Origin of the sequence: Citrobacter sedlakii NBRC 105722 (assembly GCF_000759835.1) — a bacterium.
Lineage (GTDB): Bacteria > Pseudomonadota > Gammaproteobacteria > Enterobacterales > Enterobacteriaceae > Citrobacter_A > Citrobacter_A sedlakii.
Map to the genome: position 1 here is coordinate 1 of NZ_BBNB01000010.1, position 57,671 is coordinate 57,671.

The 57,671-nt window shown below is 54.7% G+C and carries 52 protein-coding genes (1 of these 52 running past the window's edge); 16 read left to right on the top strand and 36 right to left on the bottom strand.

What is annotated here, in order from left to right:
* Positions 1-139: 139 nt before the first annotated feature.
* Positions 140-700, bottom strand: a complete 561-nt coding sequence (gene gmhB / locus CSE01S_RS14360; RefSeq protein WP_042289808.1) for a D-glycero-beta-D-manno-heptose 1,7-bisphosphate 7-phosphatase — start codon at positions 698-700, stop codon at positions 140-142.
* A 190-nt stretch (positions 701-890) separates the two neighbouring features.
* Between gmhB and metN the strand changes: the two genes are divergently transcribed.
* The 6 genes from metN to proS all read left to right on the top strand — a co-directional run bounded on the left by metN (position 891) and on the right by proS (position 6,479).
* Positions 891-1,922 carry a methionine ABC transporter ATP-binding protein MetN gene (gene metN, locus CSE01S_RS14365; RefSeq protein ID WP_042289810.1) on the top strand — a complete coding sequence of 344 codons (1,032 nt, stop codon included), beginning with the start codon at positions 891-893 and terminating at the stop codon, positions 1,920-1,922.
* Complete coding sequence (locus tag CSE01S_RS14370; protein WP_042289812.1) at positions 1,915-2,568, top strand: methionine ABC transporter permease MetI; 654 nt, start codon at positions 1,915-1,917, stop codon at positions 2,566-2,568. The genes metN and CSE01S_RS14370 overlap by 8 nt, the downstream gene beginning before the upstream one ends.
* Positions 2,569-2,607: 39 nt before the next feature.
* Complete coding sequence (metQ, locus tag CSE01S_RS14375; protein ID WP_042289814.1) at positions 2,608-3,423, top strand: methionine ABC transporter substrate-binding lipoprotein MetQ; 816 nt, start codon at positions 2,608-2,610, stop codon at positions 3,421-3,423.
* Positions 3,424-3,541: 118 nt separating this feature from the next.
* On the top strand, positions 3,542-3,946 hold the full coding sequence (rcsF, locus tag CSE01S_RS14380) for an envelope stress sensor lipoprotein RcsF (RefSeq protein ID WP_042289817.1): 405 nt from the start codon (positions 3,542-3,544) through the stop codon (positions 3,944-3,946).
* Positions 3,943-4,650: a tRNA (N6-threonylcarbamoyladenosine(37)-N6)-methyltransferase TrmO gene (gene tsaA, locus CSE01S_RS14385; RefSeq protein ID WP_042289820.1), complete on the top strand. Its 708-nt coding sequence runs from the start codon at positions 3,943-3,945 to the stop codon at positions 4,648-4,650. The genes rcsF and tsaA overlap by 4 nt, the downstream gene beginning before the upstream one ends.
* A gap of 110 nt (positions 4,651-4,760) precedes the next feature.
* The gene (proS, locus tag CSE01S_RS14390) at positions 4,761-6,479 is read left to right on the top strand and encodes a proline--tRNA ligase (protein ID WP_042289821.1); all 1,719 of its coding nucleotides are present in this window, start codon (positions 4,761-4,763) and stop codon (positions 6,477-6,479) included.
* 50 nt (positions 6,480-6,529) lie between these two features.
* Here proS and nlpE read toward each other — a convergent pair whose 3' ends face one another.
* The 3 genes from nlpE to CSE01S_RS14405 are packed head-to-tail and all read right to left on the bottom strand — an operon-like array spanning position 6,530 to position 8,226.
* Entirely contained in the window at positions 6,530-7,249 is a 720-nt protein-coding gene (gene nlpE, locus CSE01S_RS14395; RefSeq protein ID WP_042289824.1) for an envelope stress response activation lipoprotein NlpE, read from the bottom strand.
* 15 nt (positions 7,250-7,264) lie between these two features.
* The gene (arfB, locus tag CSE01S_RS14400) at positions 7,265-7,684 is read right to left on the bottom strand and encodes an alternative ribosome rescue aminoacyl-tRNA hydrolase ArfB (RefSeq protein ID WP_042289827.1); all 420 of its coding nucleotides are present in this window, start codon (positions 7,682-7,684) and stop codon (positions 7,265-7,267) included.
* Positions 7,681-8,226, bottom strand: a complete 546-nt coding sequence (locus tag CSE01S_RS14405) for a YaeQ family protein (RefSeq protein WP_042289829.1) — start codon at positions 8,224-8,226, stop codon at positions 7,681-7,683. The genes arfB and CSE01S_RS14405 overlap by 4 nt, the downstream gene beginning before the upstream one ends.
* Before the next feature lie 188 nt (positions 8,227-8,414).
* On the opposite strand from CSE01S_RS14405, the gene CSE01S_RS14410 reads away from it, so the two are divergent.
* Together CSE01S_RS14410 and rof are read left to right on the top strand one after the other, a co-directional pair.
* On the top strand, positions 8,415-8,615 hold the full coding sequence (locus CSE01S_RS14410; protein WP_042289831.1) for a YaeP family protein: 201 nt from the start codon (positions 8,415-8,417) through the stop codon (positions 8,613-8,615).
* A complete protein-coding gene (gene rof, locus CSE01S_RS14415; RefSeq protein ID WP_042289833.1) occupies positions 8,602-8,862 on the top strand; it encodes a Rho-binding antiterminator in 261 nt (86 codons plus the stop codon). Before CSE01S_RS14410 ends, rof begins: the two co-directional genes overlap by 14 nt.
* An 86-nt stretch (positions 8,863-8,948) precedes the next feature.
* Here rof and tilS read toward each other — a convergent pair whose 3' ends face one another.
* The 20 genes from tilS to rpsB form a co-directional block, all read right to left on the bottom strand.
* Entirely contained in the window at positions 8,949-10,247 is a 1,299-nt protein-coding gene (gene tilS / locus CSE01S_RS14420) for a tRNA lysidine(34) synthetase TilS (RefSeq protein WP_042289835.1), read from the bottom strand.
* 61 nt (positions 10,248-10,308) lie between these two features.
* Complete coding sequence (locus CSE01S_RS14425; RefSeq protein WP_042289838.1) at positions 10,309-10,698, bottom strand: VOC family protein; 390 nt, start codon at positions 10,696-10,698, stop codon at positions 10,309-10,311.
* Positions 10,699-10,763: 65 nt separating this feature from the next.
* A complete protein-coding gene (gene ldcC, locus CSE01S_RS14430) occupies positions 10,764-12,902 on the bottom strand; it encodes a lysine decarboxylase LdcC (protein WP_042289839.1) in 2,139 nt (712 codons plus the stop codon).
* A 98-nt stretch (positions 12,903-13,000) separates the two neighbouring features.
* Complete coding sequence (accA, locus tag CSE01S_RS14435) at positions 13,001-13,960, bottom strand: acetyl-CoA carboxylase carboxyl transferase subunit alpha (RefSeq protein ID WP_042289841.1); 960 nt, start codon at positions 13,958-13,960, stop codon at positions 13,001-13,003.
* Between the two features lie 12 nt (positions 13,961-13,972).
* Positions 13,973-17,455, bottom strand: coding sequence for a DNA polymerase III subunit alpha (gene dnaE, locus CSE01S_RS14440; protein WP_042289844.1), 3,483 nt, complete (start codon positions 17,453-17,455; stop codon positions 13,973-13,975).
* A 24-nt stretch (positions 17,456-17,479) separates the two neighbouring features.
* Positions 17,480-18,076, bottom strand: coding sequence for a ribonuclease HII (gene rnhB, locus CSE01S_RS14445; RefSeq protein ID WP_042289847.1), 597 nt, complete (start codon positions 18,074-18,076; stop codon positions 17,480-17,482).
* Complete coding sequence (gene lpxB / locus CSE01S_RS14450; protein ID WP_042289850.1) at positions 18,073-19,221, bottom strand: lipid-A-disaccharide synthase; 1,149 nt, start codon at positions 19,219-19,221, stop codon at positions 18,073-18,075. The genes rnhB and lpxB overlap by 4 nt, the downstream gene beginning before the upstream one ends.
* Positions 19,221-20,009, bottom strand: coding sequence for an acyl-ACP--UDP-N-acetylglucosamine O-acyltransferase (lpxA, locus tag CSE01S_RS14455; protein WP_042289853.1), 789 nt, complete (start codon positions 20,007-20,009; stop codon positions 19,221-19,223). The genes lpxB and lpxA overlap by 1 nt, the downstream gene beginning before the upstream one ends.
* A gap of 3 nt (positions 20,010-20,012) precedes the next feature.
* On the bottom strand, positions 20,013-20,468 hold the full coding sequence (gene fabZ, locus CSE01S_RS14460; protein WP_003018528.1) for a 3-hydroxyacyl-ACP dehydratase FabZ: 456 nt from the start codon (positions 20,466-20,468) through the stop codon (positions 20,013-20,015).
* A 103-nt stretch (positions 20,469-20,571) separates the two neighbouring features.
* Positions 20,572-21,597 (bottom strand): UDP-3-O-(3-hydroxymyristoyl)glucosamine N-acyltransferase, encoded by a 1,026-nt coding sequence (lpxD, locus tag CSE01S_RS14465; protein ID WP_042289855.1) that lies wholly within the window; start codon positions 21,595-21,597, stop codon positions 20,572-20,574.
* Positions 21,598-21,600: 3 nt separating this feature from the next.
* Entirely contained in the window at positions 21,601-22,086 is a 486-nt protein-coding gene (gene skp, locus CSE01S_RS14470; RefSeq protein ID WP_042289857.1) for a molecular chaperone Skp, read from the bottom strand.
* A gap of 122 nt (positions 22,087-22,208) precedes the next feature.
* Positions 22,209-24,638: an outer membrane protein assembly factor BamA gene (gene bamA, locus CSE01S_RS14475; protein WP_042289859.1), complete on the bottom strand. Its 2,430-nt coding sequence runs from the start codon at positions 24,636-24,638 to the stop codon at positions 22,209-22,211.
* Between the two features lie 31 nt (positions 24,639-24,669).
* Positions 24,670-26,022: a sigma E protease regulator RseP gene (rseP, locus tag CSE01S_RS14480; RefSeq protein WP_042289862.1), complete on the bottom strand. Its 1,353-nt coding sequence runs from the start codon at positions 26,020-26,022 to the stop codon at positions 24,670-24,672.
* 11 nt (positions 26,023-26,033) lie between these two features.
* The gene (gene cdsA / locus CSE01S_RS14485) at positions 26,034-26,891 is read right to left on the bottom strand and encodes a phosphatidate cytidylyltransferase (RefSeq protein WP_042289864.1); all 858 of its coding nucleotides are present in this window, start codon (positions 26,889-26,891) and stop codon (positions 26,034-26,036) included.
* Between the two features lie 12 nt (positions 26,892-26,903).
* Complete coding sequence (gene ispU, locus CSE01S_RS14490; protein ID WP_042289866.1) at positions 26,904-27,662, bottom strand: (2E,6E)-farnesyl-diphosphate-specific ditrans,polycis-undecaprenyl-diphosphate synthase; 759 nt, start codon at positions 27,660-27,662, stop codon at positions 26,904-26,906.
* Positions 27,663-27,968: 306 nt separating this feature from the next.
* Positions 27,969-29,165 (bottom strand): 1-deoxy-D-xylulose-5-phosphate reductoisomerase, encoded by a 1,197-nt coding sequence (ispC, locus tag CSE01S_RS14495; RefSeq protein WP_042289867.1) that lies wholly within the window; start codon positions 29,163-29,165, stop codon positions 27,969-27,971.
* Positions 29,166-29,268: 103 nt separating this feature from the next.
* Positions 29,269-29,826 (bottom strand): ribosome recycling factor, encoded by a 558-nt coding sequence (gene frr / locus CSE01S_RS14500; protein WP_042289871.1) that lies wholly within the window; start codon positions 29,824-29,826, stop codon positions 29,269-29,271.
* A 333-nt stretch (positions 29,827-30,159) separates the two neighbouring features.
* Positions 30,160-30,885 (bottom strand): UMP kinase, encoded by a 726-nt coding sequence (gene pyrH, locus CSE01S_RS14505; RefSeq protein WP_042289874.1) that lies wholly within the window; start codon positions 30,883-30,885, stop codon positions 30,160-30,162.
* 152 nt (positions 30,886-31,037) lie between these two features.
* Positions 31,038-31,889 carry a translation elongation factor Ts gene (tsf, locus tag CSE01S_RS14510; protein WP_042289878.1) on the bottom strand — a complete coding sequence of 284 codons (852 nt, stop codon included), beginning with the start codon at positions 31,887-31,889 and terminating at the stop codon, positions 31,038-31,040.
* Positions 31,890-32,027: 138 nt separating this feature from the next.
* Complete coding sequence (rpsB, locus tag CSE01S_RS14515) at positions 32,028-32,753, bottom strand: 30S ribosomal protein S2 (protein ID WP_012904553.1); 726 nt, start codon at positions 32,751-32,753, stop codon at positions 32,028-32,030.
* Between the two features lie 322 nt (positions 32,754-33,075).
* Here rpsB and map point away from each other — a divergent pair, with 322 nt between their 5' ends.
* The 4 genes from map to CSE01S_RS14535 all read left to right on the top strand — a co-directional run bounded on the left by map (position 33,076) and on the right by CSE01S_RS14535 (position 38,001).
* Complete coding sequence (gene map, locus CSE01S_RS14520) at positions 33,076-33,870, top strand: type I methionyl aminopeptidase (protein WP_042289882.1); 795 nt, start codon at positions 33,076-33,078, stop codon at positions 33,868-33,870.
* A 106-nt stretch (positions 33,871-33,976) separates the two neighbouring features.
* Positions 33,977-36,649, top strand: coding sequence for a bifunctional uridylyltransferase/uridylyl-removing protein GlnD (glnD, locus tag CSE01S_RS14525; protein ID WP_042289885.1), 2,673 nt, complete (start codon positions 33,977-33,979; stop codon positions 36,647-36,649).
* Between the two features lie 31 nt (positions 36,650-36,680).
* Positions 36,681-37,505 (top strand): 2,3,4,5-tetrahydropyridine-2,6-dicarboxylate N-succinyltransferase, encoded by an 825-nt coding sequence (dapD, locus tag CSE01S_RS14530; RefSeq protein ID WP_042289888.1) that lies wholly within the window; start codon positions 36,681-36,683, stop codon positions 37,503-37,505.
* A gap of 109 nt (positions 37,506-37,614) precedes the next feature.
* Complete coding sequence (locus CSE01S_RS14535) at positions 37,615-38,001, top strand: DUF3461 family protein (protein WP_042289892.1); 387 nt, start codon at positions 37,615-37,617, stop codon at positions 37,999-38,001.
* A gap of 88 nt (positions 38,002-38,089) precedes the next feature.
* Here the strand turns inward: CSE01S_RS14535 and cdaR are convergent, their stop codons facing one another.
* The 3 genes from cdaR to dgt form a co-directional block, all read right to left on the bottom strand.
* Positions 38,090-39,247, bottom strand: a complete 1,158-nt coding sequence (gene cdaR, locus CSE01S_RS14540) for a DNA-binding transcriptional regulator CdaR (protein WP_042289894.1) — start codon at positions 39,245-39,247, stop codon at positions 38,090-38,092.
* 144 nt (positions 39,248-39,391) lie between these two features.
* Positions 39,392-40,813: a serine endoprotease DegP gene (gene degP, locus CSE01S_RS14545; protein ID WP_042289896.1), complete on the bottom strand. Its 1,422-nt coding sequence runs from the start codon at positions 40,811-40,813 to the stop codon at positions 39,392-39,394.
* A gap of 129 nt (positions 40,814-40,942) precedes the next feature.
* On the bottom strand, positions 40,943-42,460 hold the full coding sequence (gene dgt / locus CSE01S_RS14550) for a dGTPase (RefSeq protein ID WP_042289898.1): 1,518 nt from the start codon (positions 42,458-42,460) through the stop codon (positions 40,943-40,945).
* An 80-nt stretch (positions 42,461-42,540) separates the two neighbouring features.
* Between dgt and mtnN the strand changes: the two genes are divergently transcribed.
* The 3 genes from mtnN to CSE01S_RS14565 are packed head-to-tail and all read left to right on the top strand — an operon-like array spanning position 42,541 to position 44,693.
* Positions 42,541-43,239, top strand: a complete 699-nt coding sequence (gene mtnN / locus CSE01S_RS14555; protein WP_042289900.1) for a 5'-methylthioadenosine/S-adenosylhomocysteine nucleosidase — start codon at positions 42,541-42,543, stop codon at positions 43,237-43,239.
* Positions 43,232-44,032 carry a vitamin B12 ABC transporter substrate-binding protein BtuF gene (gene btuF / locus CSE01S_RS14560; protein ID WP_042289903.1) on the top strand — a complete coding sequence of 267 codons (801 nt, stop codon included), beginning with the start codon at positions 43,232-43,234 and terminating at the stop codon, positions 44,030-44,032. Before mtnN ends, btuF begins: the two co-directional genes overlap by 8 nt.
* Before the next feature lie 37 nt (positions 44,033-44,069).
* Positions 44,070-44,693 carry a TRIC cation channel family protein gene (locus CSE01S_RS14565; RefSeq protein WP_042289905.1) on the top strand — a complete coding sequence of 208 codons (624 nt, stop codon included), beginning with the start codon at positions 44,070-44,072 and terminating at the stop codon, positions 44,691-44,693.
* 120 nt (positions 44,694-44,813) lie between these two features.
* Here CSE01S_RS14565 and erpA read toward each other — a convergent pair whose 3' ends face one another.
* The 3 genes from erpA to clcA are packed head-to-tail and all read right to left on the bottom strand — an operon-like array spanning position 44,814 to position 46,661.
* On the bottom strand, positions 44,814-45,158 hold the full coding sequence (erpA, locus tag CSE01S_RS14570; RefSeq protein ID WP_012904541.1) for an iron-sulfur cluster insertion protein ErpA: 345 nt from the start codon (positions 45,156-45,158) through the stop codon (positions 44,814-44,816).
* On the bottom strand, positions 45,155-45,205 hold the full coding sequence (gene yadW / locus CSE01S_RS23540) for a small protein YadW (protein ID WP_350396263.1): 51 nt from the start codon (positions 45,203-45,205) through the stop codon (positions 45,155-45,157). The genes erpA and yadW overlap by 4 nt, the downstream gene beginning before the upstream one ends.
* A gap of 34 nt (positions 45,206-45,239) precedes the next feature.
* Positions 45,240-46,661 (bottom strand): H(+)/Cl(-) exchange transporter ClcA, encoded by a 1,422-nt coding sequence (clcA, locus tag CSE01S_RS14575; protein ID WP_042289908.1) that lies wholly within the window; start codon positions 46,659-46,661, stop codon positions 45,240-45,242.
* Between the two features lie 168 nt (positions 46,662-46,829).
* On the opposite strand from clcA, the gene hemL reads away from it, so the two are divergent.
* Positions 46,830-48,110, top strand: coding sequence for a glutamate-1-semialdehyde 2,1-aminomutase (gene hemL / locus CSE01S_RS14580; protein WP_042289910.1), 1,281 nt, complete (start codon positions 46,830-46,832; stop codon positions 48,108-48,110).
* A gap of 113 nt (positions 48,111-48,223) precedes the next feature.
* Here the strand turns inward: hemL and fhuB are convergent, their stop codons facing one another.
* The 6 genes from fhuB to CSE01S_RS14610 all read right to left on the bottom strand — a co-directional run.
* Positions 48,224-50,206: a Fe(3+)-hydroxamate ABC transporter permease FhuB gene (fhuB, locus tag CSE01S_RS14585; protein WP_042289913.1), complete on the bottom strand. Its 1,983-nt coding sequence runs from the start codon at positions 50,204-50,206 to the stop codon at positions 48,224-48,226.
* Positions 50,203-51,093 carry a Fe(3+)-hydroxamate ABC transporter substrate-binding protein FhuD gene (gene fhuD, locus CSE01S_RS14590; RefSeq protein WP_042289916.1) on the bottom strand — a complete coding sequence of 297 codons (891 nt, stop codon included), beginning with the start codon at positions 51,091-51,093 and terminating at the stop codon, positions 50,203-50,205. The genes fhuB and fhuD overlap by 4 nt, the downstream gene beginning before the upstream one ends.
* Complete coding sequence (gene fhuC, locus CSE01S_RS14595) at positions 51,093-51,890, bottom strand: Fe3+-hydroxamate ABC transporter ATP-binding protein FhuC (protein WP_042289917.1); 798 nt, start codon at positions 51,888-51,890, stop codon at positions 51,093-51,095. Before fhuC ends, fhuD begins: the two co-directional genes overlap by 1 nt.
* A 48-nt stretch (positions 51,891-51,938) precedes the next feature.
* Positions 51,939-54,188 (bottom strand): ferrichrome porin FhuA, encoded by a 2,250-nt coding sequence (gene fhuA, locus CSE01S_RS14600; RefSeq protein ID WP_042289919.1) that lies wholly within the window; start codon positions 54,186-54,188, stop codon positions 51,939-51,941.
* Positions 54,189-54,401: 213 nt separating this feature from the next.
* Complete coding sequence (locus tag CSE01S_RS14605) at positions 54,402-55,421, bottom strand: fimbrial protein (RefSeq protein ID WP_042289920.1); 1,020 nt, start codon at positions 55,419-55,421, stop codon at positions 54,402-54,404.
* A 4-nt stretch (positions 55,422-55,425) separates the two neighbouring features.
* A protein-coding gene (locus CSE01S_RS14610; protein WP_042289921.1) for a fimbria/pilus outer membrane usher protein crosses the window boundary here: on the bottom strand, positions 55,426-57,671 show its 3' portion. Its footprint extends 247 nt past the window's final position; only the last 2,246 of its 2,493 coding nucleotides appear in the window; its start codon lies off the right edge, out of view — the gene reads right to left on this strand; its stop codon occupies positions 55,426-55,428.

Genomic DNA, 57,671 nt, shown 5'->3' on the forward strand with positions numbered 1-57,671 from the left:
AACCGGACCGGCTATTTGTGTGAAGTGATTCACATCCGCCGTGTCGATGGAGGCGCATTATAGGGAGTCGTCTCAGGAAGACAAGCGGAAAAATGCAGATTTATTTCAACCGCTCACCTTTTGAGCACAACGCTTACTTTTACTGCTGTTTTATCGCTAAAGGCAGGTCTGCCAGACTATTAATCACCCAATCCGCGGCATTTTCTGCTTCTGGTGTCACAGGCTTACCGGTACGTACCAACACTTTGGTTCCGACCCCTGCCGCCAGCGCGGCCTGCATGTCTTCTAATTTATCGCCCACCATATAAGACGCCGCCATATCAATATGCAGAAAATCGCGAGCAGAGATCAGCATGCCTGGATGCGGTTTACGACAATCGCAAACCTGACGAAACTCCTCTACGCTTCCCTGTGGGTGATGGGGACAATAATAGATACCGTCGAGATCAACATCGCGGTCTGCCAGCGACCAGTCCATCCATTCTGTTAAGGTTTCAAACTGCGCTTCAGTAAATTTGCCGCGCGCAATGCCGGACTGGTTGGTGACAACCACCAGCGCATAGCCCATTTTTTTAAGTTCACGCATGGCGTCAATGACACCGTCGATGAATTCGAATTCGTCGATCTCATGTACGTAGCCGTGGTCCACATTGATAGTGCCGTCGCGGTCGAGAAAAATTGCGGGTACAGACTTTGCCACCTTTTATAGCTCCTAAATAAGGCATGTGGCGCTAGTATCGCATTTTTCGGCAGGCAAGAAAGTGCTCATCGTAGAAAGCCTGATTGATTTAGACGTCTGGATGCCTTAACATCCATTTTGTTGACGGCGATTCACCGCTTCAGACAGACAAAAATGCTACGGCTAACTTCATTACGATAATAAATAATCAATGATTAAACTTTCGAATATCACCAAAGTGTTCCAACAAGGGACCCGCACCATTCAGGCGTTGAACAACGTCAGCCTGCATGTCCCTGCCGGACAAATTTACGGTGTAATTGGCGCATCAGGCGCCGGTAAAAGTACGCTAATCCGCTGTGTCAACCTGCTGGAGCGCCCGACAGAGGGGAGCGTGTTGGTAGGCGGGCAGGAGCTGACCACGCTTTCTGAATCTGAGCTGACCAAAGCGCGTCGCCAGATCGGCATGATTTTCCAGCACTTTAATCTGCTGGCCTCCCGTACGGTTTTCGGCAACGTGGCGCTGCCGCTGGAGCTGGACAACACGCCGAAAGAGGAGATCACACGTCGCGTGACCGAATTGCTGGATCTGGTGGGTCTGGGCGATAAGCACGACAGTTACCCGGCCAATCTTTCCGGTGGTCAAAAACAGCGTGTGGCGATTGCCCGTGCGCTGGCAAGCCAGCCCAAAGTGCTGCTGTGCGACGAAGCCACCAGCGCACTGGACCCGGCAACCACACGTTCGATCCTCGAATTACTGAAGGACATTAATCGTCGCCTCGGTCTGACCATTCTGCTGATCACACACGAGATGGATGTGGTTAAGCGTATCTGTGACTGCGTGGCCGTGATCAGCAACGGCGAACTGATAGAACAGGATACGGTCAGTGAAGTGTTTTCCCACCCGAAGACCCCGCTGGCGCAAAAATTTATCCAGTCCACGCTGCATCTCGACATTCCGGAAGATTATCTGGAGCGTCTGAAACCAACCCCCGAAGCCGATAGCGTACCGATGCTGCGCATGGAGTTCACCGGTCAGTCGGTTGATGCGCCGCTGCTTTCCGAAACAGCGCGTCGCTTTAACGTCAATAACAACATTATTAGCGCGCAAATGGATTACGCCGGCGGCGTGAAGTTCGGCATTATGCTGACGGAAATGCACGGCACTCAAGAAGAAACACAAGCCGCCATTGCCTGGCTGCAAGAACACCATGTAAAAGTAGAGGTACTGGGTTATGTCTGAACCGATGATGTGGTTGCTGGTTCGTGGCGTCTGGGAAACGCTGGCGATGACCTTTGTATCCGGATTCTTTGGTTTCGTTATCGGTTTACCGGTTGGCGTGTTGCTCTACGTCACGCGTCCCGGGCAAATTATCGAAAACGCGAAGCTCTACCGCATTCTTTCCGCGGTGGTGAATATCTTCCGGTCCATTCCGTTTATTATTCTTCTGGTCTGGATGATTCCGTTTACTCGCGTCATTGTCGGAACCTCAATCGGACTGCAGGCCGCGATTGTGCCGCTTACCGTTGGCGCCGCGCCGTTTATCGCCCGCATGGTGGAAAACGCGCTGCTGGAAATCCCAACAGGATTGATTGAAGCGTCACGCGCGATGGGTGCGACGCCGCTGCAAATCGTGCGTAAAGTTCTGCTGCCCGAAGCGCTGCCGGGTCTGGTGAACGCGGCGACTATCACGCTGATTACCCTTGTCGGCTATTCAGCCATGGGGGGCGCTGTGGGCGCTGGCGGTCTGGGCCAGATCGGTTACCAGTATGGCTATATCGGCTACAACGCGACCGTGATGAACACGGTGCTGGTATTACTCGTCGTTCTGGTTTATTTAATTCAGTTCGCAGGCGATCGCATCGTTCGGTCTGTAACGCACAAGTAACGTTAACCACAACACAAATAACTCATTAAGGAAATAAGCATGGCGTTCAAATTCAAGACCTTTGCGGCAGTAGGAGCCCTGATTGGTTCTCTGTCTCTTGTGGGTTGCGGACAGGATGAGAAAGATCCCAACCACATCAAAGTGGGCGTTATCGTCGGTGCTGAACAGCAGGTTGCCGAAGTTGCGCAGAAAGTCGCTAAAGAAAAATACGGGCTGGACGTAGAACTGGTGACGTTCAATGACTACGTGCTGCCTAACGAAGCGCTGAGCAAAGGCGACATTGATGCCAACGCCTTCCAGCACAAACCGTATCTGGATCAGCAGATCAAAGATCGCGGCTACAAACTGACGCCTGCGGGCAATACTTTTGTCTACCCGATTGCGGGCTACTCCAAAAAAATCAAATCTCTGGATGAACTGCAGGATGGCGCTCAGGTCGCCGTACCAAACGATCCGACCAACCTCGGTCGTTCGCTGCTACTACTGCAAAAAGTGGGTTTGATCCAACTGAAAGACGGCGTGGGCCTCCTGCCAACCTCACTGGACATTGTCGGAAACCCGAAAAATCTGAAAATTGTCGAACTGGAAGCCCCGCAACTGCCCCGTTCTCTTGATGATGCGCAGATCGCCCTGGCGGTGATCAACACCACCTATGCCAGCCAGATCAACCTGACCCCGGCGAAAGACGGTATCTTTGTGGAAGACAAAGATTCCCCGTACGTCAACCTGATCGTCACCCGTGAAGATAACAAAGATGCGGAAAACGTGAAGAAATTCGTGCAGGCCTATCAGTCTGACGAAGTCTACGAAGCTGCCAATAAAGTCTTTAACGGCGGCGCGGTGAAAGGCTGGTAATTTTTAGGCTCTTTTCTCAAACTGTAATATCATTCAGGACGGGCACTTGCCCGTCTTGTCATTTATGCAAGCTCCTGATTCAATATCTGACAGTTAGATCATTCATTGAGGAAATATTATGCGTGCTTTACCGATCTGTTTATTGGCACTCATGCTGAGCGGCTGTTCCATGCTAAGCAGATCCCCCGTTGAACCTGTTCAAAGCACTCCAACCCCACCTAAAGCGGAGCCGGAAAAACCTAAAGCGCCGCGCGCAGCTCCTGTCAGAATTTATACCAGTGCTGAAGCGCTGGTCGGCAAGCCGTTCCGCGACCTGGGTGAAGTCAGCGGCGACTCATGCCAGGCAACGAATCAGGATTCTCCACCGAGCATCCCTACGGCGCGTAAGCGTATGCAGATTAACGCGTCAAAAATGAAAGCGAATGCCGTCCTGCTGCACAGCTGTGAAGTGACCAGCGGTACGCCGGGCTGCTACCGTCAGGCTGTCTGCATTGGTTCTGCGCTTAACATTTCGGCTAAATGAGTCATTTTCAGTTTGAGCAAATCGGTGTCATTCGCTCACCTTACAAAGAAAAGTTCGCCGTCCCTCGCCAGCCGGGTCTGGTAAAGAGCGCGCATGGCGAACTGCACCTGCTGCCGCCCTTTAATCAGGCCGATGCCGTCCGTGGTCTGGAGGCGTTCAGCCATCTGTGGGTGCTCTTTATGTTTCATCAGACAATGGAAGGCGGATGGCGTCCGACCGTACGTCCGCCTCGCCTTGGCGGCAATGCGCGCATGGGGGTCTTTGCCACCCGCTCGACGTTTCGCCCAAACCCTGTCGGCATGTCGCTGGTTGAGCTGAAGGACATTTCCTGCCACAAAGAACGCGTCATTCTGAAGCTCGGCAGTCTGGATCTGGTTGATGGAACGCCGGTTATCGACATTAAGCCTTATTTGCCGTTCGCCGAATCGCTTACAGATGCCCGGGCCAGCTATGCGCAACATGCGCCAGTGGCCGAAATGCAGGTAAGCTTTAGTGATGAACTTGAGCGGCAATTCCCGACGCTGGAAAAACGCTACCCGCAGCTTAAAACATTTATTCGCGATGTGCTGGCGCAGGATCCGCGTCCCGCTTATCGTAAAGGTGAAGAAACAGGGAAAATGTACGCGGTCTGGTTGCATGATTTCAACGTGCGCTGGCGCGTAACGGAAACGGGATTTGAAGTCTTTGCGCTCGAACCCCGCTAATTTCATGCCCTTCTCTTTTGACATCCCTTTCTCGCTGGTAAACTAAATCACTTTTTTTGTGTCAGGCTCACGTTGAGCCTGTTCGATCGTCCAACTGGAACCGTAACAACATGCGTACTAGCCAATATCTGCTCTCCACTCTGAAGGAGACACCTGCCGACGCCGAGGTTATCAGCCATCAGCTGATGCTGCGCGCCGGGATGATCCGCAAGCTCGCCTCCGGGTTATATACCTGGCTGCCGACTGGCCTGCGCGTTCTGAAAAAAGTCGAAAACATCGTGCGTGAAGAAATGAACAACGCCGGCGCGATCGAGGTGTCTATGCCAGTGGTTCAGCCAGCTGACCTGTGGCAAGAGAGTGGCCGTTGGGAACAGTACGGTCCGGAACTGCTGCGTTTTGTTGACCGTGGCGAGCGTCCGTTCGTACTCGGCCCAACCCACGAAGAAGTCATCACCGATCTGGTGCGTAACGAACTCAGCTCATATAAGCAGCTGCCGCTGAACTTCTTCCAGATCCAGACGAAGTTCCGTGACGAAGTGCGTCCGCGTTTCGGCGTCATGCGCTCCCGCGAGTTCCTGATGAAAGATGCCTATTCTTTCCACACCTCGCAGGAATCCTTGCAGGAAACCTACGACGCGATGTACGCAGCCTACAGCAAAATCTTCACCCGTATCGGTCTGGAATTCCGCGCAGTGCAGGCTGACACGGGTTCGATTGGCGGTAGCGCGTCTCACGAATTCCAGGTGCTGGCGCAGAGTGGCGAAGATGACATTATCTTTTCTGACACCTCCGATTACGCCGCCAACATCGAGCTGGCCGAAGCCGTCGCGCCAAAAGCCCCGCGCGCTGCCGCGACGCAGGAGATGACGCTGGTTGATACGCCAAACGCGAAAACTATCGCGGAGTTAGTTGAACAGTTTGCTCTGCCGATTGAGAAAACCGTGAAAACGCTGTTGGTGAAAGCGGTCGAAGGCAGCAGCTATCCGCTGGTCGCGCTGCTGGTTCGCGGCGATCACGAACTGAATGAAGTTAAAGCGGAAAAACTGCCGCAAGTCGCCAGCCCGCTGACCTTCGCAACCGAAGCGGAAATCCGCGCCATCGTCAACGCAGGCCCGGGTTCACTTGGTCCGGTCAATATGCCGATCCCGGTTGTCATTGACCGTACCGTTGCGGCGATGAGCGATTTCGCGGCAGGCGCTAACGTTGACGGCAAGCACTACTTCGGCATCAACTGGGATCGCGACGTGGCAACGCCGGAAGTGGCAGACCTCCGTAACGTGGTCGCAGGCGATCCGAGCCCGGATGGTCAGGGTACGCTGCTTATCAAGCGCGGCATCGAAGTGGGTCATATTTTCCAGTTGGGTACCAAATACTCCGAGGCGCTGAAAGCCGCCGTTCAGGGTGAAGATGGCCGTAACCAGATCCTGACCATGGGCTGCTACGGAATCGGCGTAACACGTGTGGTTGCAGCCGCGATTGAGCAAAACTACGACGAGCGCGGCATCGTGTGGCCCGACGCTATCGCACCGTTCCAGGTCGCTATTCTGCCTATGAATATGCATAAATCTTACCGTGTGCAGGAACTGGCGGAAAAACTGTATACCGAACTGCGAGCCCAGGGCATTGAAGTGCTGATGGACGACCGTAAAGAACGTCCAGGCGTGATGTTCGCGGATATGGAACTGATCGGTATTCCTCACACTATCGTGCTGGGCGACCGTAACCTCGACAATGACGACATCGAATACAAATATCGTCGTAATGGCGAGAAGCAATTGATTAAAACCGGTGACATCGTTAGCTATCTGGTTAAACAGATCAAAGGCTGATGCACAAAAAACCCCGCAGCCGCGGGGTTTTTCTTTTTCATACTCATGCACTATTGCTGAGCACAGCTTTTACCCGGCATAAACGTAATCGCTTTATCCGCGTTCAGGGTCTTCACTGGCGCTCCCGTGTCCGGGTTGGCTTCAAGCGTGAAGTGCCCTTCTACCGACAGCAGGACGGGTTTTTCGCTGTTCCCCCTGGCAGCAAGATAACCGCGCTCAAGCTCGGCGTTATTCGCCACAGATACACGCTTACCGGTTGCACAATCGGTAAAGGTCGCTGCATCTGCCATATAGAAATACATACCGCGCATCGGCATTGGGGTTACCGGTAAAGTTGCCTTCACGGGTTCAAGCGTATAGTTAAACTGCGACTCAACCGGGTTGCCTTCACGGTCGAGCATCTCAAGCGCATCGCCTTTAGCGCGATAATACGCTTTCTCGCCCTTACTGTCGGTGAGCACCAGCTTATCGGCGGTCCGCGCCCAGGTACCATAGGAAGCAAAGGAAGATGGTTCGTCACGGACGCCCTGGTAGCGTTCATTCATCACCCAGGTGCCATCTTTTTCAAGAAACAACGAGGTTTCAATTCCTTCACAATCTGCGCACGGTAAAATGCCCCGCCAGCTTTGCTGCATCGGTTTAAGTTCCGCAGCCTGCGTCGGTTGCAGGACATCGACTTCTGAACGGTTGTTACAACCTAACAATGAAAAAAGCGAAAGCGCTGCTATCGCCGAAATGAGTGTCTTTTTCACCCCGAATTCCTTCTGCATTTTTATTCCTGCCCGTCAATCCACGCGACGGACTTTACCGCGGAGGGCTTTCACTGTGGATTTTTGCGCTTTCGAAGACAATCTTCGTTCTTTCGAGGCGCGCGTTGGCCGGGTTGCCCGTCGGCTTTTTTGTTCCGCAGTGAGTTCTTTGATCACTGCCACCAGTCGGGCCAGCGCCGCTTCACGGTTTAGCGTCTGGCTTCGGTATTCCTGCGCCTTAATGATAATGACGCCATCAGGGCTAATCAGGTGATGACTGGCAGCAAGTAAACGTTCTTTGTAATACTCTGGCAGGCCAGAGGCCCGGATGTCAAAACGCAAATGGATCGCCGTTGAGGCTTTATTCACATGCTGTCCGCCTGCGCCCTGCGCGCGAATTGCCGTAATTTCCAGCTCATCATCGGCGATAGAGACGTTTCGCGAAATAACAATCATGCCGGTTGTTGCCAGGCAGCCAGATGAATTTCCAGATTATTCTGAGCATCCGAAAGCCAGATGGCTCCGTCCTGAATGGTGGCTTGCAACGTCATCGTCCGTTCCGCGAAGGCGCTTAACTTCGCCAGTTGCTCATCATCAAGATACCAGACTGCCAGATTCGGAAACTGTGCGCACTTATTCTGGTTCTGCTGCCACCAGATCTGCGCCGCTCGACTGTTGTAAGCAAACAGCGCAACGTTTTTCGCCTGGGTGCAGGCTTTCTTGATCCGCCGCTCTTCCGGTAACCCCAGTTCAATCCACAGATCGATCCCCAAATGGTCGTTACGCAGCCAGGCTTCCGGCTCGTCTTCTGCGCTCAAACCTCGCGTAAACTGCAAGCGCTCATCCGCATATTTGATCCACGCCAGCAGGCGCAGCATCATGCGCTCCTGGGTTTCTGAAGGATGACGGGCCAGCGTCAACGGCGCGTCCAGAAACTGGTTGCGGTCCAGGTCCGCCACATTTACCACGGCTTTGTATATTGTCGCTTTAAGCGCCATGAAAAAACTCCTTTCGAATCAGGCAAACATTGTAACGAAAACGACGACAAAAGGCTGTTAATGGTTCGGCTATCAAGCTGCTGATTTCGGCGGAATGGCTGTGGTATAGTCACCTTGCTAAACAGAGTTTATCTTCGTAGGCTTAGACTTGCATCCACGGTGAAGTCAGAATACTGACAGGAGGGCATGTGGAAAAATATTGTGAGTTAATACGCAGGCGGTATGCGGAAATAGCCAGCGGAGACTTAGGGTATGTCCCGGATGCGCTGGGGTGCGTTTTAAAGGTGCTTAATGAAATGGCCGCAGACAGCGACCTTTCAGAGTCGGTCAGGGAAAAGGCGGCGTATGCTGCTGCGAACTTACTGGTGAGCGATTATGTCAATGAATGAAACATATCAACCCATCAATTGCGATGACTACGACAACCTTGAGCTCGCCTGCCAGCATCATCTGTTGCTGACGCTGGAACTGAAAGATGGCGAAGTTCTGCAGGCAAAAGCCAGCGATCTGGTGTCGCGTAAAAATGTGGAATACCTGATTACCGACGTTGCAGGTGAAACGCGCGAACTGCGTCTCGACAAAATCGCCAGCTTCAGTCACCCGGAAATCGGTACCGTGGTGGTCAGCGAATCCTGAATAGTGGTCGCCGGATGGCGCTACGCTTACCCGGCCTACAATGTGCGGTTACTGTAGGAGGAATAAGCGTAGCGCCATTCGGCATTTTAGTCTGCTTCCCGCCATAACAGCTGTAGTCCCTCTTCCTCCACCGCCATCCCTTCATCAGTGACAAAAACGCCAGCGGCAGCAATGAGCGTATCGCCGTAAAACAGCAAAGGCGTAGTATCACGTCGCCAGGGTGGAACCCCGAGTTCCTGCCAAACCTTCTTCAGCTTACGTCCACCGTTCCGTCCGACGATATGCAGCAGGCCCGGCGCTTTAAAGCGAATGGAAACCGGTTCATCCGTTCGCGGTGTTCTCAGTTCACCGCCGGGCGCCAGCGCGACTTCGCCCAGCCCGGCGGGCAGCATGAGCGGCTTGCGCCTGTCTCGCCATGCCAGCGTCGTTTCACTCTGACCGCCAACCGATTTTATCCACCACAACTGCGCCTGGTAGCGGCGAACCTCATACGCGCCAAAACGCAAACAGGGCGCAGCGTCTTCACGCGCCAACGCCACTTCCTGCCAGATGCGCTCAAGGCCGTCACGCGAGGGCATCGGCGCATCCTTCGTCGCCAGCCAGCGGCGGATCACTGCGGCGCGGCGAGACTGGCTCATCGACAGCAGCGGCGCGAGCTGCAGCGTACCGTGCGGGGTCACGCAGCCTGACAGCTCTTCCGCCAGCAGTTCATCCAGCAGGCTTTCCTGGCTGGCGCACAGCGCCGCGCTGCGCGCCGTCGCTTCAGCAAAATGCGGCCAGCGCTGTTGCAGAAGCGGCAGCACACGCAGACGCAGGAAGTTACGATCGAAGGCATCATCCTGATTGCTTTCATCTTCAATCCAGCGAAGCTGATGATCCGTTGCCCACTTTTCCAGTTCGCGACGGCTTTGCTGCAGCAAGGGACGAATAAGGTGGGTACCCGCAAACGCGGACACCTCGGCCATTGCGGAAAGTCCCGCCGGCCCACTACCGCGCTTGAGCGCCAGCAGAAATGTTTCACATTGATCGTCAAGATGCTGGGCGGTCGCCAGCACTTCCCCTGGCAAAAGCGCCTGTGCGAATGCTTTATAGCGCGCCTGTCTGGCATGCGCTTCCGTGCCCAGCCCTTCATGCGCCAGCTGTACGCGCTCAACCACCAGCGGCACCTGCCACTGCGCGCATACCGCCTCACAGTGCGCTACCCACGCATCGGCATGAGTGCTCAGGCCGTGATGAATATGAATCGCCCGTAGCGTGATACCTGGCTGCTGAGCCCGCCATTGCACGAGTTGATGCAGGAGAACGGTAGAGTCCAGCCCGCCGCTGTATGCGACGAGAATTTGCTGAGCGCTAAACAGTGAAGTCTTCAGGGTGAGTGTAGTCATGGCGATTATTTACAGTGACGTTGCCCGGCACGTTACCGGGCAATCCTCGCGATCGCAAGTCTCACTGTTCATACAGTTCGAGCGGCAGGCCATCCGGATCGTTAAAAAAGGTGAAACGCTTGCCGGTAAACGGATCAACGCGTACAGCTTCGCATTTGACGTTTTTCGCTGCAAGGTGCGCGATAGCCTTCTCCACGTCATCAACGCTGAAAGCCAGATGGCGCAAACCGCAGGCCTCCGGTCGGCTTGGGCGCTGCGGCGGAAAGGGGAACGAAAACAGCTCAATGACATATTGCCCGTTCAGCGCGAGATCGCCTTTCCAGGAATCACGCTCCTCTCTGTAAGCTTCACTCATCAGGGTAAAGCCCAGCACATCGCAGTAAAACGCCTTACTTACCGCATAGTCGGTGGCGATAATTGCAATATGATGAACCTGTTTTAATCCCAGCATAGTGTCAGTGTCTCCATGTTATGTTATCTGCACGTTACCCGCCCGGGGTCCGCGAAAGCAAGCCGTTACGCGCTTTTTAAGACACGTACGTGGTACACGCCATCATCATCCTGTTTTGCGCCGTGAATATCCGTTTCAAAGCCAGGATAGTGGTGCCCTATCGAGCAGAGCATCAGGAGAAAGTCGAGCACCGCGCGGCTCTGCTCGGTGATCATCTCCCCCGGCATCAGCAGCGGCACGCCCGGCGGATACGGCAGGATCATATTAGCTGACACTCGCCCAACCAGTTGATCCAGCGTTACCGTCTCCACCTCGCCTTTGATCTGCCGCTGCCACGCCTGATGCGGCGTCATGATCATGTCCGGCAGCGTGTCGAACGCCCGCAGCATGAGCCCGGAAAGATCGTGTTGGCGAATCAGTTTATGGATCCCCTGCGCCAGATCCTGAATGCGCATATTGCGATAAAAATCAGGATCTTCAGCGTACAGATCCGGCAACATGTTCTTCACTCGCAGGTTAAGATCATAGGCCCGCTTAAATTCGGTCAAACCGCGCAACAGTCCCATTGCCCGGGTTTTATCAATGCCGATACTGAACAAAAACAGTAAATTGTAGGGGCCGGTTTTCTCAACGACCACGCCGCGTTCATCAAGGAATTTCGCCACCAGCGCGGCGGGGATGCCCTCGTCGCTCATGTTCCCTTGCTCATCCATCCCCGGCGTCAGGATCGTGACTTTCACCGGATCGAGAAACATATGATCGTCGTCGGCGTCGCTGAAACCGTGCCAGTCCGCGCCTGGCGCGACAGGCCAGCATTCGGCTTCATCGACCTCCTCCGGCTGCCAGATATCAAAGAACCAGCCCTCGGACTCCTCTCGAAGCCGCTGAATCTCTTTGCGAAAATGCAGCGCCCGCTCCACCGAGCGGTTAATTAACCGCTTGCCCGGGTTACCGCGCAGCATCGCCGCTGCCGTTTCAATGGAGGCGACAATGGGATAGCTCGGCGAAGTGGAAGTGTGCATCATAAACGCTTCATTAAAGGTCTCTTCGTCATACTCACCTTTAATATGGATCAGCGAAGCCTGGGATAGCGCGGCCAGCATCTTGTGCGTCGATTGCGTTTCGAAAATCACTTTTCCGGGCACCCGATCGCCACTCATGCCGCTTTTACCCTGGTAAATGGGATGAAAATGCGTATATGGCACCCAGGCGGAATCAAAGTGGATCGACGGCACATCCAGCGTCTGCTTGATCCAGTTGGTGTTGTAGAGCAAGCCGTCATAAGTTGAGTTGGTAATGACGGCGTGTACCGGCCACTGCGCCTGCGGCGTTTCGGTGACTTTACGTTCAATACTCGCGCGCGTGAACTCGCGTCGGGGGATGCCGCCCAGGATGCCGAGCGCATTCCGCGTCGGTTTCAGCCATAAAGGGACAACATCGCTCATCATTAACAAATGCGCCAGCGACTTATGGCAGTTGCGGTCAATCAGCAGCGTGCTCCCCGTCGGCGCGGCGTACATGCCAACGATTTTATTCGATGTCGATGTCCCGTTGGTCACCATGTAGCTCTGTTCAGCGCCGAAGGTGCGGGCAATATACTCCTCGGCTTCCAGATGCGGGCCGCTATGATCGAGCAGCGAACCGAGTTCAGTGACAGAAATCGAGACATCCGCCTTCAGCGTATTGCCGCCGAAAAAATCATAGAACAGACAGCCTACCGGACTCTTTTGATAGGCGGTTCCCGCCATGTGTCCCGGTGTACAGAAGGTGTATTTCCCCTCTTTCACATAGGTGAATAACGCTTTGGTGAAAGGCGGCGTAATATTGTCGAGATACTCACCGGTATATTGACGGATACGCGTGGCGATATCTTCCGCCTGTCCCAGCGCGTACTCAAAAAACCACAGCGCCATACGCATATCATGTACGCTGACATCCATGGTGGAATGGGTATTGATAAAAGCGTACAGCGGCAGATATTCGTTTAACTGATTAATGTCGCTGCACAGATCGAGACTGTATTCATCCCAGTCAAAAATAACGCCGCAAATACGCGGATTGTGTTCAATAAACTTCAGCAGGTCGACGCTGTTTTGTGGCCAGATAATCTGGAACCCTTGCGATTGCAGCGCGCGCTCAAGCTCCTTAATGGGCTCATCTTTATAAAAAACGCCGTGCGGTCCCATAATGGCAATGATATTCATGCACTCCTCCTGGAAAATCCTTAGCTAATCATAGACTGTTCAAACCGCAGGTAAAAAAAAGGGCCACAATTCGTGGCCCTTTTCAGAATGGTCAACGCTTACGCGTAGCCGTAGCTCATCAGACGCTGATAGCGACGGTTTTTCAGATCGTCAGTGCTTAGCACATCAAGGTCCGCAAGGTCAGCCAGCAGTTGCGCTTTCAGCGACGCGGCCATTGCTTCCGGGTTACGGTGCGCGCCGCCCAGCGGTTCCTGAATAATGGAATCGATCAGCTTCAGCTCTTTCAGGCGTGGCGCGATAATCCCCATCGCTTCTGCGGCCAGCGGCGCTTTATCTGCGCTTTTCCACAGAATGGACGCACAGCCTTCCGGAGAGATAACCGAATAGGTGCTGTATTGCAGCATATTCACTTTGTCACCCACACCGATCGCCAACGCGCCGCCGGAGCCGCCTTCACCGATAACGGTGCAGATGACCGGCACGCTGAGGCGCGACATTTCGCGCAGGTTACGCGCGATGGCTTCAGACTGGCCGCGCTCTTCCGCCCCGACGCCCGGGTAAGCGCCCGGGGTGTCAATGAAGGTCACGATCGGCATCTTAAAACGTTCGGCCATTTCCATCAGACGCAGCGCTTTACGGTAGCCTTCTGGCGCCGGCATACCGAAGTTACGACGGATTTTTTCTTTGGTTTCACGGCCTTTCTGATGGCCAATGACCATCACCGGACGACCATCCAGACGCGCGATACCGCCGACAATTGCTTTGTCGTCCGCATAGGCGCGGTCGCCCGCCAGTTCGTCAAATTCCTCAAACGCCAGGCGAACATAATCCAGGGTGTAAGGACGCTGCGGGTGGCGCGCCAGTTGGGCTACCTGCCATGCGCCGAGATCGGCGAAGATTTTGCGCGTCAGTTCTACGCTTTTTTCACGCAGACGATGCACTTCTTCATCGATGTTAATATCCAGTTTCTCGTCCTGACGGCTCACCGCAGTCAGAGAATCGATTTTTGCTTCCAGCTCGGCAATCGGCTGTTCAAAATCAAGGAAATTCAGACTCATAGTATTCCTGTATTAGTCAAACTCCAGTTCCACCTGCTCCGAACCAATGAGGCCACGGAGATCGTTGAGTAAACGATCGCTCGGAGAAACGCGCCACGTCGCGCCAAAACGCAACCGCGCGCGCGCATCCGCCCTCTGATAGTAGAGATGTACTGGAATTGTCCCCGAGCGGTGGGGTTCCAGAGACTGACGGAGTCGGTTTAAAAGCTGGTCATCAATTTGCCTGTCCGTCAGCGAGATAGCAAGCCCGCGAGCATATTTTTCCCGGGCTTCGTCAATATCCATCACTTCGCGGGCGGTCATTTTAAGCCCCCCGCTGAAGTCATCAAAGCTGACCTGTCCGCTGACGATAAGTATGCGGTCTTTTTCCAGCAGTTGCTGGTATTTATCCAGAGCGTCGGTAAATAACATGACTTCAAGACGTCCGGAACGGTCATCCAGCGTACAGATGCCGATACGATTGCCGCGCTTGGTGACCATAACCCTTGCGGCAATGACGAGCCCCGCAGCCGTGGTGACTTTACCACGTTCTGTCGGATGCATGTCTTTCAGCCTGTAGCCTCCGACATAGCGCTCAATTTCTTTTAAATACTGGTTGATGGGGTGCCCCGTCAGGTACAGACCCAACGTTTCGCGCTCGCCATCCAGCACCACCTGCTCCGGCCACGGCTGGCAGCTGGCGTAGGACTGCTCAATTTGTTCCGGCTCTTCCGCCAGTACGCCGAACATATCGGCCTGACCAATCGCTTCCGCTTTGGCATGTTGATCGGCGGCCTTTAACGCATCGCCAAGCGAATTCATCAACGCGGCGCGGTGGGGTCCCAGGCGGTCAAACGCCCCGGACATAATTAACTTTTCCAGTACCCGGCGGTTCAGTTTTTTGGTGTCAGTACGGGCGCAAAGATCGAACAGCTCGCGGAAGTATCCGCCATTGTTGCGCGCCTCGATGATCGCCTCAATCGGGCCTTCACCAACACCTTTGATCGCGCCGATCCCGTAAACGATCTCACCCTCGTCGTTAACGTGAAAGTGATACAGGCCGGAATTGATGTCCGGCGGCAGGATCTTCAGCCCCATCCGCCAACATTCGTCCACCAGACCTACCACTTTTTCCGTGTTATCCATATCGGCGGTCATAACCGCCGCCATAAATTCGGCGGGATAGTGCGCCTTCAGCCATAGCGTCTGATAGGAGACCAGCGCATACGCGGCGGAGTGTGACTTGTTAAATCCGTAACCGGCGAATTTCTCCACCAGGTCAAAGATTTTCATCGCCAGTTCGCCGTCGATCCCGTTCTTCTTCGCGCCCTCTTCAAAGACAGATCGCTGTTTGGCCATCTCTTCTGGCTTTTTCTTACCCATCGCACGACGTAACATGTCCGCGCCGCCGAGGGTATAACCAGACAGCACCTGGGCGATCTGCATGACCTGTTCCTGATACAGGATGATGCCATAGGTCGGTTCCAGTACGGGCTTCAGGCTTTCGTGCTGCCACTGTACGTCAGGATAAGAAATTTCTTCACGCCCGTGCTTACGGTCGATGAAGTTATCCACCATCCCCGACTGCAACGGGCCCGGGCGGAACAGCGCCACCAGCGCGATCATATCTTCAAAGCAGTCAGGTTGCAGACGCTTGATCAAATCTTTCATGCCGCGGGACTCAAGCTGGAACACCGCCGTGGTTTCCGAGCGTTGCAGCATGTCGAAGCTTTTCTTGTCATCCAGCGGGATGGCCGCAATATCCAGCGGCGGCTCGCCGTTTTTCTCACGACGGGCGTTAATCATTTCCAGCGCCCAGTTGATAATCGTGAGCGTTCGCAGGCCGAGGAAGTCAAACTTCACCAGCCCGGCGTATTCCACGTCGTTTTTATCAAACTGCGTAACCGGGTGCAGCCCCTGCTCATCGCAATACAGCGGCGCAAAATCGGTAATTTTCGTCGGGGCGATAACCACACCACCGGCGTGCTTACCGGCGTTACGCGTGACGCCCTCCAGCTTACGCGCCATGTCGATCAGCGCTTTGACCTCTTCGTCGGCTTCGTAGATTTCCGGCAGTTGCGGCTCAGCTTCAAACGCTTTTGCCAGCGTCATGCCCGGATCGGGCGGCACCAGCTTTGAAATACGGTCTACGAAGCCATACGGATGGCCCAGCACGCGGCCCACGTCGCGGATAACCGCTTTCGCCGCCATGGTACCGAAAGTAATAATCTGCGATACCGCATCACGCCCATACATGTCCGCCACGTGCTCGATCACCTGGTCGCGTTTCTCCATACAGAAGTCAACGTCGAAGTCAGGCATCGAAACACGCTCCGGGTTAAGGAAGCGTTCGAACAGCAGGTCAAATTCCAGCGGGTCGAGGTCGGTGATTTTCAGCGCGTAGGCCACCAGCGATCCCGCGCCGGAACCACGGCCTGGCCCGACCGGCACGCCGTTATCCTTCGACCACTGGATAAACTCCATCACGATCAGAAAGTAGCCGGGGAACCCCATCTGGTTAATAACCTGTAGCTCAATGTCCAGACGCTCGTCATATTCCGGGCGGCGTTTTTTACGCTCTTCTGCATCCGGAAACAGGAATTCAAGACGCTCTTCAAGACCTTCTTTCGATTTCTTGACCAGATAGTCTTCGGTGGTCATATCACCGGTCGGAAACTGCGGCAGGAAATATTCGCCCAGACGCACCGTCACGTTACAGCGTTTGGCGATCTCAACGGTGTTTTCCAGTGCTTCCGGAATGTCCGAGAACAGCTCGCACATCTCCTCTTCCGTACGCATATACTGCTGCGGCGAATAGTTACGTGGGCGCTTAGGGTCGTCGAGAGTAAAACCGTCGTGAATGGCGACGCGAATTTCATGCGCGTCAAAATCATCGCTGTTAATAAAGCGCACGTCGTTGGTAGCGACGACCGGCAAGCCGCGCGCTTCCGCCAGTTCTACGGCTGCGTGCAAATAGCTTTCTTCATCCTGTCTGCCGGTACGGATCAGCTCAAGGAAGTAACGATCCGGGAAATGCGTTTCATAGAACGAGACGCACTCCTCAACCAGCGCGCTATTACCCCGCAACAGGCTGCGGCCAACGTCGCCCATGCGTCCACCGGAAAGCAGAATTAACCCCTCTTTCAGTTCGATCAGCCAGTCGCGATCGATAACCGGACCCGCCGCGCCGTAGCCGCGTTGATAGGCTTTAGAAATAAGCAGCGTAAGGTTCTGATAACCGGTGTTATTCGACGCTAGCACCGTTAAATGAGTGAGTTCTTCACCCATTTGTTCGCTCTGAACGTGGAAATCGGCGCCAACAATGGGTTTAATCCCGGCGCCATGACCCGCCCCGTAGAACTTCACCAGACCACAAAGATTGGTAAAATCGGTGATCGCCAGCGCGGGCATGCCCAGTGCGGCCGCCTTTTTCACCAGCGGTCCGGTTTTGGCCAGCCCATCGATCATGGAGTAGTCGCTGTGCACCCGCAGGTGGACGAAACGAGGTTCAGACATCTTCAGATTCCTTTAACCCAGAGATCAGGACGCGAGTCCCAGTGCGCGTTTGACCGGGCCAAAGCTGCGTCGATGGTGCTCTGTCGCGCCATGAGCAGCCAGCGCCTCCAGATGAAAAGCGGTTGGATACCCTTTGTGCTGGGCAAAACCGTACTGCGGGAAAACGCTATCCAGCGCGGCCATTTCCGCATCCCGCGTGACTTTCGCCAGAATAGACGCAGCGCTGATTTCCGCCACACGGCTGTCGCCTTTTACCACCGCCATCGACGGTACCGGCAGCGCGGGGCAGCGATTGCCGTCGATGAGCACGTATTCCGGCGCGATATGCAGACCAGCAACCGCACGCTGCATCGCCAGCATGGTGGCATGAAGAATATTCAGCTCATCTATCTCATGCGGCTCCGCACGGCCCAGACTCCAGCTTAACGCTTTTTCTTTGATTTCGTCATACAGCGCCAGACGGCGCTTTTCAGATAATTTTTTAGAATCGTTAAGACCCACAATCGGACGCGCCGGGTCGAGAATCACAGCGGCTGTCACCACCGCGCCGACCAACGGTCCCCGTCCAACTTCATCCACACCGGCGACTAAATGCGTGTGCGGATAAACAAATTCGATCATTGTGCTAACTCCAGAACCGCGTCAGCCGCCTGCTCGTCGGCATTGCAGCGGATCTGCTGATGCAGCTCGCGGAAAGTATCATGCATCGCATGGCTGGTTTCACCGTTAGCCAGAAGCGGCAGTAGCGCTTGCGCGAGTTTCTGCGGCTCGCACTCTTCCTGCAGCAGCTCTTTGACGAGTTCTCTCCCTGCCAGCAGATTCGGCAACGACACATAGTCGGTTTTCACCAGCCGCTTCGCCAGCCAGAAGGTAAACGGCTTCATGCGATAGCCTACCACCATCGGGCACTTCGCCAGCATACACTCAAGCGCGGCGGTTCCCGACGCCAGCAGCGCGGCGTCGCTGGCGACCATCGCTTCGCGTCCCATCCCGTCAAGCAGATGCACGGAAAGTTCCGGTGCGACATCCGCTTTGATTTTCTCAAACTGTTCGCGCCGTTTGGCATTCACTAACGGCACCACGACTTCGAGATCGGGGTAATGCTGACGCAAGCGCTGCGCCGTTTTCAGGAAGTCGGCGCTGAGCATCTCCACTTCTGCGCCACGGCTACCAGGCAGCAACGCCAGGCAATGGGCGTCATGCGGAATGCCCAGGACATCACGGGCCGCGTTTTTATCCGGGTCAAGCGGCATGGCATCCGCCATCGTGTGTCCAATAAAACGGCACGGCACGTTATATTTATCGTAAAACGCTTTTTCGAAAGGCAGAAAAGCCAGCACCATATTGGTGGATCTGCCTATTTTGAAAACACGTTTCTGCCGCCACGCCCAGACGGACGGACTGACATAATGAATGGTTTTGATACCCTGTTTTTTCAGGTTGCCTTCCAGGGTGATGTTGAAGTCAGGCGCATCAATCCCTACAAAGACATCCGGCTTAAGCCCGGTAAAACGACGGGTTAAATCGGCGCGAATGTGCAGCAGGCGACGGAGGCGTCCAAGCACCTCAACAATCCCCATAACCGCCAGTTCTTCCATTTCGTACCAGGCTTCACAGCCTTCAGCCTGCATACGCGGACCCGCTACGCCGACAAAACGGGCGTGGGGGACACGCGCCTTCAGGGCGCGGATCAAGCCGGCGCCAAGAATATCGCCGGAGGTTTCTCCGGCGACCAGGGCAATCGTTAAAGGACGCTGTTCAGCCATTAACGAATCAAACCGCGCGTTGAGCGGGCAAAAAAGTCGCTGAACGGTTGCACTTCCGGATACTGCTTCGCCAGCTCGGCGATTTCCGGTTTTGCTTCATCCAGCGTTTTACCGCTGCGATACAGCGCTTTATATGCGTTGCGGATCGCGGTGATCGCTTCGCGGGTAAAGCCGCGGCGCTTCAGCCCTTCAATGTTCACGCCAAACGGCGTGGCGTGGTTGCCCTGTGCGATAACGAACGGCGGAACGTCCTGAGCGACGCCAGAACAGCCGCCCACCATCACGTGCGCGCCGATAATACAGAACTGGTGCACGGCGGTCATGCCGCCGATGATGACGTAATCGTCCAGCGAAACATGGCCCGCGAGGGTTGCGTTATTCGCCAGAATACAGCGATCGCCTATTGTGCAATCGTGCGCCACGTGGGCGTTGATCATCAGCAGGTTATCGCTGCCCACCTTCGTTAATCCACCGCCCTGCACCGTGCCACGATGAATGGTTACGCTTTCGCGAATGCGGTTACGATCGCCAATTTCCACACGGGTCGGTTCACCAGCGTATTTCAGATCCTGGTTCACTTCACCGATAGAGGCGAACTGATAAATCTCGTTATCGCGGCCAATTTTGGTGTGGCCATTCACGACAACGTGAGACTTCAGTACGGTACCCTCACCAATTTCAACATGGGGTCCAACGAGACAAAAAGGTCCAATGTGGACGTTAGCGCCAAGAGAAGCGCCTTCTTCCACAATGGCGGTTGGATGAATAAAGGCGGATTTATCAATCACGTATCAGGCCTCCCGGCTACGAGCGCACATCATCGTTGCTTCGCAAACTACTTTACCGTCGACCAGAGCAACCCCTTTGAAGCGGGTCAGGCCACGGCGCGTTTTCTCGAAAGTCACTTCCATGATCATCTGATCGCCAGGCACGACAGGACGCTTAAAGCGCGCTTCATCAATACCTGCGAAATAGTAAAGCTCTCCCGGCTCCAGTTTACCCACGCTTTTAAACGCCAGAATACCGGTAGCCTGTGCCATTGCTTCCAGAATCAGAACGCCCGGAAAGATCGGCTTGCCCGGGAAATGTCCCTGGAAAAACGGCTCGTTAACGGAAACATTCTTCACTGCGCGGAGAAAGCGACCTTCTTCAAAATCCAGCACCCGATCCACCAGCAAAAACGGGAAACGGTGCGGCAGAAGTTCTAAAATCTCTTCAATGTGCAGAGTATGAGTGTTAGTAGTCAAAATACTCTTCCTGTCCAAATATACTAAAAGCCAATAATAACACGGCCTGCCGCAATCGTATGAATGCCGACAGGCCGTAAAGTATGTGTGACCGGGTGAGAGTTTAGTCTTGTTGATTAACCTTGCGCTCAATCGCTTTGAGACGCTTGCTCATATCATCAATGTTCATCACCAGTGCGGCTGTCTTACGCCATACTTTGTTAGGTTGCAGCGGAATGCCTGAGGAATAGACGCCAGACTCCGTGATGGGACGCATCACCATCCCCATGCCCGTCACCGTCACCTTGTCGCATATTTCCATATGGCCATTAATGACGCTGGCGCCGCCAATCATACAGTAACGGCCAATCTTCAGGCTGCCCGCCATAATGACGCCACCGGCAACCGCCGTATTGTCGCCAATCACAACGTTATGCGCAATCTGACACTGGTTATCAATGATAACACCGTTGCCGATCACCGTATCATCCAGCGCACCACGGTCGATGGTGGTACAGGCGCCGATCTCCACGCGATCGCCAATAATGACGCGACCAAGCTGCGGGATCTTCACCCAGTTGCCGCGATCGTTGGCATAGCCAAAACCGTCAGCGCCAATCACCGTACTGGACTGGATCAGGCAATTCTCACCTATCTGGATGTCGTGGTAAACCGTTACATTCGCCCATAAGCGCGAGCCGGCACCAATTTTCGTATTTTTCCCGACGAAGCAACCCGCGCCGATAACCACGTTATCGCCCAGCGCTACGCCTGATTCAATGACCGCATTTGCGCCGATTGAAACATTGCTACCCAGCGTCGCCGTCACATCTACCACCGCACTTGGTGCGATATTCTGCGCCGGCTGCGGCGTGGTATCTAAAATTTGCGCCATTCGCGCATACGTGAGGTAGGGATTCTTCACTACCAGCGCGGCGCTTTTAGCAAAAGGAAGATCGTCCTGCGTCATGACAACGGCAGACGCCTGGCATAACGCCAGGTGCTCACGGTATTTCGGATTCACCATGAACGTAATGTGACCCGTTTGCGCAGATTGCATGGACGCAACGCCGGTGATGACGATATCGCCATCACCGTGTAATTCTGCATCCAACTGCTCTGCTAAATCAGACAGTCGAATTGAAGGCATTACTTATTTAACCTGTTTCAGTACGTCAGCAGTAATATCTTTTACATCGCTGCTGTTGTAAGCAACGCTGTTCGCGTCAACGACCAGATCGATGCTCTGGCTGTTGGCAACGGATTTCACCGCAGTCTGGATACGGGTAACCAGTTTGCCACGTTCTTCGTTGGAACGACGTGCGCGATCCTGCTCAAAAGCCTGCGCTTTCTGAGAGAACGTCTGGCGCTGCGCCATCACGTCTTTTTCCAGCTTGGTACGTTCGCCACCTGCTTTCATGGACTGCAGACGCTGCATTTTGGACTGCAGGTCAGTTTCCATACGTTGCAGTTCGCTGGCGCGGCTTTTGAACTCGTTTTCCAGCGTTTTGGAAACGCCAGTCTTCTGCGCAACCTGCTGGAACAGGCTACCCATGTTGACGATTGCAATTTTGTCAGCAGCCTGTGCAGACGTAACCATTGCTAAACCGAGACCTGCCGCTAATAACCACTTTTTCACAATAAACTCCTTACCATCCCATTTGCACCCGAAGGTGCAGTTCTTTGCGTGGCCAGGCGACCCCATGCAAGATCGCCTAAAGTCATCGCTACACTACCATTACATTCCCTTGTGAAGAACCGTTACCAGGTTTTACCAATGTTAAACTGGAACTGTTCTGCTTTGTCTCCATCGTACTTTTTAAACGGCTGGGCGTAGGAGAATACCAACGGCCCCAATGGGGACATCCATTGTAATGCGATACCAGCGGACATACGGATATTGCTCGGATCGCTGTAATCAGGATAGCCTGAGAAACGGCTGGAATCCCAGTTTGTATCCCAAACGGTACCCATATCCCAGAAGAAGGAGGTACGTACCGAGTTCGCGTATTTATCGCTGATAAACGGCGTTGGGGTAATGAACTCAAGGCTGGCGACAGCCATTGCGTTACCGCCCACTGCGTCATCGGATTCACACGGCGCCGTGTTGGTGCTTGCACATTCGTTATCGTAGTCATCATCGCCATCATGACGGCTGCTGGCTGGCAGATAGACCGCTTTCGGACCGATGGTGTTCGACTGGAAACCACGTACGGTGCTGGAGCCGCCCGCATAGAAGTTTTCATAGAACGGCATCTCTTTGCCGCCGATACCATCACCGTAACCCCAACGCGTACGACCCAGCACAACCCATTTGTGGTCGTCATCGATCGGCACATAAGTCGCGGTGTCCAGCGTCGCTTTGTAGTATTCGTTATCAGAACCCGGAATGGTCACTTTACCGTTCAGGTTGATACGCGTACCTTCCGTCGGGAAGAAGCCACGGTCGAGCTTGTTATACGTCCAGCCGTAGTTAAAGGTGAAGTCATCCGCGGCGAAGCTGTTGCGATCGTTCGTCGGGTCCGGGTTTTCCCCCATCGAGTTCAGATAACGCCACATGGCGACCTGCGGCTGCATGTTGGACAGTTTGTTATGCACATAACCGAGGCCCGCGCGCAGCGTGTTGTATTCATTCACCGGGAAGCCCAGCGTCACGTCCGTACCGTAGCTCTTGTTGGTATAGTCGGACAGATCCGCGTCATCCGCCTGGAAATCGTTATAGAACACGCGACCGCCGAGACTTACGCCGTCAACGGTGAAGTACGGGTTGGTCACAGACAGTTCGGTATAGGTCTGGTAGTCGTTCTTCGTACCATTGATCCCTACCGCATAACCGGTACCCAACCAGTTATCCTGCTGTACGCCCGCCTGGAAGCTGACGCCGCTTTCTGTACCGTAACCGATACCGAAGTTGAAGCTACCGGTGTTACGCTCTTTCACCTTGTAGACCACGTCCACCTGGTCCGGGCTACCCGGAACGCGCTGGGTGTCAGTATCGACGGTTTCGAAGTAACCTAAACGGTTCAGACGTTCTTTACCCTGATCGACCAGATCGCTGCCCAGCCATGCCCCTTCCATCTGACGCATTTCACGACGCAGAACGGCATCTTTAGAGGTGTCATTGCCTTCAAAACGGATCTTACGTACGTAGAAACGGTTACCCGCATCAACGTTGACGCGCAGGTTAACGGTTTTATCCGTATCGTTGATTTCCGGCTGAGACTGAACGCGTGGATAGGCGTAACCATAGCGACCAAGAAGCTTTTTAATGTCATCTTCCATTTTGGTCACTTTGGTGCCGTTATACAGCTCGCCCGGCTCGATTTTGGTCAGGCTTTCGATCTCAGCAGAGTGACCCGCCAGGTTACCGCTCACCTGCACGCCAGAAAGCTTGTACTGATCGCCTTCCGTGACGTTAACGGTGATATAAATGCCTTTCTTGTCCGGCGTCAGGCTGACCTGAGTAGAGTCAATGTTGAAGCGCGCGTAGCCGCGATCCAGATAGTAGCTGCGCAGGGTCTCTAAGTCGCCCGCCAGTTTCTGTTTCTGGTATTTGCGATCGCCGACCACGTTCCACCACGGCACTTCGTCGCGCAACTGGAAGTGAGAGATCAGTTCGTTGGTACTGAAAGCATGGTTGCCAACGATGTTGATCTGCTGGATCTTCGCGGACACGCCTTCCTGGAAGACCAGTTTCAGGTCAACACGGTTACGCGGCAGCGGAGTCACCACCGCTTTAACGCTGGCGCTGTATTTACCGACACTGTAGTAGAAGTCTTCCAGCCCTTTTTCGATATCGGCAATGGTGGTGCGATCCAGAGATTCGCCGACACGCACGCCAGACGCCTCGAGGTTTTGCTTCAGCATATCGTCTTTCACCGATTTGTTACCGGAGAACGTGATGCTGGCAATAGTCGGGCGTTCTTTTACCTGAACCAGAAGGGTATCACCATCACGAAGGACGCGGACGTCCTCAAAGTTGCCGGTGGCAAACAGAGCGCGAATGGTATTACTGATATCTTCATCATTAACCGTGTCGCCTGTGCGCACCGGCATACTGAGGAGGGCCGCACCAACGGCGACACGCTGCAGGCCTTCGAAATGAATGTCCTTCACTACGAACCCTTCAGCACCGTATACGGTGGCGCTGCTAAACAGCAGCGACGCTATGAGCAACTTTTTCATCGCCATCGTTATTATGCGTTCTTCCTAACTAACTCTCTTACAACCGAGAGAAATCATTGAAAAGTGCAAGCCCCATTAACAGCACCAGCAAAATCGAGCCAATGCGATAACTAAAGTCTTGAACCCGCTCGGATACCGGCCCGCCCTTAAGCTTTTCAATCGCCAGGAACAGCAGATGCCCCCCGTCAAGAACGGGCAGCGGAAACAGGTTGATTATCCCGAGGTTCACGCTGATAAGCGCAAGGAACATCAGGTAATATATCACCCCGAACTCCGCTGACATCCCAGCCCCCTGAGCGATAGAAATCGGCCCACTGAGGTTGTTCAGTTTCACATCACCGGTTATCAATTTTCCCAGCATACTGACCGTCAGCTTCATCAACTGCCACGTTTTATCCGTGGCCTGTGCGATGGCGCTAAACGGCCCATACTGGCGTACTGTCTTGTACTCATCCGGCAGAGGAATGATTTTCGGCACAACGCCGGCAAAACCTTCCGCCTTTCCGTTACCCGATTTGGTATCCGGGATTAACGTCAAAGACAAGGCACTCCCCTGCCTTTCAATTTCCAGCGCTAACGGCTTACCGGGATTATCGCGCACAAGCGTCACGAAATTCATCCATTGCGTTAACGGTTGACCATCGACTTTAACGATCCTGTCGCCAGCTTGCAAACCCGCTTTACTTGCCGCGGACTGCGCCTGCACTTCTGACAGCACCGGTTCGATCTGAGGCCCGCGCGGTCGAATCCCCAAAGAAGATACAGGATCTTCCTTGTCTGGCTCAAATGCCCAATGACGCAAATCCAGCGTTTTCTCCTGACGCTGGTTACTGCCAAAAGGCGCGACGCTGAGCGTCGTCTGCTCGTCGCCGATTTTCGCGACCAACTGTAAACGCACCGCATCCCAATCAGGGGTTTCGATACCGTCAATGGCTTTAAGTTCCGTTCCCGGCGCAATTTGCGCGTCGGCGGCAATCGAGTTGGGGGTTATTTCACCAACCACCGGACGAACGCCAGGGACGCCGATGATAAACACCAGCCAGTAAGCGAAGATGGCAAAAAGGAAATTAGCAACCGGGCCGGCGGCGATAATTGCCGCACGCTGACCTACGGTTTTGTTGTTGAACGCGTGGTGGCGCAGTTCCGGAATCACCGGCTCAGCGCGCTCATCCAGCATTTTGACGTAACCGCCCAGCGGGATAAGGGCGATAACATATTCAGTACCAGACCTGTCGGTACGGCGCCAAAGCGCTTTACCAAAGCCAATGGAAAAGCGCTCTACACGGACACCGCAACGCCGTGCAACCCAGAAATGACCAAATTCATGCACGGTGATAAGCACGCCCAGTGCAACAATGAATGCAGCCAGATTCCAGAGAATACTCAGCATAAAACCTTCCGTTAAAGCGTTTTGAATACCAGTAACAACAGGCACGCAAAGACCGGTACTGCCGCCGTCAGGCTATCAATACGGTCCAGAATACCACCGTGTCCTGGAATCAAATGACCGCTGTCTTTAATTCCTGCTTCACGCTTGAACATGCTCTCAGTAAGATCGCCCAGCACAGAGGCCAGCGCGGCAATAATAGAGCAAATTAACAAGGTGACCGGCGCAACGTCCAGGTTCGCCCACATGCTGTAACCCCAGGAGATTACCGCTGCTGTCGCGAGACCGCCAAAAAAGCCCTGCCAGGTTTTCCCTGGCGACACCTTCGGCGCCAGCTTATGTTTGCCAAACAGTTTGCCAAACATATACGCCCCGGAGTCCGCGCCCCAAACGAGGATCATGACATAGAGTAGCCATATCGCGCCACTGTAATGATTATCGTCATAATGCCAGGCGCGAAGCGCCAGCATGCCCCAGAAAAAGGGAACGATAGTCAACACGCCGAAAATTATGCGTAATGTCTTCGAATTACGCCAGATCGCCGCTGAACCGGGATAGAAAAACACCAGGAGTAAAGCAACGATCCACCAGCCTAACGACGCCCAAAGTGAGACCTCGACCAGCGGCTGGTGAATATTATGATGGTATTCCGGCAGTAAAAACAGCATTAGCGCGAGTAACAGCCCGCACAGTACCGCCAGCCATACGCGTTGCGTGCGAGTGGCAAAACCGCTTAACTGTCCCCATTCCCACGCGGCCAGCATACACACCAGCAGCGTAACAATAGCGAACCCCACCGGCGGCAGCAGAAACAGCGCCGCGATGACCACGGGTATTAAAACAAAAGCAGAAATCAGGCGATACTTCAGCAAAAGCGACCCCCATCAGGCTTTGTCATCACCGGGCTCGGTGCCGCCGAAACGACGCTCTCGATTAGCAAAGGCATGCAGCGCACCTTCAAAGTCTTGTTCATCGAAATCGGGCCAGAGCACATCAGTAAAGTAAAGTTCGGCGTAGGCAATTTGCCAAAGCAAAAAGTTACTTATTCTATGCTCTCCCCCAGTCCTAATTACTAAATCCACCGGAGCCAGCTCATGCATACAGATTTGTTGGTTGAGCATTTCTTCATCAATCTGTTCCGGGCGCAGTACACCGTCCTGCACCTGTTCCGCCAGTTTTCTGACTCCCTGGACAATATCCCAACGTCCGCCGTAATTCGCCGCAATGTTCAGCGTCAGCCCGGTATTCTGGGCAGTTAGCGCTTCCGATTTACGAATACGTTCCTGCAAACGCGAGTTAAATCGACTGGTATCGCCAATAATGCGCAGGCGGACGTTATGGCGGTGCAGGCTTTTGACTTCGCTGTCAAGCGCCCACACAAACAGCTCCATTAACGCGCTAACTTCCTGCGCTGGTCGGTTCCAGTTTTCACTACTAAAGGCATACAGCGTTAACGCATCAATACCGTTGTTGGCAGCAAAAGAGACGGCCCGGCGGACGGATTTCGCTCCGGCCTTATGCCCGAATGCCCGAATCTTCCCTTGCTTTTTTGCCCAGCGACCATTGCCATCCATAATGATCGCGACATGACGACAGCCATGTGCTGGCAAATTTTCGCTTACTGGTTGAGTTGCAGACAACATAACGCGTTTTTAGTCCCTGAAAGGATTTAGCGGTACTCAGGAATACAGAAGCCTTTTACACTTCATCTTTCAGGCTGCCTCTTGTCAGCTTGCTGTCCCGCGTCACGTACCGCTGTACGCGCCCGGGAACGCATCCACTCGCCGCCCTGATGCAACCTGAATGATTTTGCGTATCCACAAAAAAGCCGTGTCAAACCACGGCTTGCCTGACCGAAAAAAGCCAAATACCTGCGATCAGGTGGCGCAGACTATATCACTGAAGCCCAACGCTAACAAATAGCACGATCTTCTGTAGCCGGATTATCCTCAGCTTGCGAGACGCGTCACTTGTTTTCTGGCGACTTCTCGCGCAATGGCATCCACTCGCAGGACGTCATCCACACTCTGAGGCTCTTGCAGGTCCATCTGTTCCAGCACAGCTAAATTGAGATCGGCAATATCGGTAAAACGAAGTTCTTCAGCAAGAAATGCAGCAACGACGATTTCGTTTGCCGCATTCAACGCAGTGGTTGCCGCCTGCCCTTGCTCAAACGCTTCCATTGCCAGTTTCAGGCACGGATAGCGCTCATAGTCCGGCGCGCTAAAAGTCAGCGCGCTGAGCTGGCAGAAATCGAGCGGCTTAACACCCGAGGTCACGCGATTCGGCCAGGCCATGGTATGGGCAATTGGCGTACGCATATCCGGCTCCCCCAGTTGCGCCAGAACGCTGCCGTCCTGATAACGCACCATTGAGTGAATAACCGACTGCGGATGAATCAGCACGTCCATCTGGCGGGCACTGGCGTTGAACAACCAACGCGCTTCTATGTATTCCAGACCTTTATTCATCATGGTGGCGGAGTCGACGGAAATTTTACGCCCCATCGACCAGTTCGGGTGACGGCATGCCTGCTCGGGCGTCATTGAGGCCAGATCGCGCAGCGGCGTTTCCCGAAACGGGCCACCAGACCCGGTAAGCAAAACCGACATCACGCCATTTTGCTCAAGGTCAGCGTATCCCAGATTGTGTTGAATGGGTTGGGGCATACTCTGAAAAATAGCGTTATGCTCGCTGTCCACCGGTAAAAGCCGTGCGCCACTTTGCTTTACCGCATCCATAAACAGGCGTCCGCAGGTGACCAGCGACTCTTTATTGGCCAGCAGAATGGTTTTACCGGCGCGAATGGCGGCCAGCGTCGGCAACAGCCCTGCTGCGCCCACAATGGCCGCCATGACTTGATCCACGTCATCCAGCGCCGCCATCTCACAGGCTGCCTGTTGCCCGCTAAGAACCTCTGTGCGGCAACCGTGTTGCTGCAACGTGGCTTTTAGCAGCGTTGCGCTGGCTTCGTCATCCATCACCGCGTAATGCGGGGAGAATTCCAGGCACTGCTCCACCATACGGGTGACATTCTTACCTGCCACCAGCGCGACAACGCGAAAGTCGTCAGGGTTCTGGCGCACCACGTCAAGCGTGCTGCAACCAATAGAGCCGGTCGAGCCCAGAAGGGTTATGTGCTTCATTGAACGTCCAGTCTGAAAGTGAGACAGGGTAAAAGGTAAAAAGCAAAACGCCGCCAGCCGATCCAAAAGATCTTCTGAGCGGCGTTTTCGTCGTACCGGTGAATCAGAACTGCATCAGTTCCGCTTCTTTGTCTGCCAGCGCCGCTTCCACTTTCTTGATAGCGGCATCGGTCAGTTTCTGAATATCGTCCTGAGAACGACGGTCATCATCTTCGCTGATCTCTTTGTCTTTCAGCAACGCCTTGACTTTATCGTTAGCGTCACGACGCACGTTACGCACGGCAACGCGAGCCTGCTCCGCTTCGCCACGCACGATTTTCGTCAGGTCTTTACGACGTTCTTCAGTCAGCGGCGGCAGTGGAACACGGATATCGCTGCCGGCAGAACTTGGGTTCAGACCGAGGTCAGACGCCATGATTGCTTTTTCAACGGCCGGGCTCAGAGAGCGGTCAAATACGTTGATTTTCAGGGTACGGGAATCTTCTACCGTTACGCTTGCCAGCTGACGCAGCGGCGTCGGCGTACCGTAATATTCCACAACAATGCCATCCAGCAGGCTGGGAGAAGCACGACCCGTGCGAATTTTGCTGATTTGGGTTTTGAATGCTTCAACGCATTTGTCCATGCGTACTTCAGCATCTTTTCTGATATCGCTAATCACGTTACGAATCCTTGGAAACTAGTCTCAGTCAGACCAGACAATTGCACATAGTGGAAATGCGCTTAGTATAGCCCTGATTAAAATATTACGGGTAATCCCGCGATACTGACGCAAAATCTTACCGCGATTTCTGCACAAAATCATTCAGGTTGTATCAAGACGGCAGCTGAACGACAAATTTGTCAGGAACAAATTTGAACAGCCGCAGGCGTCCTTCAGTGAGGGACAAGGATGCCCCTCATTTATTCCCAGCAGCTTACACATGTAAGTGACTGGGGTGAGCAAAGGCAGCCAACGCAGAGACAGCCTGAAAGATGAAGTGTAACACGGGAATTACTCCGTGATTAACGTCCCTTCTTTCTCACCCATGACCACACGACGCAGCGCGCCCGGCTTGTTCATGTTGAACACGCGAATCGGCAATTTGTGGTCACGCGCCAGCGTAAACGCCGCCAGATCCATCACTTTTAGCTCTTTTTCCAGCACTTCGCTGTAGGTCAGCTGCTCGTACATGGTGGCCGACGGATCTTTTGCCGGATCGGCGGTGAATACACCATCCACCTTGGTTGCTTTCAGGACAACGTCCGCTTCAATTTCAATACCGCGCAGGCAGGCTGCAGAGTCGGTAGTAAAGAACGGGTTACCGGTCCCGGCAGAGAGGATCACCACGCGGTTATTACGCAGCAGGCTGATCGCTTCCGCCCAGCTGTAGTTGTCGCACACGCCGTTAAGCGGAATCGCCGACATCAGGCGAGCGTTCACATAGGCGCGATGGAGCGCATCGCGCATCGCCAGGCCGTTCATCACGGTGGCCAGCATGCCCATGTGGTCGCCCACAACGCGGTTCATTCCCGCTTTCGCCAGACCTGCGCCACGGAACAGGTTACCGCCACCAATAACCACACCAACCTGAATCCCCAGTTCAACCAGTTCTTTGATTTCCTGAGCCATACGATCCAGTATGCTTGCGTCAATACCGAAGCCTTCCGAACCCTGCAGAGCTTCGCCACTCAACTTAAGCAGAATACGTTTATAGACGGGTTTTGCATTGGTAGCCATGTTTCTTTCCTGAGACTGTCAACGATTTAAAAAGGGGGTAAATTCTGGCGACAATGATATGTCGCTTCTCAGTACAACGAAATAAGAGCCATACTGATTTTGCGTGACGGGTGACAAAAAGAAGCCGCCCTCAGGCGGCTCCTTTTCAATCATTAAGACTGCTTGGACATTGCAGCAACTTCTGCTGCGAAGTCAGTCTCAACTTTTTCGATGCCTTCGCCCACTTCGAAGCGGATGAAGCCAGTCACGTCAGCGTTGTGCTCTTTCAGCAGCTGACCAACAGACTTGCTCGGATCCATAACGAAAGGCTGGCCAGTCAGAGAAACTTCGCCGGTGAATTTCTTCATGCGGCCTTCAACCATTTTCTCTGCGATTTCTTTCGGTTTGCCAGACTGCATGGCGATGTCCAGCTGTACCTGGTATTCTTTCTCTACCACTTCAGCAGACACGTCTTCCGGCTTAACGAATTCCGGCTTGCTTGCCGCAACATGCATTGCCAGCTGCTTAACCAGTTCTTCGTCAGCGCCTTTCGCGGCAACCAGAACACCGATGCGCGCACCGTGCTGGTAGCTACCCAGAACGTCGCCTTCCAGGGAAGCGATACGGCGGATGTTGATGTTCTCGCCGATTTTCGCAACCAGCGCAACGCGCTCTTCTTCGAACTGCGCTTTCAGTACTTCAACGTCAGTGATTTTACCCGCAACCGCTGCGTCCAGTACTTTGTCAGCGAAAGCCTGGAAACCGCCGTCTTTCGCAACGAAGTCAGTCTGGCAGTTAACTTCCAGAATGAACGCGATATTGCCTTCGATTTTGGTTTTGATTACGCCGTCAGCAGCAACGTTGCCTGCTTTTTTCGCTGCTTTGATCGCACCGGACTTACGCATGTTTTCGATTGCCAGCTCGATGTCGCCATTCGCTTCAGTCAGTGCTTTTTTGCAATCCATCATGCCTGCGCCAGTACGCTCACGCAGCTCTTTTACCAGGGATGCGGTAATTTCAGCCATTCTAAAATCCTCGGAAGATTTGATCTGCCCGGCGTCAAACCGCACAGATTTAAAAGTGAAAAAGGGGGCCATTGATAGGCCCCCTAACCAAACGTGATACTACCTGGTCCAAAAAGGGGCTCGAACGAGCGTTCCTTATTATTCAGCTTCTACGAAGCTTTCTTCCGCCTGGGAAGCCAGATCCTGAGAACGGCCTTCACGAACGGTTGCAGCGACAGCGCCCAGGTACAGGCTAACAGCACGGATTGCGTCGTCGTTACCCGGGATAACGAAGTCAACACCGTCCGGATCAGAGTTGGTATCAACGATAGCAAATACCGGAATACCCAGGTTGTTTGCTTCTTTGATAGCAATGTGCTCGTGGTCAGCATCGATAACGAACAGCGCGTCCGGCAGACCGCCCATGTCTTTGATACCGCCCAGGCTGTTTTCCAGTTTCTCAAGCTCACGCGTACGCATCAGCGCTTCTTTCTTGGTCAGCTTTTCGAAAGTACCGTCCTGAGACTGAGTTTCCAGGTCTTTCAGACGTTTGATGGACTGACGAACGGTTTTCCAGTTAGTCAGCATACCGCCCAGCCAGCGATGGTTCACGAAGAACTGATCGCAGCTGTTAGCAGCTTCTTTCACCGCTTCGCTTGCAGCGCGTTTAGTACCAACGAAAAGGATTTTACCTTTACGAGAAGCAATCTTGTTCAGCTCAGCCAGCGCTTCGTTGAACATCGGTACCGTTTTCTCAAGGTTGATGATGTGAACTTTGTTACGCGCACCGAAGATGAACGGCTTCATTTTCGGGTTCCAGTAACGGGTCTGGTGACCGAAGTGAACACCAGCCTTGAGCATGTCGCGCATGGAAACAGTTGCCATGATTAAAACCTCTATAGATAAAGTTGGGGTTATGCCTCCACGTATCCCATATTACCGACCCCAAAGGGCACCCCGGAATATGTGCCGATACGTGTGTGTTGTTACACAAAGTGAGATATGTCGCTTCCGTCCATCTTGTGTAGTCTCGAATGGAACGGAAGTCCGGCGCGCTTTATACCACAAATACGCCGCCGACACCAATAATTGTTGGCTGAGTGTGCTGTTAATGATTCTCAATTTGGCACGGGGTGCGCCTGACTGATACCATTGACAATACTTACACTAGTATTGTCGAAAAAATCGACACCGATGGACAGATTACATGGCTATCTCAATTAAGACTCCTGAAGAAATCGAAAAAATGCGCGTCGCGGGCCGTCTGGCCGCAGAAGTGCTGGAGATGATCGAACCGCATATCAAACCGGGCGTCAGCACGGGCGAACTGGATCGTCTTTGTAACGACTACATCGTCAACGAGCAGCACGCGATTTCCGCCTGCCTCGGTTACCATGGTTATCCGAAATCCGTCTGCATCTCTATTAATGAAGTGGTATGCCACGGGATCCCGGACGATGCCAAGCTGTTGAAAGACGGCGATATCGTCAACATTGACGTGACTGTCATCAAAGACGAATACCACGGCGACACCTCAAAAATGTTTATCGTCGGCAAGCCGACTATCCTGGGCGAGCGTCTGTGCCGCGTCACGCAGGAGAGCCTGTATCTGGCCCTGCGTATGGTAAAACCGGGCATCCGTCTGCGCGCCCTGGGCGCGGCGATTCAGAAATACGCGGAAGGCGAAGGCTTCTCTGTGGTGCGCGAATACTGCGGACACGGTATTGGCCGCGGGTTCCATGAAGAACCGCAGGTACTGCATTACGATGCGGACGACGGCGGCGTGGTGCTGCAACCGGGCATGACGTTCACCATTGAGCCAATGCTGAATGCCGGTGATTACCGCATCCGCACCATGAAGGATGGCTGGACGGTAAAAACCAAAGACAGAAGCTTGTCTGCACAGTATGAGCACACTATTGTAGTAACCGAAAACGGCTGCGAAATTCTGACCTTACGCAAGGATGACACCATCCCGGCGGTCATTACGCACGACGAATAACTGATTGCCTGATGGCGCTGTCGCTTATCAGGCCTGGAAATTTCAGTGTTCCCTGGGCCGGATAAGGCGTTTCGCCGACATCCGGCTTTTTAATGGGTGGCGCATAATGAATACTCTTCCTGAACAGCACGCGAATACCGCACTTCCCACCCTTCCCGGCCAGCCGCAAAACCCAGGCAGTTGGTCGCGTGACGAACTCACCGTCAGCGGGATTAAGTCCCACATCGATACCTTCCAGCAGTGGCTGGGCGACGCGTTTGACAGCGGGATCTCCGCCGAGCAGCTGATCGAAGCCCGAACCGAGTTTATTGATCAACTGCTGCAACGGTTGTGGATTGACGCGGGATTCGGGCAGATTGCCGATCTGGCGCTGGTCGCCGTCGGCGGCTACGGTCGCGGCGAACTGCATCCGCTTTCCGACATCGATCTGCTGATCTTAAGCCGCAAAAAATTACCCGATGACCAGGCGCAGAAAGTGGGTGAACTGCTGACGCTGCTGTGGGACGTAAAGCTGGAGGTCGGTCACAGCGTACGTACGCTTGAAGAGTGTCTGCTGGAAGGGCTGTCGGATCTGACCGTCGCCACCAACCTGATCGAAACCCGGCTGCTGATTGGCGACGTGGCGCTGTTCCTTGAGCTGCAAAAACACATTTTCAGCGAAGGCTTCTGGCCGTCCGACAAGTTCTACGCCGCCAAAGTCGAAGAACAGAACCAGCGCCACCAGCGCTATCACGGCACCAGCTATAATCTCGAGCCGGATATCAAAAGCAGCCCCGGCGGCCTGCGCGACATCCATACGCTACAGTGGGTCGCCCGCCGTCACTTTGGCGCCACCTCCCTTGATGAAATGGTCGGTTTTGGCTTTTTGACCCAGGCCGAACGCGCGGAGTTAAACGAATGCCTGCACATACTCTGGCGGATCCGCTTTGCGCTGCATCTGGTGGTGCCCCGTTACGACAACCGTCTGTTGTTTGACCGCCAGCTTAGCGTCGCCCAGCGTCTCAACTACCGTGGCGAAGGCAACGAGCCGGTCGAGCAAATGATGAAGGATTTCTTCCGGGTGACGCGGCGGGTCAGCGAACTGAACCAGATGCTGCTCCAGTTGTTTGACGAAGCCATCCTCGCCTTGCCGGCGGACGAAAAACCCCGCCCGATCGACGATGACTTTCAACTGCGCGGCACGCTGATCGACCTGCGTCACGACGATCTGTTTATCCGCGAGCCGGAAGCGATCCTGCGGATGTTCTATACCATGGTGCGCAATAGCGCGATCACCGGGATCTACTCCACCACCCTGCGCCATCTGCGCCACGCCCGACGTCATCTGAACCAGCCGCTGTGCTACATCCCGGAAGCGCGTTCGCTGTTTCTCAGCATGCTGCGTCACCCTGGCGCGGTCAGCCGCGGCCTGCTGCCGATGCACCGCCATAGCGTGCTGTGGGCCTATATGCCCCAGTGGTCGCACATTGTCGGACAGATGCAGTTCGATCTGTTCCACGCTTACACAGTGGATGAACACACCATTCGCGTGATGCTGAAGCTGGAAAGCTTCGCCAAAGAAGAGACCCGCCAGCGCCACCCGCTGTGTGTGGATCTCTGGCCCCGTCTGCGTCAGCCGGAGCTGATTCTGATCGCCGCTCTGTTCCACGACATCGCCAAAGGACGCGGCGGCGACCACTCCGTGCTGGGGGCGCAGGACGTGCTCAAATTCGCCGAGCTGCATGGCCTGAACTCGCGGGAAACCCAACTGGTGGCCTGGCTGGTACGGCAACATCTGCTGATGTCAGTCACCGCCCAGCGCCGCGATATTCAGGACCCGGAGGTGATCAAGCAGTTTGCCGAAGAAGTACAGACGGAGCACCGCTTGCGCTTTCTCGTCTGCCTGACAGTAGCCGACATATGCGCCACCAACGAAACGCTGTGGAATAGCTGGAAGCAAAGCCTGCTGCGCGAACTGTACTTCGCCACAGAGAAACAGCTGCGCCGCGGCATGCAGAATACGCCAGATATGCGCGAGCGCGTACGCCATCATCAGCTTCAGGCGCTGGCGCTATTACGGATGGACAATATTGATGAAGAGGCGCTGCACCATATCTGGTCGCGCTGTCGCGCCAACTATTTTGTCCGTCACAGCCCAAATCAACTGGCCTGGCACGCGCGACATCTGCTTCAGCACGACCTGAGCAAGCCGCTGATTTTGCTCAGTCCGCAGGCGACGCGCGGCGGAACGGAAATTTTTATCTGGAGTCCGGACCGCCCTTACCTGTTTGCCGCCGTCTGCGCTGAACTGGACAGGCGTAATCTCAGCGTCCACGATGCGCAGATCTTCACTACCCGCGACGGCATGGCGATGGATACGTTTATCGTCCTGGAGCCGGATGGCAGCCCACTGTCGTCCGATCGCCACGAAGCGATCCGCTCAGGGCTGGAACAGGCGATCACCCAGCGCAGTTGGCAACCGCCGCAGCCGCGTCGCCAGCCGGCAAAATTGCGCCACTTTACCGTGGATACCGAAGTGACGTTTTTGCCGACGCACACCGACCGGAAATCGTTCCTCGAACTGATTGCGCTCGACCAGCCCGGACTGCTGGCGCGGGTCGGGCAAATTTTTGCCGATCTGGGAATTTCGCTTCACGGCGCCCGAATTACAACCATTGGCGAGCGAGTAGAAGATTTATTCATAATCGCCACCGCGGACCGGCGTGCCCTTAATAATGCGCTCCAGCAGGAAGTGCATCAACGGTTGACAGAGGCCCTCAATCCAAACGATAAAGGGTAGTGTGTTTTTTTATTAGGGAAAGAGTTTACCAATGCAGCAGTTACAGAACGTTATTGAGACCGCTTTTGAGCGCCGTGCCGAGATCACGCCGGCGAATGTAGATACCGTGACCCGTGAAGCGGTGAATCAGGTGATTTCCCTGCTGGATTCCGGCGCACTGCGTGTTGCAGAAAAAATCGACGGCCAGTGGGTAACGCACCAGTGGCTGAAGAAAGCGGTACTGCTCTCTTTCCGTATTAACGATAACCAGGTTATCGACGGCGCGGAAAGTCGCTACTTCGATAAAGTGCCGATGAAATTTGCTGACTATGACGAAGCGCGTTTTCAGAAAGAAGGCTTCCGCGTGGTGCCACCTGCGGCGGTGCGCCAGGGGGCGTTCATTGCCCGTAACACCGTGCTGATGCCGTCTTACGTTAATATCGGCGCCTATGTTGATGAAGGTACGATGGTTGATACCTGGGCGACCGTCGGCTCCTGCGCGCAGATCGGTAAAAACGTTCATCTCTCCGGCGGCGTCGGCATCGGCGGCGTACTGGAGCCGCTGCAGGCGAACCCGACCATCATCGAAGATAACTGCTTTATCGGCGCGCGTTCAGAAGTCGTGGAAGGCGTGATCGTGGAAGAAGGTTCCGTGATTTCGATGGGCGTTTACATCGGCCAGAGCACCCGTATTTATGACCGTGAAACCGGCGAAGTGCATTATGGCCGCGTTCCGGCAGGTTCTGTTGTCGTTTCCGGCAACCTGCCGTCGAAAGATGGCAAATACAGTCTTTACTGCGCGGTGATTGTGAAAAAGGTCGATGCCAAAACGCGCGGCAAGGTTGGCATCAATGAGTTGTTACGTACCATCGACTGACAATGATTTGAAAAAGCGGGCATAGCCCGCTTTTTTTATCGCCTGAAGTGGCGGAAACGGGGCTTTTCGTTAATTATTCATAGGTTATGTTGAGATTAAGGGTACCGCTATGTACGACAATCTGAAAAGTCTGGGCATTACCAATCCTGAAGAAATCGATCGTTACAGCCTGCGGCAAGAAGCCAACAACGATATCCTGAAAATCTATTTCCAGAAGGATAAAGGCGAATTCTTTGCCAAGAGCGTGAAGTTTAAATACCCACGGCAACGTAAAACCGTGGTCGCCGACGGTATTGGGCAGGGTTACAAAGAGGTGCAGGAGATCAGCCCCAACCTGCGCTATGTTATCGACGAGCTGGATCAGATCTGCCAGCGCGATCGCACCGAAGTCGATCTGAAGCGCAAGATCCTTGACGACTTACGCCATCTGGAAAGCGTGGTCGCGAATAAGATCACCGAAATTGAGGCCGATCTGGAAAAATTGACGCGTAAGTAAGCGATTGTTGCCAGATGGCGCCGCCCACGTCCAGCCTACGCCCCCTGTCCTTTGTAGGCCCGATCAGTGCTGCGCCATCAGGCAAAAATTACCGTTGTTCATCAAGTTGTAGCGCCACATACAATAACAATCTGTCGTCAAAATTCCCCAGATCCAGCCCGGTCAGCTCTGAAATACGGTTCAGTCGGTACTCCAGCGTATTACGATGAATAAACAGCGCCTTTGACGTTGCCAGCGGCTGCACATTATGACGGAACCACGCCGCCAGCGTTCGGCGCAACAGGCCGTTATTATCCATTGCCTTCAGTCGCGCTAAAGGGCGCGCCAGCTCGTTAGCCTGCCAACCGCCGCGCAGACTGTCGAGCAGCACCGGCAACATTAAATCCTGATAAAAATAACTGCGGCTGTCCGGCATGCGCTGCTTGCCGACCATCATGGTAGTGCGGGCGGTACGGTATGAGCGGGCGATACTGCCGGGGCCGGTAAAGTAGTTGCCCAACGCGACGCGAAAACGCAGTTGCCCATTCTCTTTCATCCGCGAAATAAGCTGCTCAACGCGCCTGCGGTGATCTTCTGCATCCCAGCGACCAAACTGATTCAGCGCCGGTTTTAACACCACCATTTCGGTCAGCGAGACAATCGCGATCAGGTTATTGCGCTCGGGGGTGGTCAGCGCATTTTGCAATTGCTGCAGTTCCGCCATGGCGCTGTCGACGCCAAGCTGTCCGCTGTCGACTTCCACCACCGCCACCACGCGCGGCTGATTGAGATCGATGCCCAGACGCTGCGCCCACTCGGTCAGCGCCGGGGTGTTTTCTTCCGCCTGAATCAGGTTCATCACCAGTTCTTCACGCAGGCGGCTGTCCTGCGCCAGCAGGTGCATCAGACGTGACTGCTCCAGCATCATTTCTGCCGTCATGCATACCAGCTCGCCATATTTGCGTAAGTGCTCCGGCTCGCCGGTCAGACCGATCACGCCAACGATCTCCCCTTCCAGACGCAACGGCAGGTTGATCCCCTGACGCACACCGTGCAAGTGCCGCGCCACCGCGTCGTCAATATCAACCACGCGTCCCTGAGAGAGCACCAGCAGCGCGCCTTCGTGCAATTCACCAATACGCTCACGATCGCCGCTGCCGATAATCCGCCCGCGGGCATCCATTACGTTGATATTGGTATCAATGATGCGCATCGTCCGCGCCACGATATCCTGCGCCATTTTGGTATCAAGATGCCAGCCAGCCATAAACCCTCCTGTGAGCAGAGCTCAAGCATAAGGAAGATGACTAATCGCAGCATTGTGCAAATGCACAAAGCGAAGCAAAGAAGTATGGAGTTGTGGGGGGTATCACAAAAAGAACCCCCTTCCCTGTTCGGGAAGGGGGGGAGATTACTGCATCAGCAAATAGATGGAGCTATCGCCACGCTGAATATTCAGCGCAAGGACAGACGGCTTGCTGTCGAGGATCTTGCGCAGCTCAGCGATGTTTTTCACCGCCTGCTGGTTAGCGCCAACAATCACGTCTCCTTTCTTCAGGCCAATCTGCGCCGCTGGAGAATTCGCTTTCACGTTATTCACCACCACGCCTTGATCCTTGCCTTTGTTGCTCATTTCAGCGCCCTCAATGCCGCTGAAAATAGAGCTGGAATCCACCTGATTCTGGCTGCTCTGCTGCAGTTCCAGATTCACGGTCACCGGCTTGCCGTCACGCAACAGGCCGAGGGTGAGCTTGCTGCCGACCGGCATGGTGCCGACCTGCGCGCGCAGCGCGGCAAAGCTGCTGATGGGCTTGCCGTTCAGGGAGGTAATAACATCCCCGGCTTTAATGCCCGCTTTCGCCGCCGAAGAGTTTGGCATCACCTGGCTGACGAACGCGCCGCGCTGTGCGTCGACTTTCATCGCCTTCGCCAGCTCAGAGTTCAGTTCGGTACCCATAATGCCCAGCTCGCCGCGTTTCACCTGACCGAATTCCACCATCTGGGATGTGAGGTTTTTCACCATGTTGCTTGGGATGGCGAAGCCGATACCAATGTTGCCGCCGTCCGGCGCAAGGATAGCGGTGTTAATACCGATCAGTTCACCATTAAGGTTAACCAGCGCGCCACCAGAGTTACCGCGGTTGATCGCCGCGTCGGTCTGGATAAAGTTTTCATAGTTTTGCGCGTTCAGACCGCTACGGCCCAGCGCCGAGACGATACCGGAAGTGACGGTTTCGCCCAGACCAAACGGGTTACCGATGGCCACCGTGTAGTCGCCGACACGCAGCGCGTCGGAGTCAGCCAGTTTAATCGCCGTCAGGTTTTTCGGATCCTGGATTTGGATCAGCGCGATGTCAGAGCGCGGATCTTTGCCGACAATTTTGGCGTCGAATTTACGGCCATCGCTCAGCTGTACTTTGATTACCGTGGCGTTGTCCACCACGTGGTTGTTGGTGACGACATAGCCTTTCGCGGCATCAATAATGACGCCAGATCCCAGCGCCATGAATTTTTGTTGCTGGCCGCCGTTACCCCCGGGGCCTCCCTGACAGAACGGGGAACTCTGGAACGGAGAACCCTCCTGGCAGAACGGGGAGTCATCACCAAAGAACTGCTGGAAATTACGCGGCATACGCGGCGTATTTACGGTTGTGCTACCTTCAACGTTAATGCTGACCACCGATGGCATCACTTTTTCGAGCATCGGCGCCAGACTTGGCATCTGCTGAGCGGTCGTTGCTGAGGCGGTTTCAGCAGCCGTGGCAGAAAGCGGAGATAACGCCAAACCTAAACTCAGAGCCAGTGCACTCATTGCTAATGTGGTTTTTTTCATGTGTATCAATCTCGATTAACAGATAACGCAAAATTGCTGTGTACGTCAGATTCATTTTATAGCGCTAAGTTCCGGACAAAAGTTTATGGAAAAAGTAAAAATTTATTGTCCGTCTTTACAAAAGTTGCTTTATTGCTCGACCGCCATGAGCCGTCGATATTCATCCCACGCGTAAAGGTCTGTCATGCCGCTGATATAATCCTGGATCAGACGGCAACGGTAATAATATTCCAGCACCGGATACTCGGGGGAATCTGACGCTAATTTACTGACGGCTTCAATGTACGCCAGTCGATGACGAGTGGAGAGTTTCTGAAATAATCTGGATTCTATCGGAAAGCGTATCAGCCGCTCTTTTTCCACCAGCTCGCTGAAGTCTGCTAATGGAAGACTTAATAAAGGCCGGTAAATGTCTAATAAACCACTGATAACGCGATACCCCTGCAGCTCAAGTTGTTCCACGTCGGGGTGGCTAAACACATGTTTTATGGCGACATTTTTATAGAGCTTAAGCAAACGGCTAACGCTGCTGCCATCTTCCAGTAACGCCTGATTAAAGGTGCCCTCAAAGATCTGCTCAAGATTATCAATAAAACGCTGCGCGGCATAAGGCACTAGCTTATTTAGGGTGTTCACCCGCAAATACATAAAGAATTGATCTTCCGTACTCCGACTCAGCGTATTTGCGCGGGATTTCTCCCACGCATTTTCCACCACCTGCGCAAACAGAGAGCCTTTTTCGTGCTCGCCCCAGGCCTCGTGCAAATGGTGATACAACTGCTCTACGCTGAAAATTCTTTTCTCTACGGCGTCCTCAAGATCGGCCACGCAATAAGAAATATCGTCAGCGGCTTCCATGATCCAGGTTAATGGAAAGCGGCTGTAAAGCGCGAGATCAAGTTCCTGACGTAACCTTGCAATATAGGACTCTTCAGAAAGATAGTAGCCCGGTTTTTTCATTAAATAATGATGCGTCGTAGGCGTTTCCCCCCGCCACCATGCCGGACGGGTATATTTTAAAATCCCGCCCACCTGCGCCCAGGTCAGGTTCATGCGCATTAAGGTATGCACCAGACGTATCCCCTGCGCATTGCCTTCGAAATGGCATAAATCCTGGCGGACTTTGCGCCGGATGTCATTCAGGGACTCCTCCCCTTCGCTCAGGCGCAGCGCGGCGACAATACAGCGGTCCTCCGTCAGCGGCTGGCTTTCGGCATCTGCCGGATGCAGACGCTGGCGAAACCAGTCGTTGATTGCCGCTTCGCCAAAATGACCGAACGGCGGATTCCCAATGTCGTGCATCAGGCAGGACATTTCGACAATGCTTTCGAAGGGACCGGTCAGTTCGTCCAGCCCGTAATGCGCCAGCAGTTGCTGTTCCTTAAGACGGCTCAGCACTTCTTTGGCGATATAGCGTCCCACCTGCTGCACTTCCAGCGAATGGGTAAGACGGGTGCGCACCGCCGCGTTGCGCTCCAGCGGAAACACCTGCGTCTTTTGCTGCAAACGGCGGATCGCCGGAGAGTTAATAATGCGCCCACGGTCACTCTCAAAAATGCGCAGGATCTCATGCTCAGTCTTCACACCCTGAGGTGAGCGGTAACGACGATGCCAGTTTATTTTTTTGCGGAAATCAATCTGAGCCATCTCCTCCCCCATGAACATGCACTTCCCGTTAAGCGCATGATAGACTATGCCTTTAAATCTCACCTGGCGCGAGTAAATCTATGAAAATCGGCATCATTGGTGCAATGGAAGAAGAAGTTACGCTGCTGCGTGACAAAATCGAAAACCGTCAAACGTTCAGCCTGGGCGGTTGTGAAATCTACACCGGTCAGTTAAACGGCACCGACGTTGCGCTGCTGAAATCCGGCATTGGTAAAGTGGCTGCAGCGCTGGGCGCGACGCTGCTTCTTGAACACTGCAAGCCGGACGTGATTATTAATACCGGTTCCGCAGGCGGTCTGGCGCCAACGTTAAAAGTGGGCGATATCGTGGTGTCTGATGAAGCACGCTATCATGACGCCGATGTTACCGCCTTCGGCTATGAATTCGGTCAGCTTCCGGGCTGTCCGGCAGGGTTTAAAGCCGACGAAACGCTGATCGCGGCGGCGGAATCCTGCATTGCGGCGTTAAACCTGAACGCGGTTCGCGGGCTGATTGTCAGCGGCGACGCCTTCATTAACGGCTCCGTGGGGCTGGCGAAAATCCGCCATAACTTCCCGCAGGCGGTTGCTGTTGAAATGGAAGCTACCGCGATCGCGCACGTCTGCCATAACTTTAAAGTTCCGTTTGTGGTGGTTCGCGCTATTTCTGACGTCGCAGACCAGCAGTCGCACCTGAGCTTTGACGAGTTTCTGGCCGTCGCGGCCAAACAGTCCAGCCTGATGGTCGAAACGCTGGTGCAGAAACTGGCGCATGGTTAACGCATTCTTCAGGGCGTTGGTCGCCCTGCTGATTCTGCTGCCGGTGTGGCTGTCAGCCGCACCGCGCGTGATTTCCCTTTCTCCCGCCAATACCGAACTCGCCTTTGCCGCAGGCATCACCCCCGTCGGCGTCAGCAGCTATTCCGACTATCCGCCAGCGGCAAAGAATATTGAACAAGTGTCCACCTGGCAGGGCATGAATCTGGAACGCATTGTGGCGCTGAAACCCGATCTGGTTATCGCGTGGCGCGGCGGCAATGCGGAACGACAGGTTAATCAGCTCACCTCGTTAGGGATCCAGGTGATGTGGGTGGATGCCGTCACCATCGAACAAATTGCCGACACGCTGAAAAAATTAGCCGCCTGGAGCCCGGAGCCGGAAAAAGCGCAACGCGCCGCACAAAGCCTGCTGGACGACTATCATCAACTAAAATCGGCGAACGCGGCGAAAGCCAAAAAACGCGTCTTTCTCCAGTTTGGCATCAATCCGCCGTTTACCAGCGCAAAAGGATCGATTCAAAACCAGGTGCTGGAGCTGTGTGGCGGAGAAAATATCTTTGCCTATAGCCGGGTTCCCTGGCCGCAGGTAAGCCGTGAACAGGTGCTGGCGCGCGCTCCGCAGGCGATCGTGGTGGCAGGCGATGCGGATGAAACCCGCAAAATTCAGCGATACTGGGGCGATCAGCTCACTATTCCGGTTATTCCTTTAACCAGTGACTGGTTTGAACGCGCCAGCCCGCGTATTATCCTCGCCGCAAAACAACTCTGTAGTGCGCTTTCAGAGGTGAAGTAAAACCCGTCACAGCACGGCTGGTCTTGAGGATAACGTGATGCTCGTCTATTGGCTGGATATTGTCGGTACCGCGGTATTTGCTATCTCTGGCGTATTGTTGGCTGGAAAATTGCGCATGGACCCGTTCGGCGTACTGGTTCTGGGCGTCGTGACAGCCGTCGGCGGTGGAACGATCCGTGATATGGCGCTGGATAACGGGCCAGTGTTTTGGGTGAAAGATCCGACCGATCTGGTGGTGGCGATGGTCACCAGTATGCTGACGATATTGTTGGTGCGCCAGCCCAGGCGCTTGCCCAAATGGATGCTGCCGGTACTCGACGCCGTCGGTCTGGCGGTATTCGTCGGGATTGGCGTCAATAAAGCGTTTATTGCCGGCACCGGTCCGTTGGTCGCAATCTGTATGGGCGTGATCACCGGCGTCGGCGGCGGGATTATCCGCGACGTGCTGGCGCGTGAAATCCCGATGATTTTGCGGACTGAGATTTACGCCACAGCCTGCATTATTGGCGGAATTGTTCACGCCACCGCGTTTTATACTTTTGCGATCCCGCTGGAAACGGCAAGTATGATGGGGATGATCGTGACATTATTCATTCGCCTGGCGGCGATCCGCTGGCATCTGAAGCTGCCGACGTTTGCATTAGATGAGAATGGGCGTTAAGGCATCGGGGCGAGAAGCGCAGGCCGGATAAAACGTTAGCCGCCATCCGGGACATCGCCCGGCGGCGTTACGCTTACCGGGCCTGTAGAACGGTTAACCGGCGGGACAACCGGCAACTGATCAAATACTGAACGAAGAACCACACCCGCAGGTGCTTTTCGCATTCGGGTTGGTTACGACGAAGCGTGACCCTTCCAGACCTTCAGTGTAATCCACGGAGCCGCCAACCAGATATTGCAGGCTCATCGGATCAACCACCAGACCCACCCCCTGTTTCTCGATGGTCATATCACCTTCGTTGACCTGATCGTCAAAGGTAAAACCATACTGGAAGCCGCTGCAACCACCACCGGTAATATACACGCGCAGCTTCAGATTCGGGTTATCTTCGTCAGCGATCAGGCTTTTCACTTTATTGGCTGCTGCTTCAGTAAATTGCAGTGGCAGCGCTACGTCATCACTCATATTTTTGCTCCAAACGACATCGGCAATTGGGCAAATTCTGACCCAATACGAAAATCATTATCTAATACCCTGGTATTTCATTCAAGTATTCTCGCCAGCGGCCGCCGTCTGGCTTTTTGCCGCCTGTTCCGCTTCCTGCTTCGCCAGGGTGCGGGCAAGAATGGTGGAGTATAGCGGTTTTCCGCCGAGGAATTGCGCCAATAGTGTTGCGCCGAGACAGGTAATAATCATTGGCAAAATGAGCTGGTAATTGTCGGTCATTTCCAGCACCAGCACGATGCCGGTCAACGGCGCGCGTACCGACGCCGCCATCAGCGCCCCCATGCCGGCGATAGCAAAAGTGCCTGCTTCCAGCTGATAGTGCGGAAAGAAGGCCGCCGCCGCCATGCCGAACGCGGTTCCCAGCAGCGTGCCGAGCGCCAGCATCGGGGCGAATATTCCACCCGGCGCGCCGGAGGAGAAACAAAGCAGCGTAGTGATTACCCTGGCGACAAAGATAAACAACAGCAATCCGACGCTAAAATTGCCCGCCGCAGCGATGGGGATCAGATTAAACCCGCCGCCTGCCGCTTCGGGTTCAATCAACCCGAGAATACCGCACAGTCCGCCAATCGCGCCGCCCATCAGCACCCATTTGGTGATATTGCCGCCGTGAAAGCGCTGGAACATATCCTGCGTACGCAGCACCAATCTATTAAACAGCGGCCCCACGCAGCCAAAAATCATACCGAGGATCAGATAGAGCCACAGCGTATTCACCGGCGCGTTAGACAGTTTACCGACCTCGATAATCGGTGCTTCGCCATTGACCACGCGAAAGACAATGCTCGACATAATCACGCCCGTGAACACAGCCTTAATGGAAATCAGGTTATAGCGAAACTGCGGACGCATCTCTTCGATGATAAACAAAATGCCCGCCAGCGGCGCATTAAACGCCGCGGAAAGACCGGCTGCCGCCCCGGTAGCCAGCAGCGTATGGCGAGCTTCGGCGCTGCGCATACGAAAAATATCCAGCACCATCCGGCCAATGTTGCCGCCGATCTGGACCGTTGGCCCTTCGCGCCCCAGCACCATACCGGCCCCCAGCGTCCCCATCCCGCCGATAAATTTCACTGGCAGCACGCGCCACCAGCGCACCGGACGCAGCTCTTCCAGCGCGCCTTCGATCTCCGGGATCCCGGAACCACCGGCTTCCGGCGCGAATTTGCGCACCAGAAAATAGCCCACCATGGCGAGCAGAGCGGAAAGCACAAATGCCAACGGCCAGACGAGAAACGCGTGATCGGCAACGCTGACCAGCGTGCTGATACGCATGTTCTGCACCCAGGTCACCGCTTTTTCGAACGCCACGCCGACCAGGCCGGTCACGGTGCCGACCACCGCCGCCATCAATAAGATCGCCAGTGGCGTTTTGTCCCGCTCAAGCAAACGACGGATTTGATCCCGGCGCCGCAAGCGCACGATTTGCTGTGCTTCAAAAGAGGGAGTTTCTGTCTTCATCAGATGATCATTAATTGGTAATACAAATGCAGAGGCGGCATTGTACTCGCCTCTCGCCGGAAAATCCCCTGCAAATCGTGATGTTTCAAATGCGCAAAACTTTCATAACCTTCTCTGAATAATTAGAATAGCGGGCATTCACTTTTTCTACGAACCAGGAATCCATCCATGAGTAAGTCTGAAAACCTCTATAGCGCGGCGCGTGAGCTCATCCCCGGCGGCGTTAACTCTCCTGTTCGCGCCTTTACTGGCGTGGGTGGCACTCCGCTGTTTATCGAAAAAGCTGACGGCGCGTATCTGTACGATGTCGATGGTAAAGCCTATATCGATTACGTCGGCTCCTGGGGACCGATGGTACTGGGGCACAACCACCCGGCCATCCGTAATGCGGTGATCGAAGCCGCCGGGCGTGGTTTAAGCTTCGGCGCGCCAACCGAAATGGAAGTGAAAATGGCGGCGCTGGTGACGGAGCTGGTGCCGACGATGGACATGGTGCGCATGGTAAACTCCGGTACCGAAGCGACCATGAGCGCCATTCGTCTGGCGCGCGGTTTTACCGGGCGCGATAAAATCATTAAATTCGAAGGCTGCTACCACGGCCACGCCGACTGTCTGCTGGTGAAAGCCGGCTCCGGCGCGCTGACGCTGGGTCAGCCAAACTCGCCAGGCGTGCCGGCGGATTTCGCCAAACACACGCTAACCTGCACCTATAACGATCTGGATTCCGTCCGCGCCGCGTTTGAGCAGTTCCCGCAGGAGATCGCCTGCATCATCGTTGAGCCGGTCGCGGGCAACATGAACTGCATCCCGCCGCTGCCGGACTTCCTGCCGGGTCTGCGCGCCCTGTGCGATGAATTTGGCGCATTGCTGATCATTGATGAAGTCATGACCGGCTTCCGCGTCGCGCTGGCGGGCGCGCAGGACTATTACGGCGTAACGCCGGATCTGACCTGTCTGGGCAAAATCATTGGCGGCGGTATGCCAGTGGGCGCCTTCGGCGGCCGTCGCGAAGTGATGGATGCGCTGGCGCCAACCGGTCCGGTGTATCAGGCAGGGACGCTGTCCGGAAACCCAATTGCGATGGCGGCAGGGTTTGCCTGTCTGAACGAAGTGGCCCAGCCGGGGGTCCATGACACGCTGGGCGAACTGACGACCCGTCTCGCCGAAGGTCTGCTGGCAGCCGCACAGGAAACGGGTATTCCACTGGTAGTAAACCATGTCGGCGGCATGTTCGGCCTATTCTTTACCGATGCGAAAACGGTCACCTGCTATCAGGACGTGATGGCATGCGACGTAGAACGCTTTAAGCGTTTCTTCCACCTGATGCTGGAAGAAGGCGTGTACCTGGCGCCGTCGGCGTTTGAGGCGGGCTTTATGTCGATCGCACACAGCATGGACGACATCAACAACACTATCGACGCCGCGCGTCGGGTGTTTGCAAAGCTGTAATAACGAGAAGGTTATCCATCGCAGGCCGGGTGAAGCGAAACCGCTACCCGGCCTTTTTATTGTCTGAAGGCGACGCCAGACGTTTTATCTGGCCGACAACGCAGACTGCCGTCTTATCGACTCTGCTTACGCAGCAGATAAATAAAGTATGGCGCGCCAATAAAGGTGGACAGTATTCCGGCCGGGATCTGATACGGGAACATCAGCATTCTGCCGCACCAGTCAGCAAACACCAGCAGTAATCCCCCCGCCAGGGCCGACATCACCATATGCGGCAGGGTGCGGCGAAAGCCCAGCATTCGCGCGATATGCGGCGCCATCAGCCCGACAAAACTTAACGGGCCGATGGTCATCGTCGCCGTGGCCGTCAGGCATGCCGCCAGCAGCAGCAGCGCAATACGCGACGGCGTCAGCGCCATCCCCACCGCCCGCGCGGTATCGCCACCCAAGGGTAAAATCGTCAACCAGCGACGGCACAGCGGCGCGATCGCCAGCAGAATCACCATCACCACGCCAGTTCGCAGCACCTGCTCTTCCGACGCGTTATAGGTTGACCCTGAAATCCAGGTCAGCACTTCCGCCATGCGCGGATCGCCGCTGGCCTGTAGCATCATCAGCAGCATCGTAAACGCCGTGCTGAGCGCCATCCCCGCCAGCAGCATCCGGTGAGGTGAAAAACCCCCGCGCCCGGCGGCAATCATAATGATCAACAGCGTCCCCGCTGCGCCGAGACTCCCGGCGGGCAGCAGCCAGCCAAACGCGTTGCCTGGCACCAGAAACAGCATCAGGACGACGCCAAACGCCGCACCGGAGCTGATCCCAAGCACTTCCGGACTCGCCATTGGGTTACCGGTCAGACGCTGGATAATACACCCCGCCACCGCCAGCATGACGCCGGCGATAAGCGCCGCCAGAATACGCGGCCAGCGCCACGACATCAGTTCATCCAGCAGCGCCCCGCTCGCCCAACTCCAGCCATGGGCGTCGCGACCCAGCGAAAGCGCCACATACGCGCCAAGCAACAAAATGACCAGGCCCGCCAGCGCGTAACCCGCCACGTGCTGGCGCTCTGCGGCCACGCGATTGCTGACGTTCATATCCGGCGCGCTCATACTGCGTAAACGCGGCAGCAGCCACAGCAGCAGCGGCGCGCCAATCAACGCCGTCACCGAACCGGTAGAGACCTCCATCCACACGCGGCTCAGCCAGATAATCACCTGATCGGAAAGCCAGAGGATCAGCGCGCCGATCAGCGGCGCGAGAATCAGGCGCGGCAGCAGGCGTCGCGCGCCGAGCATTTTCGCCAGCAGCGGCGCAAACAGGCCAATAAAGCCGATGATCCCGACCGCGTTGACCAACAACGCGCTAAGCACTATCGCCAGCGTCAGAGCCGCCAGACGCGCCAGCGACAGCGCCAGGCCCAGATTACGCGCCACGCCGTCATCCAGCCCCATCAGCGTCAGCGGACGCAGCAGCAACAGCGTAAGCATCACGCCACCGAGCAGTTGCGGCCAAAGGCGCTGCACGCCGCTCCAGTCAGTTTGTGTCAACGTACCGGTGCTCCAGAGGAACATGCTTTGCAATTGATCGTGATGGAATAACACTAACAGCTGGTTAATCGCCCCGCAGTAGAGGCTTACCACCAGACCCGCGAGGATCAGCGTGACGGGTGAAAGGCGCTTGCCCCACGCGACGCCAAACACCAGCGCGCCAACGATACACGCCCCGGTAAGCGCGGCAAACTGCGCCGCCATCGCTCCCGGAATCGCCCATAGCGTCGTTACCGTAATCCCCAACTGAGCGCCCGTCGCCACGCCGAGCGTGGTCGGTTCCGCCAGGGGGTTACGCAGCACCTGCTGGAACAATACGCCCACCAGACCCAGTCCGGCCCCTACCAGCAGAGAAATCACCAGCCGCGGCAGCAGGCTGTAGTGAAACATCATCTGTTCGATAACGTTGATATCCGGCGCCCACAACGCCTGCTGCCACTGGCTACGCGGCAGCGCGAGGGAAAGGTTTCCCCAGGTTAAGCCCGTCGCGATAACACACAGCAGAACCAGCAAAAAAGCCGGGAAGAACGCGATACGTTTACTCACGCTTTGCCTCCCAGCGCGTTATCGAGAATGCGTACAAAGTGCATTGTCGATAACGTTGCGCCATAAAACCACACTGCCGGCACGCGCTGGAAGCGCCCTTCGCGTACGAACGGCATCGCCCGCCATAGCGGCGTACGCATCAGCGTAGCCATCTCTTTATTGTTGCCATGATCAAAACAGAGCACATCGGCATCTTTGTACGCGGCAAGGCGATCGATCCCCACCGCCGTGCTGCCCCAGAAGTTGGTTTCCCCCTGCCAGGCGTTGCGGATCCCGTACTCATCCAGCACCTCCTGGAACAAACAGTTCGGACCAAAGACCAGCATATGACGGGCATCGAGCAGGGTAATCAGCAGCAACGGACGCGTGCCTCGTTGAACGAAGCGCGGCTTTTTACTTTCGATAAACCGATCGAATTCACTGAGATGCCGGGCTGCCGCCGCGTCCAGATTCAGCAGTTGCGCCATCTCATTCAGCGACTTACGGGCCACCGCCAGGGGCTTATTGCCGTCGCTAAAGTTAAAGCCGCGCCCGGGCGCGATGCGCGCCAGCTTCTCCGGGGACGGACCATAACCTGTCGACCAGAACATGTACGAAGGCTTCATTTCGGTCAGCAGTTCGAGATTAGGTTCGGTACGCAAACCAATATCGATGACCGACGCCGGGAGCGGCGGCTCGTTCACCCATAGCCGGTAGTTAGGAATATCTGCAACGCCATATGGCGTGATACCGAGCGCCAGCAGTAGCTCGACCGGCAGCCATTCCAGCGCCACAATGCGATGCGGATCAACAGATGCCGCACGCGCCTGGCTCATCTGCCAGATGAGCGGAGAGAGCGCCATCGCCGTTAATAAACGACGACGCGTTAATTGGTGTAATCCGTTCATTAATAAACAAAACTCACGGGAGCAGCACCGGTCGGATGCGGCAGAATACCCATCGGGATACCGTATATTTGCTCCAGCGTCTCGCTGCGCATCAGTCCGGCAGGTGTGCCCTGGGCTATCATTTCACCGCCGCGTAGCGCAACCAGGTAGTCGCAATAGCGCGCGGCCATGTTGATATCATGCAACACGGCAATGACCGTCAGACCACGCTGCTGACTTAAGCGGTGCACCAGCGCCAGCACATCCACCTGATGGGCAATATCCAGCGCCGAAGTCGGCTCATCGAGCAGCAGGCAGCGGCTGTCCTGCGCCACCAGCATCGCAATCCACGCGCGCTGACGTTCGCCGCCGGAGAGGCTGTCCACCAGACGATGCGCCAGCGGTTTTAAGCCCACCAGCGTAATGGCTTCCTCCACTTTTTCTCTGTCCGCTACGCCAAAACGCCCCAACGCCCCGTGCCACGGATAACGCCCAATCGCCACCAGTTCGCGGACGGTCATGCCCTCCGCCTGCGGCAACTGCTGTGGCAGATAAGCCACCTTTCGGGCGAAAGCTTTGCTGCTCCAGCTGTCCAACGGCTGATCGTCAAGGAGGATCTCCCCTTCGGACGGCGGCTGATGGCGACCCAGCATTTTCAGCAAGGTGGATTTACCGGAGCCGTTGTGACCGATCAGCCCCGTCACTTTCCCCACCGGGAAGGTTAACGACAGAGGATGCAGAAGCGTGCGCCCGGGAACGCGAAAGGCGACATCACGCAGTGCAAAAGTGGTATCGGGAAGAGGGGTGTGTTCCTGCATAGCGGCCAACTTGTAAAACGGGCACGCAAAGCGTGCCCAAAAGAGAAATTAGAAACGGAAGGTTGCAGTTGCAACGACCTGACGTTCCGCGCCCCAGAAGCAGCCATAAGTGTTAAAGCAGCTGGCGACATATTCGCGATCAAACAGGTTGTTCACATGCAGGGCGACATTCGACCCCGCCATGCCCACGCGTGCCAGGTCGTAACGGACCAGCGCATCCACCAGGGTATAGCTGCCGACTTTAAAGGAGTTCGCCGGATCGCCGTAGCTGGAGCTGGTATAGCGAACGCCAGTGCCCAGCGTCAGGCCGGAGAGCGGGCCGTCAAAGACCGTGTAGTCGCCCCATAGGGAAGCCATGTGTTTTGGCACCTGTGCCGGGGTGTTGCCTTTGTAGTTGGTGTCGGTGGTATATTCCGCATCAGTATAAGTATAAGAGCCTACCACGTTAACGCTGGCCGACAGCGCTGCTTTCGCTTCAATTTCCACGCCACGCGAGCGAATTTCACCGCCTTCAACCGAGAAGAATGAACCGTTCGGGTCAGCCATCAGGTTGTTGGTTTTGGTCAACTGGTAAACGGCGCCGGTGATAACGATCGGACGATCGTTCGGCACATACTTCACGCCCGCTTCGTACTGCTTACCTTTTGACGGCGCGAAGATGTTGCCATTTTGTCCAACCTGTGAAGCCGGTTCAAATGACTCGCTGTAGCTGAAGTATGGGGTTACGCCGTTATCAAACAGGTAGTTAACGCCGCCGCGCCAGGTGAACTGGTTATCATCACGCGAGTCCTGGACGCCTGTTTCACGGTTCAGGGAGTCCTGCTTCGCCCAGTCATAGCGACCGCCGAGGGTCACCAGCACTTTATCCCACTGCATCTGATCCTGCACGTACAGGCCGGTCTGCTTCTGTTTGTTCAGCACGCGGTAGGCGCCTGACGGGCCAGGATGCGCACCGAAGTCGAAGTCACCGCGGTCAAGGTTATAGATATCAGATGGCGTTACGGAACCGGCATAGCCAAACCAGGAATCGATATCGTTACGCATACGCATAAAGTCAACGCCGGTCAGCAGCGTGTGATCGACAGAGGCGGTGGTAAACTGACTCTGCAGTTGGGTATCCACCGCAAAGTTCTCCAGCTTCTCATTGTCGATAACATACTGACGGGTCAGGGTGTGGCCCCATTGCGACTGAGGAACGCTGGCGCACGGGCTGGAAGTCGGGTTGCTTGAATAGAGCGGATCCGAGCACATGCCGTAACCGTAGACGCTGTTCTGCTCAACTTTGTTCTGCGCGTAACGCAGGTTCTGACGCACGGTAAAGGTATCGTTGAATTCGTGGTCGAAGCTGTAGCCCACCATCTTCTCGTTACGGGAATAGGTGTTGTTGTTCGCCCCTTCGTTGAAGTCGGTCGGCAGACGCTTACCGTTCGGCAGCGTGGATACCGTCCCCTCTTTCGGCAACCAGCCGTAATAACCGGTTTCCGGCTCGTTCTGGAAATACGAGAGGAAGGTGAGGTTGGTTTTATCATCCGGACGCCAGCTGAATGACGGCGCGATGGCGTAACGTTGTTCTTCCGCGCCCTGCTGCTGGGCATTCGCCGAGCGCGCCAGACCGGTTAAACGGTAAGAGTAAACGCCGTCATCATCCAGCGCGTCGCTGAAGTCGAAGCCGGTCTGGAACAGGCTGTCGGTGCCCATTTTAAACTGCACTTCTTTCAGCGGTTCGGTGGTGGGACGCTTACTGACCATATTCAGCAGGCCGCCCGGGTTGCTCTTACCGTACAGGACGGAAACAGGACCGCGCATCACTTCTGCGCGTTCCAGCATGTAAGGGTCGATCACCGCGTCGTTATAGAAGTTACCCTGCATCTTCAGACCGTTCAGATAGTTATTCTGGCTTTGGCCGTCAGCAGCGAAACCGCGGATGATCAGATAATCATAGGTATTGGACGCGCCGCGAGTGCCGACAGCAACGCCGGGCGTATAGCTCAGCGCCTCTTTCACTGATTTAGGCTGATGCAGCGCCATCTCTTCCGCAGTGACCACTGAAATGGACTGCGGTACTTTCTGGATCGGGGTATCGGTTTTGGTCGCCGTGGCAGACTGTCGCGCCGCGATGGTCGCCGCCGGACCCCAGGCGCTTTCCTGCGGAGCAGGCGCAGCAGTTACAGTAATGGTTTCTTCTTTCGGTTGAACCGCCGCCTGTGCATAGACAGACATGCCGCTAACCGCTGTGGCTACTACAACTGCGATTTTACGCAGAGAGTATGTTGGCTGAGCAGTTTTATAACGCGCCATTGGTATATCTCTGATGGAAAGTGAATGATAACGTAAACGAGAATTATTATTATGACGGCAGAATAATATTCGAAACGCTGGCGAGATAGCAAGCAATACGCGTCCCTGGCAAAACTAAGGGGTTAAGAATTATCCAGATGAAAAGAAAGGGTTAAAACAAGCGCCCTGAGGTTAACAAAATGCTCAGGGCTCAGAGAGAACAAAAACCGAGGTTTACCGATAATAAACTTCAAAGGTCGCTACAGCATCGACCTGTCCGCCCTTTATCGTACCGGTTTTGATATATCGGGCTTTAAGCGGAATGGTCACTGACTGGTCCTGAACCGTGTTACCTGTTGCGGTGTAGTCCTGATCAAACTGAAGCACCGTATCATTGCTGTCAAGAATCTGGATGCCAATGCCTTCAGCCGCATTTTCGCCTGTCGCAATAGAAAGCACATCCCCATCCTGTACGCCCGTTGAGCCTGACGTTGTGAAGCGATAATCAACCTTAATGCCCGCATCACACCGCTCAAGCTGAATTTTAAAACTGTCGTCAGAAACCACTTTCGAGAGATTGTTCGTAAAGTCGTGCGCCGTGATCGTGGCTAACGGTACCGTGATATTGTTTTCCATCAGTTGGCAGGTGTTGGATTTAATATCGATTGTGGTTGAATTAAAGCGTAACTGACCGATGACTTTATCGTCGTATTTCCAGTCTGCGATCAGTTTACTGGTGTCAAGCACACCCGATGAAACAGGCCCGGTAACCACGAGCTGAACGGCTGCATGGAGGGTAATGGGATAGGCAGCATCTATTTTTTTTACTGTGTCGGTTCCTATGTGCCAGGGAGTGATCAGGTTTTCAGGGCCTAACGTTTCATTTGCGAAATTAGCCCATGCAGCGCGAAAGCCAATTCCTGGAATGCCCGTTGCGTAAACCCCCTCGAGGGAACTTGTTGTAACCAGATCGGCGTCACTAAGTCCGCCGGTATATCCTTGATGAATATTACCGTTAGCATCGCAGGCAACCGTTATTTGCGCACTGGTCAGTTCCTCCGAATAAAGAATTTGACCGACAGCAGCATCTTTACTGACGACCAGTGGCGGCAAGGTAAAGGTAACCTGCGCTGCATCAGGTCCCCCTTTAGTAATGACACAGCTTGCCGTGGCGTAAAAACTCAGGCCATTGCCAGTAAGCACCAGCAGTGCAATGGCAAGACCCCGTAAAATCCTCTCGCGTATTCTGTTCATCTTTTTACCTGCTCTGTAGGCATGCGACGGACGCCGTATAGATTCTGGCCTCCAGGGTTTCCGGCACAGTGACGCTACCTTCACATTGCGTATCCGGCGTTTTTCCCCACTGAACGGTAAACCGCTGTGTCCCGTTTAAGCCCGTGACGTACGCTTCGCCGTCGTCACCGACAAGGGCTGTCGTCCCCTCCAGACTCAGCACCGCGCCGAAAGGCACTTTCCCCTGACCCAGGTTGAGCGTGAGCAGCGCGCGTTTTCCTTTACGCGCAGTGAAATCCGCCGCCACCGCTGCGCCTTTTGTCGGCGTGACATCAACCGAAGCATCCTGAATATCAATGTCATCGTGGCCAAGCGTGTTTACCGTTACGGTATTTCGTCGATAGTTGGTCAGCGTAGGGACAATCGCATTTCCCCAAAAATCGGTATAGATCCCCTGAGAATTCTGCACTTTCACATTGTCGCCATGATCAATATGAACGACTGCAAACGCATCCTGCAGCGACTGTCCGAGCGTGATGCCATGAGGATGGGCCACCACGGAGCCTTGTACGCCATAGCTCCACTGTTTCGTCTCTTTTTGATAGCTATAGCTGGTGTTGAACTCGCCATAGGAGGCGCGATAGCGAGAGGATAAATAGGCGCCATAACCTTTATCATGGTTAGCATAGGTTTGCTGCACGTTATAACTTAAGTTATTGTCTTGTAATAAGGTTCCACTGACGCCCACCTGATGAGAGGTTTCACCGTGCCGGGTGCTGCTCAGATTGTATGTCGCCCAGGAATTAGCCATCCAGCGCGACAGCGGAACGGTAAAGCTCAATGACACTTGCTGATCGTTATCCGATGAGGGCGTCTTCGTCAGGCTGTAGTTCAGTGACCAATTGATCCCCTCCCAACTGCTGCTGTAGCCCATACTGATGCTACGTTCATGCCCGTCCATATCCCAGTAGTCTTGCTGGTAAGCATTGGCGTAAATCGATCCCCAATCGTTGAGCGACTGAGAGAGATTTAACTGCAAGCGGCTACGGCGATTATTGGTACTGCGATAGCTGTAAATATCATCTTCATCGTAGTCTTCGTTACGCTGATCAAGCGCTTCCTGAAACGTGTAAAAACCCGATGTGGAATAGCGATAGCTGGCCAGGGTTAACGTGGTGTCGGTTACGGGAAAATCTTTGGCGTACTGGGCGCGCCAGGATTGCCCTTTCGCGTCATTGCGATCGTGATTAAACGCGGTTTTCGCCGTAGTAAAATCAAGAGAGAAGGAGCCGTATCCCTGGAGATCGGCGCCGACACCAAGCAGAGCCGCATGGTACATCGACGCGCCAAGTCCTCCACCGTAAACGGTGATGCCATACGGTAACCCGTAGATCAGCGTTGCCTGACCAAAACCGGGCTCTTCACCGTTATCGACATCACGGTACTTCCCGGCGGCAACGCTGTATTTCACCGCGCCGTCTCGTAACATGACGGGAACCGACGAACTCACCTGGATGAAACTGCGTTCCGTACCATCCGATTCCTGTACAGTCACCTCCAGGTCCGCGCCAGCCGTCACTTGCGAAAGGTCGTGAATTTCAAACGGCCCGGGGGAGACATTGGTCTGATAAATGGTGTACCCGTTTTGCTTAACCGTCACTTTTGCGTCGCTATTCGCAATGCCGCGAACCACGGGGGCAAATCCTTGCAAACTGCCTGGCAGCATACTTGTGTCCGTTTCCAGCTTCACGCCAGTCATCTGTACGCTGTCAAACAGCTCGCCATTTGTGTACGTTTGCCCTACCTCAAGCTGGCTTCTTAGCCACTTGATATCGCGTTCCAGCGTAGTACTAAGCGACTGCCATCCCTCTTCGTCACCCCAGTTACTGCTGTTCCGCAAGCGCCATGCGCCAAGATTGATACCCGAGTTCAAACTTGCCCAGTTAGAGATATTGGTCGTGCTATTTGAATGCTGACGAGAGCCGGAAAAATAATAGCTCGTCCACACAGCGGGCATTCCGTCATCCCAGGTTCTCGGGTTGCTGTCCCCTGCCAGGAGAAGATCCCGGTAAATTTGCGGAATGCGCAACTGCAACACATGTGTATCCTGATTAAAGTCATAACTCGCGTCAGGAATATATTGACTGATATCATCGACAAGCGCGTCATCGTCCAGGTGATTAAAGCTGGAAAGCGTGTCTACCTTGACGCCCAATTCCCGGAGTTCACCTTTGGTCAACTCCGGAAGCAGTTTCTTTTTATCTTTGGAAA

What these genes read in the sequence shown, in the direction of transcription:
- metN (WP_042289810.1), top strand. Translation starts at nt 891, where the DNA reads ATGATTAAACTTTCGAATATCACCAAAGTGTTCCAACAAGGGACCCGC.
- CSE01S_RS14370 (WP_042289812.1), top strand. Translation starts at nt 1,915, where the DNA reads ATGTCTGAACCGATGATGTGGTTGCTGGTTCGTGGCGTCTGGGAAACG.
- metQ (WP_042289814.1), top strand. Translation starts at nt 2,608, where the DNA reads ATGGCGTTCAAATTCAAGACCTTTGCGGCAGTAGGAGCCCTGATTGGT.
- rcsF (WP_042289817.1), top strand. Translation starts at nt 3,542, where the DNA reads ATGCGTGCTTTACCGATCTGTTTATTGGCACTCATGCTGAGCGGCTGT.
- tsaA (WP_042289820.1), top strand. Translation starts at nt 3,943, where the DNA reads ATGAGTCATTTTCAGTTTGAGCAAATCGGTGTCATTCGCTCACCTTAC.
- proS (WP_042289821.1), top strand. Translation starts at nt 4,761, where the DNA reads ATGCGTACTAGCCAATATCTGCTCTCCACTCTGAAGGAGACACCTGCC.
- nlpE (WP_042289824.1), bottom strand. Translation starts at nt 7,249, where the DNA reads ATGCAGAAGGAATTCGGGGTGAAAAAGACACTCATTTCGGCGATAGCA.
- arfB (WP_042289827.1), bottom strand. Translation starts at nt 7,684, where the DNA reads ATGATTGTTATTTCGCGAAACGTCTCTATCGCCGATGATGAGCTGGAA.
- CSE01S_RS14405 (WP_042289829.1), bottom strand. Translation starts at nt 8,226, where the DNA reads ATGGCGCTTAAAGCGACAATATACAAAGCCGTGGTAAATGTGGCGGAC.
- rof (WP_042289833.1), top strand. Translation starts at nt 8,602, where the DNA reads ATGTCAATGAATGAAACATATCAACCCATCAATTGCGATGACTACGAC.
- tilS (WP_042289835.1), bottom strand. Translation starts at nt 10,247, where the DNA reads ATGACTACACTCACCCTGAAGACTTCACTGTTTAGCGCTCAGCAAATT.
- CSE01S_RS14425 (WP_042289838.1), bottom strand. Translation starts at nt 10,698, where the DNA reads ATGCTGGGATTAAAACAGGTTCATCATATTGCAATTATCGCCACCGAC.
- ldcC (WP_042289839.1), bottom strand. Translation starts at nt 12,902, where the DNA reads ATGAATATCATTGCCATTATGGGACCGCACGGCGTTTTTTATAAAGAT.
- accA (WP_042289841.1), bottom strand. Translation starts at nt 13,960, where the DNA reads ATGAGTCTGAATTTCCTTGATTTTGAACAGCCGATTGCCGAGCTGGAA.
- dnaE (WP_042289844.1), bottom strand. Translation starts at nt 17,455, where the DNA reads ATGTCTGAACCTCGTTTCGTCCACCTGCGGGTGCACAGCGACTACTCC.
- rnhB (WP_042289847.1), bottom strand. Translation starts at nt 18,076, where the DNA reads ATGATCGAATTTGTTTATCCGCACACGCATTTAGTCGCCGGTGTGGAT.
- lpxB (WP_042289850.1), bottom strand. Translation starts at nt 19,221, where the DNA reads ATGGCTGAACAGCGTCCTTTAACGATTGCCCTGGTCGCCGGAGAAACC.
- lpxD (WP_042289855.1), bottom strand. Translation starts at nt 21,597, where the DNA reads ATGCCTTCAATTCGACTGTCTGATTTAGCAGAGCAGTTGGATGCAGAA.
- bamA (WP_042289859.1), bottom strand. Translation starts at nt 24,638, where the DNA reads ATGGCGATGAAAAAGTTGCTCATAGCGTCGCTGCTGTTTAGCAGCGCC.
- rseP (WP_042289862.1), bottom strand. Translation starts at nt 26,022, where the DNA reads ATGCTGAGTATTCTCTGGAATCTGGCTGCATTCATTGTTGCACTGGGC.
- ispU (WP_042289866.1), bottom strand. Translation starts at nt 27,662, where the DNA reads ATGTTGTCTGCAACTCAACCAGTAAGCGAAAATTTGCCAGCACATGGC.
- ispC (WP_042289867.1), bottom strand. Translation starts at nt 29,165, where the DNA reads ATGAAGCACATAACCCTTCTGGGCTCGACCGGCTCTATTGGTTGCAGC.
- pyrH (WP_042289874.1), bottom strand. Translation starts at nt 30,885, where the DNA reads ATGGCTACCAATGCAAAACCCGTCTATAAACGTATTCTGCTTAAGTTG.
- tsf (WP_042289878.1), bottom strand. Translation starts at nt 31,889, where the DNA reads ATGGCTGAAATTACCGCATCCCTGGTAAAAGAGCTGCGTGAGCGTACT.
- rpsB (WP_012904553.1), bottom strand. Translation starts at nt 32,753, where the DNA reads ATGGCAACTGTTTCCATGCGCGACATGCTCAAGGCTGGTGTTCACTTC.
- map (WP_042289882.1), top strand. Translation starts at nt 33,076, where the DNA reads ATGGCTATCTCAATTAAGACTCCTGAAGAAATCGAAAAAATGCGCGTC.
- glnD (WP_042289885.1), top strand. Translation starts at nt 33,977, where the DNA reads ATGAATACTCTTCCTGAACAGCACGCGAATACCGCACTTCCCACCCTT.
- dapD (WP_042289888.1), top strand. Translation starts at nt 36,681, where the DNA reads ATGCAGCAGTTACAGAACGTTATTGAGACCGCTTTTGAGCGCCGTGCC.
- CSE01S_RS14535 (WP_042289892.1), top strand. Translation starts at nt 37,615, where the DNA reads ATGTACGACAATCTGAAAAGTCTGGGCATTACCAATCCTGAAGAAATC.
- cdaR (WP_042289894.1), bottom strand. Translation starts at nt 39,247, where the DNA reads ATGGCTGGCTGGCATCTTGATACCAAAATGGCGCAGGATATCGTGGCG.
- degP (WP_042289896.1), bottom strand. Translation starts at nt 40,813, where the DNA reads ATGAAAAAAACCACATTAGCAATGAGTGCACTGGCTCTGAGTTTAGGT.
- dgt (WP_042289898.1), bottom strand. Translation starts at nt 42,460, where the DNA reads ATGGCTCAGATTGATTTCCGCAAAAAAATAAACTGGCATCGTCGTTAC.
- mtnN (WP_042289900.1), top strand. Translation starts at nt 42,541, where the DNA reads ATGAAAATCGGCATCATTGGTGCAATGGAAGAAGAAGTTACGCTGCTG.
- btuF (WP_042289903.1), top strand. Translation starts at nt 43,232, where the DNA reads ATGGTTAACGCATTCTTCAGGGCGTTGGTCGCCCTGCTGATTCTGCTG.
- CSE01S_RS14565 (WP_042289905.1), top strand. Translation starts at nt 44,070, where the DNA reads ATGCTCGTCTATTGGCTGGATATTGTCGGTACCGCGGTATTTGCTATC.
- erpA (WP_012904541.1), bottom strand. Translation starts at nt 45,158, where the DNA reads ATGAGTGATGACGTAGCGCTGCCACTGCAATTTACTGAAGCAGCAGCC.
- clcA (WP_042289908.1), bottom strand. Translation starts at nt 46,661, where the DNA reads ATGAAGACAGAAACTCCCTCTTTTGAAGCACAGCAAATCGTGCGCTTG.
- hemL (WP_042289910.1), top strand. Translation starts at nt 46,830, where the DNA reads ATGAGTAAGTCTGAAAACCTCTATAGCGCGGCGCGTGAGCTCATCCCC.
- fhuD (WP_042289916.1), bottom strand. Translation starts at nt 51,093, where the DNA reads ATGAACGGATTACACCAATTAACGCGTCGTCGTTTATTAACGGCGATG.
- fhuC (WP_042289917.1), bottom strand. Translation starts at nt 51,890, where the DNA reads ATGCAGGAACACACCCCTCTTCCCGATACCACTTTTGCACTGCGTGAT.
- fhuA (WP_042289919.1), bottom strand. Translation starts at nt 54,188, where the DNA reads ATGGCGCGTTATAAAACTGCTCAGCCAACATACTCTCTGCGTAAAATC.
- CSE01S_RS14605 (WP_042289920.1), bottom strand. Translation starts at nt 55,421, where the DNA reads ATGAACAGAATACGCGAGAGGATTTTACGGGGTCTTGCCATTGCACTG.